This is a genomic window from Bradyrhizobium lablabi (assembly GCF_018131005.1).
Lineage (GTDB): Bacteria > Pseudomonadota > Alphaproteobacteria > Rhizobiales > Xanthobacteraceae > Bradyrhizobium > Bradyrhizobium lablabi_D.
Window position 1 is genome coordinate 115,344 of record NZ_JAFCJK010000003.1, and the last position, 50,698, is coordinate 166,041.

The 50,698-nt window shown below is 61.9% G+C and carries 81 protein-coding genes (2 of these 81 only partly in view); 34 read left to right on the forward strand and 47 right to left on the reverse strand.

Annotation, left to right across the window (positions count from 1 at the left end):
* Window positions 1-303: the final stretch of an MASE4 domain-containing protein gene (locus JQ553_RS10235; RefSeq protein WP_212499818.1), read on the forward strand. The gene continues 1,308 nt to the left of window position 1, outside the view; only the last 303 of its 1,611 coding nucleotides appear in the window; its start codon lies beyond the left edge, outside the window; its stop codon occupies window positions 301-303.
* Between the two features lie 466 nt (window positions 304-769).
* Here the strand turns inward: JQ553_RS10235 and JQ553_RS34900 are convergent, their stop codons facing one another.
* The gene (locus tag JQ553_RS34900) at window positions 770-2,014 is read right to left on the reverse strand and encodes a DEAD/DEAH box helicase (RefSeq protein ID WP_283817244.1); all 1,245 of its coding nucleotides are present in this window, start codon (window positions 2,012-2,014) and stop codon (window positions 770-772) included.
* Between the two features lie 484 nt (window positions 2,015-2,498).
* On the opposite strand from JQ553_RS34900, the gene JQ553_RS10245 reads away from it, so the two are divergent.
* Complete coding sequence (locus tag JQ553_RS10245) at window positions 2,499-3,560, forward strand: serine protease (RefSeq protein ID WP_212499819.1); 1,062 nt, start codon at window positions 2,499-2,501, stop codon at window positions 3,558-3,560.
* Window positions 3,561-3,648: 88 nt separating this feature from the next.
* On the opposite strand, the gene JQ553_RS10250 is transcribed toward JQ553_RS10245, so the two are convergent.
* The 20 genes from JQ553_RS10250 to JQ553_RS10345 form a co-directional block, all read right to left on the reverse strand.
* Window positions 3,649-4,731: a tyrosine-type recombinase/integrase gene (locus tag JQ553_RS10250; RefSeq protein ID WP_212499820.1), complete on the reverse strand. Its 1,083-nt coding sequence runs from the start codon at window positions 4,729-4,731 to the stop codon at window positions 3,649-3,651.
* Between the two features lie 13 nt (window positions 4,732-4,744).
* Entirely contained in the window at window positions 4,745-4,993 is a 249-nt protein-coding gene (locus tag JQ553_RS10255; protein ID WP_212499821.1) for an AlpA family transcriptional regulator, read from the reverse strand.
* 77 nt (window positions 4,994-5,070) lie between these two features.
* Window positions 5,071-5,247: a hypothetical protein gene (locus JQ553_RS10260; protein ID WP_212499822.1), complete on the reverse strand. Its 177-nt coding sequence runs from the start codon at window positions 5,245-5,247 to the stop codon at window positions 5,071-5,073.
* 144 nt (window positions 5,248-5,391) lie between these two features.
* Window positions 5,392-5,739, reverse strand: coding sequence for a hypothetical protein (locus JQ553_RS10265; protein ID WP_212499823.1), 348 nt, complete (start codon window positions 5,737-5,739; stop codon window positions 5,392-5,394).
* Entirely contained in the window at window positions 5,736-6,035 is a 300-nt protein-coding gene (locus tag JQ553_RS10270; protein ID WP_212499824.1) for a hypothetical protein, read from the reverse strand. Before JQ553_RS10270 ends, JQ553_RS10265 begins: the two co-directional genes overlap by 4 nt.
* Window positions 6,036-6,040: 5 nt before the next feature.
* Window positions 6,041-6,235 (reverse strand): hypothetical protein, encoded by a 195-nt coding sequence (locus tag JQ553_RS10275; protein ID WP_212499825.1) that lies wholly within the window; start codon window positions 6,233-6,235, stop codon window positions 6,041-6,043.
* Window positions 6,235-6,594 carry a hypothetical protein gene (locus JQ553_RS10280; protein WP_212499826.1) on the reverse strand — a complete coding sequence of 120 codons (360 nt, stop codon included), beginning with the start codon at window positions 6,592-6,594 and terminating at the stop codon, window positions 6,235-6,237. The genes JQ553_RS10275 and JQ553_RS10280 overlap by 1 nt, the downstream gene beginning before the upstream one ends.
* Before the next feature lie 220 nt (window positions 6,595-6,814).
* The gene (locus tag JQ553_RS10285) at window positions 6,815-7,216 is read right to left on the reverse strand and encodes a hypothetical protein (RefSeq protein ID WP_212499827.1); all 402 of its coding nucleotides are present in this window, start codon (window positions 7,214-7,216) and stop codon (window positions 6,815-6,817) included.
* Window positions 7,213-7,524, reverse strand: a complete 312-nt coding sequence (locus tag JQ553_RS10290) for a hypothetical protein (protein WP_212499828.1) — start codon at window positions 7,522-7,524, stop codon at window positions 7,213-7,215. The genes JQ553_RS10285 and JQ553_RS10290 overlap by 4 nt, the downstream gene beginning before the upstream one ends.
* Window positions 7,521-7,691: an Arc family DNA-binding protein gene (locus tag JQ553_RS10295; RefSeq protein WP_212499829.1), complete on the reverse strand. Its 171-nt coding sequence runs from the start codon at window positions 7,689-7,691 to the stop codon at window positions 7,521-7,523. Before JQ553_RS10295 ends, JQ553_RS10290 begins: the two co-directional genes overlap by 4 nt.
* Window positions 7,688-8,035, reverse strand: a complete 348-nt coding sequence (locus tag JQ553_RS10300) for a hypothetical protein (protein ID WP_212499830.1) — start codon at window positions 8,033-8,035, stop codon at window positions 7,688-7,690. Before JQ553_RS10300 ends, JQ553_RS10295 begins: the two co-directional genes overlap by 4 nt.
* A gap of 164 nt (window positions 8,036-8,199) precedes the next feature.
* The gene (locus JQ553_RS10305) at window positions 8,200-8,688 is read right to left on the reverse strand and encodes a hypothetical protein (protein ID WP_212499831.1); all 489 of its coding nucleotides are present in this window, start codon (window positions 8,686-8,688) and stop codon (window positions 8,200-8,202) included.
* Entirely contained in the window at window positions 8,685-9,317 is a 633-nt protein-coding gene (locus JQ553_RS10310; protein ID WP_212499832.1) for a hypothetical protein, read from the reverse strand. Before JQ553_RS10310 ends, JQ553_RS10305 begins: the two co-directional genes overlap by 4 nt.
* A 29-nt stretch (window positions 9,318-9,346) precedes the next feature.
* A complete protein-coding gene (locus tag JQ553_RS10315; protein WP_212499833.1) occupies window positions 9,347-10,588 on the reverse strand; it encodes a recombinase RecT in 1,242 nt (413 codons plus the stop codon).
* A 13-nt stretch (window positions 10,589-10,601) separates the two neighbouring features.
* The gene (locus JQ553_RS10320) at window positions 10,602-11,489 is read right to left on the reverse strand and encodes a hypothetical protein (protein ID WP_212499834.1); all 888 of its coding nucleotides are present in this window, start codon (window positions 11,487-11,489) and stop codon (window positions 10,602-10,604) included.
* 1 nt (window position 11,490) lies between these two features.
* Window positions 11,491-12,417 (reverse strand): YqaJ viral recombinase family protein, encoded by a 927-nt coding sequence (locus JQ553_RS10325; protein WP_212499835.1) that lies wholly within the window; start codon window positions 12,415-12,417, stop codon window positions 11,491-11,493.
* Window positions 12,407-12,754, reverse strand: a complete 348-nt coding sequence (locus JQ553_RS10330; protein WP_212499836.1) for a hypothetical protein — start codon at window positions 12,752-12,754, stop codon at window positions 12,407-12,409. Before JQ553_RS10330 ends, JQ553_RS10325 begins: the two co-directional genes overlap by 11 nt.
* Window positions 12,755-12,950: 196 nt before the next feature.
* On the reverse strand, window positions 12,951-13,160 hold the full coding sequence (locus tag JQ553_RS10335) for a hypothetical protein (RefSeq protein ID WP_212499837.1): 210 nt from the start codon (window positions 13,158-13,160) through the stop codon (window positions 12,951-12,953).
* A 94-nt stretch (window positions 13,161-13,254) separates the two neighbouring features.
* On the reverse strand, window positions 13,255-14,148 hold the full coding sequence (locus JQ553_RS10340; RefSeq protein ID WP_212499838.1) for a hypothetical protein: 894 nt from the start codon (window positions 14,146-14,148) through the stop codon (window positions 13,255-13,257).
* Window positions 14,052-14,534, reverse strand: a complete 483-nt coding sequence (locus JQ553_RS10345; RefSeq protein ID WP_212499839.1) for a hypothetical protein — start codon at window positions 14,532-14,534, stop codon at window positions 14,052-14,054. Before JQ553_RS10345 ends, JQ553_RS10340 begins: the two co-directional genes overlap by 97 nt.
* A 201-nt stretch (window positions 14,535-14,735) precedes the next feature.
* On the opposite strand from JQ553_RS10345, the gene JQ553_RS10350 reads away from it, so the two are divergent.
* The 7 genes from JQ553_RS10350 (at window position 14,736) to JQ553_RS10380 (ending at window position 19,905) form a co-directional block, all read left to right on the forward strand.
* Window positions 14,736-14,966 carry a carph-isopro domain-containing protein gene (locus JQ553_RS10350; protein WP_212499840.1) on the forward strand — a complete coding sequence of 77 codons (231 nt, stop codon included), beginning with the start codon at window positions 14,736-14,738 and terminating at the stop codon, window positions 14,964-14,966.
* Window positions 14,967-15,039: 73 nt separating this feature from the next.
* The gene (locus JQ553_RS10355; protein ID WP_212499841.1) at window positions 15,040-15,636 is read left to right on the forward strand and encodes a GcrA family cell cycle regulator; all 597 of its coding nucleotides are present in this window, start codon (window positions 15,040-15,042) and stop codon (window positions 15,634-15,636) included.
* Window positions 15,599-16,228 carry a hypothetical protein gene (locus JQ553_RS10360; RefSeq protein ID WP_212499842.1) on the forward strand — a complete coding sequence of 210 codons (630 nt, stop codon included), beginning with the start codon at window positions 15,599-15,601 and terminating at the stop codon, window positions 16,226-16,228. Before JQ553_RS10355 ends, JQ553_RS10360 begins: the two co-directional genes overlap by 38 nt.
* A gap of 194 nt (window positions 16,229-16,422) precedes the next feature.
* Window positions 16,423-16,800 (forward strand): hypothetical protein, encoded by a 378-nt coding sequence (locus JQ553_RS10365; RefSeq protein ID WP_212499843.1) that lies wholly within the window; start codon window positions 16,423-16,425, stop codon window positions 16,798-16,800.
* A complete protein-coding gene (locus tag JQ553_RS10370) occupies window positions 16,793-17,089 on the forward strand; it encodes a hypothetical protein (RefSeq protein ID WP_212499844.1) in 297 nt (98 codons plus the stop codon). Before JQ553_RS10365 ends, JQ553_RS10370 begins: the two co-directional genes overlap by 8 nt.
* Before the next feature lie 8 nt (window positions 17,090-17,097).
* Window positions 17,098-19,179 (forward strand): AAA family ATPase, encoded by a 2,082-nt coding sequence (locus JQ553_RS10375; RefSeq protein WP_212499845.1) that lies wholly within the window; start codon window positions 17,098-17,100, stop codon window positions 19,177-19,179.
* Between the two features lie 297 nt (window positions 19,180-19,476).
* A complete protein-coding gene (locus JQ553_RS10380) occupies window positions 19,477-19,905 on the forward strand; it encodes a DUF6362 family protein (RefSeq protein WP_212499846.1) in 429 nt (142 codons plus the stop codon).
* Between the two features lie 8 nt (window positions 19,906-19,913).
* On the opposite strand, the gene JQ553_RS10385 is transcribed toward JQ553_RS10380, so the two are convergent.
* From JQ553_RS10385 to JQ553_RS10475, 19 genes are all read right to left on the reverse strand, one after another.
* A complete protein-coding gene (locus JQ553_RS10385; protein ID WP_212499847.1) occupies window positions 19,914-20,234 on the reverse strand; it encodes a hypothetical protein in 321 nt (106 codons plus the stop codon).
* Window positions 20,231-20,497, reverse strand: a complete 267-nt coding sequence (locus JQ553_RS10390; protein ID WP_212499848.1) for a hypothetical protein — start codon at window positions 20,495-20,497, stop codon at window positions 20,231-20,233. Before JQ553_RS10390 ends, JQ553_RS10385 begins: the two co-directional genes overlap by 4 nt.
* Window positions 20,498-20,579: 82 nt before the next feature.
* Window positions 20,580-20,786 carry a hypothetical protein gene (locus tag JQ553_RS10395; protein ID WP_212499849.1) on the reverse strand — a complete coding sequence of 69 codons (207 nt, stop codon included), beginning with the start codon at window positions 20,784-20,786 and terminating at the stop codon, window positions 20,580-20,582.
* Window positions 20,783-21,034 (reverse strand): hypothetical protein, encoded by a 252-nt coding sequence (locus JQ553_RS10400; RefSeq protein WP_212499850.1) that lies wholly within the window; start codon window positions 21,032-21,034, stop codon window positions 20,783-20,785. The genes JQ553_RS10395 and JQ553_RS10400 overlap by 4 nt, the downstream gene beginning before the upstream one ends.
* Window positions 20,991-21,674, reverse strand: a complete 684-nt coding sequence (locus JQ553_RS10405) for a hypothetical protein (RefSeq protein ID WP_212499851.1) — start codon at window positions 21,672-21,674, stop codon at window positions 20,991-20,993. Before JQ553_RS10405 ends, JQ553_RS10400 begins: the two co-directional genes overlap by 44 nt.
* A 3-nt stretch (window positions 21,675-21,677) precedes the next feature.
* Window positions 21,678-21,860 (reverse strand): hypothetical protein, encoded by a 183-nt coding sequence (locus JQ553_RS10410; protein ID WP_212499852.1) that lies wholly within the window; start codon window positions 21,858-21,860, stop codon window positions 21,678-21,680.
* The gene (locus tag JQ553_RS10415) at window positions 21,857-22,066 is read right to left on the reverse strand and encodes a hypothetical protein (protein WP_212499853.1); all 210 of its coding nucleotides are present in this window, start codon (window positions 22,064-22,066) and stop codon (window positions 21,857-21,859) included. Before JQ553_RS10415 ends, JQ553_RS10410 begins: the two co-directional genes overlap by 4 nt.
* A complete protein-coding gene (locus JQ553_RS10420) occupies window positions 22,063-22,293 on the reverse strand; it encodes a hypothetical protein (RefSeq protein ID WP_212499854.1) in 231 nt (76 codons plus the stop codon). Before JQ553_RS10420 ends, JQ553_RS10415 begins: the two co-directional genes overlap by 4 nt.
* Complete coding sequence (locus JQ553_RS10425) at window positions 22,290-22,499, reverse strand: hypothetical protein (RefSeq protein WP_212499855.1); 210 nt, start codon at window positions 22,497-22,499, stop codon at window positions 22,290-22,292. Before JQ553_RS10425 ends, JQ553_RS10420 begins: the two co-directional genes overlap by 4 nt.
* A 2-nt stretch (window positions 22,500-22,501) precedes the next feature.
* Complete coding sequence (locus JQ553_RS10430) at window positions 22,502-22,822, reverse strand: hypothetical protein (RefSeq protein WP_212499856.1); 321 nt, start codon at window positions 22,820-22,822, stop codon at window positions 22,502-22,504.
* Window positions 22,823-22,825: 3 nt separating this feature from the next.
* Entirely contained in the window at window positions 22,826-23,203 is a 378-nt protein-coding gene (locus JQ553_RS10435; protein WP_212499857.1) for a hypothetical protein, read from the reverse strand.
* Window positions 23,200-23,388, reverse strand: a complete 189-nt coding sequence (locus JQ553_RS10440) for a hypothetical protein (RefSeq protein ID WP_212499858.1) — start codon at window positions 23,386-23,388, stop codon at window positions 23,200-23,202. Before JQ553_RS10440 ends, JQ553_RS10435 begins: the two co-directional genes overlap by 4 nt.
* Window positions 23,385-23,828: a hypothetical protein gene (locus JQ553_RS10445; RefSeq protein ID WP_212499859.1), complete on the reverse strand. Its 444-nt coding sequence runs from the start codon at window positions 23,826-23,828 to the stop codon at window positions 23,385-23,387. Before JQ553_RS10445 ends, JQ553_RS10440 begins: the two co-directional genes overlap by 4 nt.
* 3 nt (window positions 23,829-23,831) lie before the next feature.
* The gene (locus tag JQ553_RS10450; RefSeq protein ID WP_212499860.1) at window positions 23,832-24,032 is read right to left on the reverse strand and encodes a hypothetical protein; all 201 of its coding nucleotides are present in this window, start codon (window positions 24,030-24,032) and stop codon (window positions 23,832-23,834) included.
* A 12-nt stretch (window positions 24,033-24,044) separates the two neighbouring features.
* Window positions 24,045-24,212, reverse strand: a complete 168-nt coding sequence (locus JQ553_RS10455) for a hypothetical protein (protein WP_212499861.1) — start codon at window positions 24,210-24,212, stop codon at window positions 24,045-24,047.
* A 215-nt stretch (window positions 24,213-24,427) separates the two neighbouring features.
* A complete protein-coding gene (locus tag JQ553_RS10460) occupies window positions 24,428-24,910 on the reverse strand; it encodes a hypothetical protein (protein WP_212499862.1) in 483 nt (160 codons plus the stop codon).
* A 91-nt stretch (window positions 24,911-25,001) separates the two neighbouring features.
* Window positions 25,002-25,145: a hypothetical protein gene (locus JQ553_RS10465; protein WP_212499863.1), complete on the reverse strand. Its 144-nt coding sequence runs from the start codon at window positions 25,143-25,145 to the stop codon at window positions 25,002-25,004.
* Window positions 25,146-25,202: 57 nt separating this feature from the next.
* On the reverse strand, window positions 25,203-26,270 hold the full coding sequence (locus tag JQ553_RS10470) for a hypothetical protein (RefSeq protein WP_212499864.1): 1,068 nt from the start codon (window positions 26,268-26,270) through the stop codon (window positions 25,203-25,205).
* A gap of 122 nt (window positions 26,271-26,392) precedes the next feature.
* Complete coding sequence (locus tag JQ553_RS10475) at window positions 26,393-26,584, reverse strand: hypothetical protein (RefSeq protein ID WP_212499865.1); 192 nt, start codon at window positions 26,582-26,584, stop codon at window positions 26,393-26,395.
* 100 nt (window positions 26,585-26,684) lie between these two features.
* On the opposite strand from JQ553_RS10475, the gene JQ553_RS10480 reads away from it, so the two are divergent.
* From JQ553_RS10480 to JQ553_RS10525, 10 genes are all read left to right on the forward strand, one after another.
* The gene (locus JQ553_RS10480) at window positions 26,685-27,200 is read left to right on the forward strand and encodes a hypothetical protein (protein ID WP_212499866.1); all 516 of its coding nucleotides are present in this window, start codon (window positions 26,685-26,687) and stop codon (window positions 27,198-27,200) included.
* 560 nt (window positions 27,201-27,760) lie between these two features.
* Window positions 27,761-27,931 (forward strand): hypothetical protein, encoded by a 171-nt coding sequence (locus JQ553_RS35075; RefSeq protein WP_312015119.1) that lies wholly within the window; start codon window positions 27,761-27,763, stop codon window positions 27,929-27,931.
* A gap of 231 nt (window positions 27,932-28,162) precedes the next feature.
* The gene (locus JQ553_RS10490) at window positions 28,163-28,435 is read left to right on the forward strand and encodes a hypothetical protein (RefSeq protein WP_212499868.1); all 273 of its coding nucleotides are present in this window, start codon (window positions 28,163-28,165) and stop codon (window positions 28,433-28,435) included.
* A 103-nt stretch (window positions 28,436-28,538) separates the two neighbouring features.
* A complete protein-coding gene (locus JQ553_RS10495) occupies window positions 28,539-28,697 on the forward strand; it encodes a hypothetical protein (protein WP_212499869.1) in 159 nt (52 codons plus the stop codon).
* A 2-nt stretch (window positions 28,698-28,699) separates the two neighbouring features.
* On the forward strand, window positions 28,700-28,972 hold the full coding sequence (locus JQ553_RS10500; protein WP_212499870.1) for a hypothetical protein: 273 nt from the start codon (window positions 28,700-28,702) through the stop codon (window positions 28,970-28,972).
* On the forward strand, window positions 28,972-29,580 hold the full coding sequence (locus JQ553_RS10505; RefSeq protein WP_212499871.1) for a ParB/Srx family N-terminal domain-containing protein: 609 nt from the start codon (window positions 28,972-28,974) through the stop codon (window positions 29,578-29,580). Before JQ553_RS10500 ends, JQ553_RS10505 begins: the two co-directional genes overlap by 1 nt.
* 4 nt (window positions 29,581-29,584) lie before the next feature.
* Entirely contained in the window at window positions 29,585-30,856 is a 1,272-nt protein-coding gene (locus JQ553_RS10510; RefSeq protein ID WP_212499872.1) for a family 16 glycosylhydrolase, read from the forward strand.
* Window positions 30,857-31,117: 261 nt separating this feature from the next.
* Entirely contained in the window at window positions 31,118-31,432 is a 315-nt protein-coding gene (locus JQ553_RS10515; RefSeq protein WP_212499873.1) for a hypothetical protein, read from the forward strand.
* A gap of 102 nt (window positions 31,433-31,534) precedes the next feature.
* Window positions 31,535-31,747, forward strand: coding sequence for a cold shock domain-containing protein (locus tag JQ553_RS10520; RefSeq protein WP_312015131.1), 213 nt, complete (start codon window positions 31,535-31,537; stop codon window positions 31,745-31,747).
* A 101-nt stretch (window positions 31,748-31,848) separates the two neighbouring features.
* A complete protein-coding gene (locus tag JQ553_RS10525; protein ID WP_212499875.1) occupies window positions 31,849-32,055 on the forward strand; it encodes a hypothetical protein in 207 nt (68 codons plus the stop codon).
* Here JQ553_RS10525 and JQ553_RS10530 read toward each other — a convergent pair.
* Window positions 32,052-32,231 carry a hypothetical protein gene (locus JQ553_RS10530; protein ID WP_212499876.1) on the reverse strand — a complete coding sequence of 60 codons (180 nt, stop codon included), beginning with the start codon at window positions 32,229-32,231 and terminating at the stop codon, window positions 32,052-32,054. The two genes, JQ553_RS10525 and JQ553_RS10530, sit on opposite strands and share 4 nt — an antisense overlap.
* Window positions 32,232-32,271: 40 nt before the next feature.
* Between JQ553_RS10530 and JQ553_RS10535 the strand changes: the two genes are divergently transcribed.
* Window positions 32,272-32,868, forward strand: a complete 597-nt coding sequence (locus JQ553_RS10535) for a hypothetical protein (RefSeq protein WP_212499877.1) — start codon at window positions 32,272-32,274, stop codon at window positions 32,866-32,868.
* On the opposite strand, the gene JQ553_RS10540 is transcribed toward JQ553_RS10535, so the two are convergent.
* From JQ553_RS10540 to JQ553_RS10560, 5 genes are all read right to left on the reverse strand, one after another.
* Window positions 32,852-33,055 (reverse strand): hypothetical protein, encoded by a 204-nt coding sequence (locus tag JQ553_RS10540; protein WP_212499878.1) that lies wholly within the window; start codon window positions 33,053-33,055, stop codon window positions 32,852-32,854. The genes JQ553_RS10535 and JQ553_RS10540 overlap by 17 nt on opposite strands.
* An 817-nt stretch (window positions 33,056-33,872) precedes the next feature.
* Window positions 33,873-34,025 (reverse strand): hypothetical protein, encoded by a 153-nt coding sequence (locus tag JQ553_RS10545; RefSeq protein ID WP_212499879.1) that lies wholly within the window; start codon window positions 34,023-34,025, stop codon window positions 33,873-33,875.
* 23 nt (window positions 34,026-34,048) lie between these two features.
* Window positions 34,049-34,381, reverse strand: a complete 333-nt coding sequence (locus JQ553_RS10550; protein WP_212499880.1) for a hypothetical protein — start codon at window positions 34,379-34,381, stop codon at window positions 34,049-34,051.
* An 18-nt stretch (window positions 34,382-34,399) separates the two neighbouring features.
* A complete protein-coding gene (locus JQ553_RS10555; protein ID WP_212499881.1) occupies window positions 34,400-35,203 on the reverse strand; it encodes a radical SAM protein in 804 nt (267 codons plus the stop codon).
* Window positions 35,200-35,427 (reverse strand): hypothetical protein, encoded by a 228-nt coding sequence (locus JQ553_RS10560; RefSeq protein WP_212499882.1) that lies wholly within the window; start codon window positions 35,425-35,427, stop codon window positions 35,200-35,202. Before JQ553_RS10560 ends, JQ553_RS10555 begins: the two co-directional genes overlap by 4 nt.
* Window positions 35,428-35,519: 92 nt before the next feature.
* Between JQ553_RS10560 and JQ553_RS34385 the strand changes: the two genes are divergently transcribed.
* The 5 genes from JQ553_RS34385 (at window position 35,520) to JQ553_RS10580 (ending at window position 40,935) form a co-directional block, all read left to right on the forward strand.
* Window positions 35,520-36,017, forward strand: a complete 498-nt coding sequence (locus JQ553_RS34385) for a hypothetical protein (protein WP_249144149.1) — start codon at window positions 35,520-35,522, stop codon at window positions 36,015-36,017.
* 94 nt (window positions 36,018-36,111) lie between these two features.
* Window positions 36,112-37,299, forward strand: a complete 1,188-nt coding sequence (locus JQ553_RS10565) for a DNA-packaging protein (RefSeq protein ID WP_409363056.1) — start codon at window positions 36,112-36,114, stop codon at window positions 37,297-37,299.
* Between the two features lie 21 nt (window positions 37,300-37,320).
* The gene (locus JQ553_RS10570) at window positions 37,321-38,862 is read left to right on the forward strand and encodes a DUF4055 domain-containing protein (RefSeq protein WP_212499884.1); all 1,542 of its coding nucleotides are present in this window, start codon (window positions 37,321-37,323) and stop codon (window positions 38,860-38,862) included.
* A gap of 103 nt (window positions 38,863-38,965) precedes the next feature.
* Window positions 38,966-39,718 carry a hypothetical protein gene (locus JQ553_RS10575; RefSeq protein WP_212499885.1) on the forward strand — a complete coding sequence of 251 codons (753 nt, stop codon included), beginning with the start codon at window positions 38,966-38,968 and terminating at the stop codon, window positions 39,716-39,718.
* 35 nt (window positions 39,719-39,753) lie between these two features.
* Entirely contained in the window at window positions 39,754-40,935 is a 1,182-nt protein-coding gene (locus JQ553_RS10580; protein ID WP_212499886.1) for a P22 phage major capsid protein family protein, read from the forward strand.
* Between the two features lie 75 nt (window positions 40,936-41,010).
* Here JQ553_RS10580 and JQ553_RS10585 read toward each other — a convergent pair whose 3' ends face one another.
* Window positions 41,011-41,415, reverse strand: a complete 405-nt coding sequence (locus JQ553_RS10585) for a hypothetical protein (RefSeq protein ID WP_212499887.1) — start codon at window positions 41,413-41,415, stop codon at window positions 41,011-41,013.
* Between JQ553_RS10585 and JQ553_RS10590 the strand changes: the two genes are divergently transcribed.
* The 9 genes from JQ553_RS10590 to JQ553_RS10630 all read left to right on the forward strand — a co-directional run.
* Window positions 41,408-41,911: a DnaT-like ssDNA-binding protein gene (locus JQ553_RS10590; RefSeq protein ID WP_212499888.1), complete on the forward strand. Its 504-nt coding sequence runs from the start codon at window positions 41,408-41,410 to the stop codon at window positions 41,909-41,911. The genes JQ553_RS10585 and JQ553_RS10590 overlap by 8 nt on opposite strands.
* 62 nt (window positions 41,912-41,973) lie before the next feature.
* On the forward strand, window positions 41,974-42,867 hold the full coding sequence (locus tag JQ553_RS10595; RefSeq protein WP_212499889.1) for a hypothetical protein: 894 nt from the start codon (window positions 41,974-41,976) through the stop codon (window positions 42,865-42,867).
* 73 nt (window positions 42,868-42,940) lie between these two features.
* The gene (locus JQ553_RS10600) at window positions 42,941-43,840 is read left to right on the forward strand and encodes a hypothetical protein (protein ID WP_212499890.1); all 900 of its coding nucleotides are present in this window, start codon (window positions 42,941-42,943) and stop codon (window positions 43,838-43,840) included.
* A 60-nt stretch (window positions 43,841-43,900) separates the two neighbouring features.
* Window positions 43,901-46,363 (forward strand): hypothetical protein, encoded by a 2,463-nt coding sequence (locus JQ553_RS10605; protein ID WP_212499891.1) that lies wholly within the window; start codon window positions 43,901-43,903, stop codon window positions 46,361-46,363.
* A 13-nt stretch (window positions 46,364-46,376) separates the two neighbouring features.
* Complete coding sequence (locus JQ553_RS10610) at window positions 46,377-46,652, forward strand: hypothetical protein (RefSeq protein ID WP_212499892.1); 276 nt, start codon at window positions 46,377-46,379, stop codon at window positions 46,650-46,652.
* Between the two features lies 1 nt (window position 46,653).
* The gene (locus JQ553_RS10615) at window positions 46,654-47,130 is read left to right on the forward strand and encodes a hypothetical protein (RefSeq protein WP_212499893.1); all 477 of its coding nucleotides are present in this window, start codon (window positions 46,654-46,656) and stop codon (window positions 47,128-47,130) included.
* A gap of 12 nt (window positions 47,131-47,142) precedes the next feature.
* A complete protein-coding gene (locus tag JQ553_RS10620) occupies window positions 47,143-47,682 on the forward strand; it encodes a hypothetical protein (RefSeq protein WP_212499894.1) in 540 nt (179 codons plus the stop codon).
* Window positions 47,682-49,997 (forward strand): right-handed parallel beta-helix repeat-containing protein, encoded by a 2,316-nt coding sequence (locus tag JQ553_RS10625; RefSeq protein WP_212499895.1) that lies wholly within the window; start codon window positions 47,682-47,684, stop codon window positions 49,995-49,997. The genes JQ553_RS10620 and JQ553_RS10625 overlap by 1 nt, the downstream gene beginning before the upstream one ends.
* Window positions 49,998-50,007: 10 nt before the next feature.
* Window positions 50,008-50,698: the 5' portion of a hypothetical protein gene (locus tag JQ553_RS10630; RefSeq protein WP_212499896.1), read on the forward strand. It continues 185 nt past the right edge of the window; only the first 691 of its 876 coding nucleotides appear in the window; the start codon lies at window positions 50,008-50,010; the stop codon falls past the right edge of the window.

Sequence of the window (50,698 nt, forward strand, 5' to 3'; positions counted from 1 at the left end):
GTCAGGAATGCCATTGATGCGATGGTGTCGGTGACTCCTGATAACCGGCGATTGGCGGTGGCAACCGAGATCAGGAGAGGATCGACTGCCGTGCTAACTATCCAGGACACGGGCGTCGGCATCGCTGAAGAAGATCATGATCGCGTTTTTGATGCGTTCTTCACCACGAAGACTTCGGGTATGGGATTGGGTCTCGCGATAAGTCGAACAATTGTGGAAAGCCACGGGGGAGCTTTGCGTCTGGTTGGGTCGGGACCAGCGGGATCAACGTTTGAGGTCACCTTACCAATTAACCCAAGGTAACCCGGAGTCACCGGCCCTCTTGCCCTTCCTGGCCAAGATGGGGGTACCCGTCGATTGCAGGCCGCACGGTCTGCGTAAGACGTTCGGTCGCTTGCTCGCTGATGCCGGGGCTACCGCTCACGAGATCATGGCTGCGCTCGGACATCTGACGGTTGGCAGAAGCGGAATGTTACGTGCGCGAGGCCGATCGACGGCGCGGCGGACGCCGCGCGATCATGAAGCTTGAGGATCACGAGGCGAACAGAACTCCCCAAGCCTCTACGTACCGTTTGGGGGAACAGTCGAAAACCGAAGGAAAATCAAGATGAGGGAAAGACAGTTGGCGCTCCCTAGGGGAATCGAACGCCGGTCCAGGAAGACACTGAAATTCAAATGAAAATCAGCTTGGCTGCCTCGTCATTGCTACCACATGGTGCTACCACCAATCAATTGGCGGTGGATACTCCGACGGCACCGTTAGTGGCCTTTACATAATCAACCGCTGCACTAGCGCCGACTCACTTGAGTAGGTCAAAAGCGCCTCGTGGGTTGCCCGGGTAACCCCAACATACGTCAGTCGAACACATTCCTCGACCGGTTCGCCGTGGCGGCCGAGCAAGCCCAACCCTGCAATAGCGACGCACGGAAACTCGAGTCCTTTCGCGGTGTGCAAGCTCAACAGCCGCACCGCTACACGCTTCGTCGAAACTCTGTTCTTGTTGTTCTTGGCCATATCGATCGGCACTTCATGCTTGGCGAGTACCTGAGCAACCCGCTCCCCAATCCAGTGCTCCGGATAAAGGCAAGCCATTTGCGGCCACTCGTACCCCGCCTTTTTCCGCCCGAGGAACCACTCGGCGATGCAGTGAGCTTCTGCCTCGATGCTCACACACTGCCGCACTTCTGGCACCAGTCCCTGCCGACCCGCATCTTCGGGCAATAGGATGGCGTGCTCATCATCGGCTATCGTTCCAGGAGCGCCGATTACGTCCGAAGCGAAGCGTCTCGCGAAGGAAACGATTTGGGCGGTGTTGCGATAGTTAATTTTTAGCACGGTCGTTCTGCCCTGCGCCTCAATTCCGAGCTGCCTCCACACTGGGCGCTCACGCCCCTTGTAGATGGCCTGTATATCGTCGTAGACGACCATCAGCGCATTCGTGCGTGGGTTCACCATCTTGGCCGCAAGCGCTAGCCATTGCGGCTCGAAGTCGTGTGCCTCGTCGATTAGGACCGCGTCGTACTGTTCTGTTGGGATATGCCCCTGATCCACAGCCTTCACGACCTCTGAAACGCTCGCAGCCAGCCGCTTTTCGTAGTCCGGATATTCTCGCTCGGATGGGACGGGAATCCCATAAGTCCGCAGCATCCAGTAACACCACGAATGAAAGGTGCGGACCTGAACACGGTCCTCCACGCCGCGATTCTGCATGGTATCCTCAAGCCGCCCGGCGATACCGTTGGCGTAGCACAGGATGAGCACCGGCTTGGTCGCCGCGCGCGCCAGATATTCGGCTCGAAAGGCAAGGATCAGTGTCTTACCCGATCCAGCGACGCCGCGAATAATTCGATGCCCTTCTCCCAAGCTGCGCGCGATCTGTTCCTGATGCATGTCCATCGCTGCAAGCGTCCGGTCTGACGGATCAGGCACCATCGGCTCGTCCAGAGGCAGGGCAATTTGTCGTATGCGGATTTCGGGAAAGAGCAGCGCGCGCAGCCGGTCGAACTGCGGCATCGACAGAGGCTCTCCGAGACCGTCTCCGATCAACTACATCCGCGTCTCTCCGCATCGCCCCGCTCCTGCCAAACAAACGGCCTCCAAGGGCGACGCGGAGAGGAGCTGATAGGTTCCAGCGTGGCCAATGCCGGCATGGACGACCGCAGGCGGTGGCTCGAGAGTTAAGATGCCCTCTCAAAAGGCCATCGCTCTAACGACCACTCTACGATTTTACTAGCTCTCGTTGACAGATCATCTGGTGGCCATCGATCGCTGGAAGAGGTCGAGCGCTACACTAAGGCGGCGGATCGGAAAAAACTGGCCGATGTGGCAATGGCGAAGTTGAAATGATTATGAACGGAGATCAAAGCGATCAGATCGGGATTCTAAAATCGCTTTGGAAAAAGAACCAGGCGGGAGTCTGGGTCGTACATGACATTAAGGGAATCAACCTAACCCCCGCGAAGGCTTTGAAGCAGACTACTTTAAAATCAAAGACGAAATGGTTCTGCTCACTCAACAGCCGGGGCCGGTGATACGCGATTTTTTCACTACGTTTGGCCACACAGAATTTCTGATTAGACAGAGCATCGTTCCCATCGTTGCCTGGAACGATGGTGATAGAGGAATGCGCTGCATCGGAACGGGCTTCTTCATAAGCGCATCTGGTCTTCTAATGACAGCGGCCCATGTCGTCAGAGACCCGATAGATGACCAGTGCGCAGACTTCACCCAAATCGGCGATAACGCTTTCAGGTTCGACAAATCCTTGCACATGGGTGTTTTGCTTCCCGCTAACCCGGCGATGAAAACCGCCCCTCCTCAAGTGTTCAACGGGCCAGATGAAATTCGCGACGCAGACTCATTCATTGCACCTATCGAGTGGGCCATGCATTGGGGGCAGGAAGTCGTCGGACCTTTGTTTCACATGAAGCCAGAGTACAAACTCGATCTCGACATCGCGGTTTGCAAGGTCAGGGAAAATCAAATAGGCGGCTCGTACCAACCGCTCAATGTCGGTCAACACGATTTGAAAATCGGCGACCGTGCAGTCGCAATTGGATACGCCGAGATGGAGAATATTCAGTTTGGCGAGCGGGCGGCTTATCAGCCGTCATTGGTTGTATCCGTCGGCTCAGTTACGAATATCTATCCAGATAACATCACAAAAAAGGAGGCTACGACGCCGGGGCCATGTTTTGAGTTCGACGCGAAAATTCCGGGAAAGATGAGTGGTGCCCCAATTCTTGTTGGGTCGGGCGTCATTACCAACGGAGTCGTTAGCCGAAGCTGGCAAGATGAAAGGCGCGCTAGCGGCGGTCTGATAGCTCCGATGATGGGTTTGAGCTTAGCGAACGGAAAAAGCCTCCTCCAAATCGTACAGGATGGAAGCGAAGGAATGGCTCAAATAATGGGACGAGAAACTTTGATCGTGGTGCTCAGAACCCGGTGCCGCGAAGAACGGTTCATGATCAAACACTGTCCCACCCAGAACCGAGGTGGGACAAACCGGGGGAAAATCCCCTTTAGTTCAATGCTAAATTTTGGGAATGGCGCTCCCTAGGGAAATGGCAATCTTTTGAAAAATCAATGGCTTGGCGGGAGCGGTTAGCCACTTAGTTGCTAGGGCGTTCCCGGAACCCTGGCTAACCCTATTTCGGGCGCCGCCAGTTCATAAGCGGTTCCATGGCCAGCGCGGCCATGATCTCCTGTTCGGCCTCCCGGCTGTAGAGCTCGGCATGTTCCATGTTGTCGTGGCCGAGCACGTCCATCAGCCCCCGGGTCGTGGCCTTGTGCAGGGCGAGCTGCTTGCCGAGGGTCTTCCGCAGGCCGTGCAGGGTATAGCCGGGCGGGAGGCCGGCCGCCTTCGTCCATTGCCGCATTCGGACCGACAGCCCCTTGGCGCTGAACGGCTTGCCCCAGGCCGTCAGGACGACAAACTCCCGATCTTCAAAGTCGTTGATTGCATTGATTGCATCGCGCAGGTTCGGATGAATCGGCAGCACCAGTTTCTTGCCGGTCTTCTGCTGCACCACGTTATGGGCCGATGGTTTGAAGTCGGCCGGCTTCACCTTCGTCACGTCCGATCGGCGGTGGCCGAAATAGAGCGCCAGCGAGTAGACGAGGCGCGGCGTCGAGCCGATCGGCCAGTGTGCCTCGAACTTGTCGAGCATCTCGTCGGGCCATGCTTTCCAGCCGCCGTATCCGGGGCGGTATTTCACGCGATAGGTCGGGTCGTTCTCGATCCATTCCTGATCGAGCGCGACGGCGATAAGCTTCCGGATGACGCGCAACAGGTGCGAGGCTGCGTGCGGCGTGTCGGAGCGGCGCGCCAGCAAGGCCTTGACGTGTTTCCTTTTCAGGAAGGCGACGTCGACATCGCCGAAGGTCAGCGGCTCGCCTTCGATGATCTCCGATGTCAGGAATCGCTCGATGATGCGGGTCTGCGCGCCTCTGATGTCGGGGCCGAGCGCTTTCCAGTCCGGATCCTCGGCGCGCAGGAGGCGCCACGCCGCCTTGAACGAATGCGGCGCCGCCGCGGTCGGCAGCTGCACCACGGCCGCCGGCGCGGGCAAAGGCCGGCCCTGCACGGCTGCTAGATAGGCTGCCTCGTTGGCCTCGCTCTCGGCCGGGTCGCCAGGGAGCTGCACGACGCGATTGCCGCGACGGTAGCGCCAGCGGCGCTTGCCGTGGCGATCCCGATAGGATCCCGCCCCTGGAAATTCGTCTATCATAAGGGATGGGACGCTAGCCATCCTCGAACATGCGGTCCAGCGGGTTCTTAACTTTTTCTTCCGGAAGATCGGTAAAGGCGGCTTCGAGCCGGAGGCGATCCCACACCACGCGGCCGTCAACTCGCTTGGGCTTCGGCATCCGGCCGTCGGCCACCATCTCGTCGAACTTCGTAATGCTGACGCCGACATAGCGCGCGGCATCGTCGCGCGACATGCCGCGCGGCGGGTAAGAGAGATCGCGATGGTCAGGCGCGCGGGTCATACCAGTAGGACGCCTTTTCGATCAGCGCGGCGATGACGATGCCGCCGCCGATTGCGATAACGAGGATCGCCAACACCTCAGTCATAGTCGTCATCTTCCCAACGATTGATCGCCAGGGCGAGCGGGCCGAGCGCAATCGTCACCGGCAGGATCGCCAGATCGGGCGGCTCGAAGCCGGTCTCACAGATAATTTCCCACCACGCATACATGCCGAAAAGAGCCCAGGTGCAGATGGGGAGCATTGTCAGCGTCATGGCGTTGGCCTTCCATACCAGCAGTTCAGGCAGATCAAGTCGTCGAGCCGATCGCGGGCCGGCCGATAGACGTCGCAGCCGCAGCGCAGGCAGACGAAGCGCGCCGGCAATGGCGCCGGCGCCGGGCGCGGGATGAAGCGCCGATCAGCCACCGGCAGGCGCCGTCTCGTCAGCGAATAGCTTCATCATGTTGTTAAAGAGAAGTTCGCGCTTCCTGGCGGAATCGGCTGTTCGATCATGCAGCATGGCGATGATGAGCTCGAGCGGCGCACCTGTATCGCGGTGGCAGTCCCGCAGCTTGCGAACAGCCTCGAGCACGGCGAAGTCGGCGAGCATCTCGACGGCGGCCATGACGGCATCAACCTTGACGGGACGAGGCAGCTTGCTGTCGATGACGCACGAGAGGCCAAGGGTCGCCTTCATCGCGCCCTTCTGCCCAATTGTCCCTTTGTCATATGCTTCGGTGAACTTGGCCTGTGGAGAGAGGGTCATAGCTGGTCTTCCTTTCCGGTGGTGCAGAGGGTGGCGGCGAGTTTTCGAGCGCGCTTGTTCAGGTAGTAAGAGACGGTCGAGGGATCGCGACCGATCGCACTGGCGATCTCGTAGCGCTTGAACCCGAGGGCATGGAGTTTTTGCGCAACCTCGACGCGGGCCTCGACGTAGTCCTTCAAACATGACGGGCTCACGAGATGGCCGGAGTTCAGGCCGTGCGCGGGCAGCGTATCTTCCACGGTGGATTCGAGGATGCGGCGGCGCGCCGCGCGGGCAAGGGGCAGCTTGTCGGTCATGGCGATCATTCCATCATCGAGATGTCGCAATCGTCGCAGTGCATGTGCATGTGGCTCTTACGGCCCACCAGTCGACCATGCACAAAGCCTGCATCGCAGAACGGGCACTTGGCTTTCGCCGCGGTGATGCCCTTCTCGAGCATGATCTTCTTCAGCTTCGCCGCTGTCTCGATCACCTTGTCGGCCGTGGCGATGTCCATCAGAGCGGCTCCCACTTGATCAGCAGCATTTCGAAATTGCCGACGCCATGCTCGCGCAGCCAAAAAGCATGCATGTCACTGATGCTGGTGAAGCCATCGGCGCGGGCAAACGCGTCAGCGTCGATCACAATGTCTCTGAGGCTGAAGGAGTCGTTGCGCACACCTATCCACATGGGCTGAACGTAGATGCATCGCGCATCGCCGATCTTGATGCACTGCTTTGTGCGCATGCCGCTATATAGCTGCACGGTCTCGCCGGGCCGCGCGTGCCGGCGCTTGCCGACCGCGCGGATCGTCTGCCGCTTCGCGCCGGAGCGGATCGGATCGACGAAACGGCGGCGGAAGCTATAGGCTACCATCAGAAAAGTCCCGGAGGCGGCGTCAGTGACCAGTGTCGACGATGCTGCTCAGGCATAGTGTCGTAGACTTCTCGAGCAACCTGCACGCCAAACCCGGGCGGGACACAAAACGTCATCCGCGAAATAAGGTCAGCGAGCTCAAAAGCCGTGATGTCTGGCCGCGGCCTGAAGTAGACGGTGACCGTCTCTCGCTTCTGCCGCCGCTTTAAGATATCGAACATCATGATACCGATGCCTCGCCCTGGTTCAGTTCGGCAAACTCGGCGGCGATATCCGCGAGCTCCTCGCTCACCATCTGCGGCGACAGGCCGAACAGGCCGTACTTCTGTTCGATCGCGATGCAGGCGTCGGTCTCGCCTTTCGCGAGGTGCGCCGCGTAGCGGCTGAGATCGGCCTGCGCGTCTTTCAGATAGGCGTCGTCATCATTGCCGTCGCCGAAGCATCTGTCCCATTCATCTGCCGTGATGCCGGTCAGGATGAACTCGCGCTGGTCCGCCGTCAGGTGCGGAAAAGCGTCCTGCACCAGCGCGCCGCTGTCATACTTGGCCATCTGTTCGGCGGTAATCGGCAGGTCCATCGTGCTCACTTTGCCGGTGATGATCGATGTGCGGGTGATCTTCATGCGTTGCCCTCTGTCTGCATTTTGCTGGCCTGAAACGCGCGCAACTCCTCGTCGATCAACATCATGCGGTCGATGTCCTGGTCGGTCGCGTCGGCATCCGCGTCGTCGCACAGCATCACGATGCTGAAGAACAGATGTCGCGCGCCGGCAAAGAAGACGTTGCGCATTTGCTCAATCCTCTCCGGCGGCGTGGTGCTTGGGATGGCGGCGTTCTTGAAGCCGACCCAGCCGCCCTCGATCAGCTTGCCCTTGTCGACCCAGTCGCGGGCTATCTGTTCGGCCAGCTTTTCGATGTGCGATTTGCTCATGGCTTTGGCCTCCGCCCCTGGACGTGCTTCTCGATCGCGATGACGATTTCGGAATTCATCGATCGGCGATTATCGGCAGCGAGGCGCTTCAGCTTCTCGTGCAGGTCGGCGGGCAACCGGAGGTGATACTGCTCGAAGTCGCGGCTGACGAGTATGCGCTCCGTCATGACTTCCTCCGATACAGAAACGCATAGCCGGTGCGCGATCGATGGTTTGGCACGGTCTTCCGTTCGATGGTGCCGCGCTTCGTCAGCACTTTGAGAACGGAGCGAACGCTTCCGTCGTCGGAAGGGCGGCGGACACACCGGCAGACCTTCGCCGTGTTCACCCACTCGTCGGTCAGCGCTGCGAGGATCGCCGCCGAAAGCTTGTTCGTGGTGCTCGGCGCGTAGCTCGGGCGACGAAAAAGTGGGCCCGTCGGCGACTCGGCTCTCGCGTGAGTGCGGTTGTCAGGACCAGCGAGGCTGTCCCTGCCGCCGACGGGTTTCAGAATTTCGATGTCGTTCGTCATTGTCGTTTTTCCTGCCTGCCTTGCCTCGCCTCGCCCTGCCTCGCCTTGCCTCGCCTCGCCTGCCTGGCCTCGCCCGGCCTTGCCTGGCCAAGCCTTGCCGCGCCATGCCTGCATGGCCTCGCCTGGCCTTGCCCCGCCATGCCCTACCGCGCCTCGCCTAGCCATCACGTTGTCGACTCCAGTTGCACCGGAGGCGACTCCGTCACTTGCTCGACCTTGTCCATTCCGTGCTCAGCGCGCGTCAGCGCGACGGCTTGTCTGATGCCATCGAGCTCCGGCAGCGGATGCAGGTCGAGGATTGAGGAAATGCGATTGAGAATCGCGCCAATCAGCGCGCGCCTCTTATCTTGATCCGCGAGAACGACCTTGGTCTGAATGTAGCCATCAGCGCCATCGGCCTCATTTGCCAGCGAAACATAGGCGCGAATGTTGACCTTCTGACCGTCGCCTCGATCGAGGAGCTTGACATTCACGCGGATGATCTGGCGTGCCTGCCACAACCGATAAAGGTGCGCGACATGCGCATCATCCCAATCGAATTTTGCATGCAGCGCGGTGTTGGGGCTGCGCGCAAACTCGACCACCTTCTCGGGGTGCAGAGCCTTGTCGGGGCTCTGCTTTCGGATGAACTCAAGTTCCTCAAGGATCGTCATTGCGCGATCCTGAAGAGACCAAAACCGAGACCGGCCGAATCCTTGCTGTCGGGTCTCCCCTCGCCGATGCCGACCTGCATGCCGACGCGCGTCAACAGATTGGAGACGTCAGCCAAGCTGAACTGATCGTCGTCGAAACGGATGCGAAGCGTCGCGCTCCACTCGTCCCAGCGCGGCCGCGCGCGAATGTCAGCAACGCCGGTCGCGTTGCGCACCAGGCGCTCGTCGTGCTGCGGCTTGCCTATGATCTTGATCAGCGGCGTGCCGTCAACGCGGTCATAGCCATCGGCCTCGACGAACAGCGTCAGCTTGGCGAGCGTCATCTTAAAACCGACCAGGCGGCAAGCCGAGATCAGCGCGAGCCTAAAGCCGCTCGCCGGGATGCCGCACCAGCCCTCGCGCGAAACATGCATGGCTTGCTCGAAATCATCTTTGAAATCGCGCGCGTCGCGTTTCTTGCCCTTCTTGGCCTGCGATCCGCTGACCATCTTCTCGCGCATCATGTCGGCGGCTTTCTTCGCGAAACGCGCTTGCATGTATGGGGCGGTGCCGACCAGCTTAAACTCAGCGGTGCTAAACTTCGGCGCCGGGATTTGAACTTCCCGGATCGTATGCGACTTATCCAGCATTGCTGTCTCCTGTACTGTTAAAGCCCGCTCTAGGATTGATCCGCGTCGCGAATCTCGAATTGCTTTTGCTTTAGACTTTCCTGCAGCGCCTCGCGTGCCTCTCCGGAAACCTGCGCCTTGTTGCGCACGCCCTTCTCGTCCTTCCAGCGCTTCTCGCCGGCGTCAGCGTCATCGAGCGAGTTGATCCACGCGGTCGCATAGGCGATGTATTCTTGCTCGTTCTTCGGCGGTGCCGTCTTGTCGGTGGCCGCGGCCGACTCCTTGTCTTTCGCCTTGGAGGGTTCAGACTTGGAGCCGGCCTGGCCCGTCGCAGCCGACTGCCCGGCGGCCTGCGTCGAAGTTGTGGCGGGGTCCGCTATGGGCGTGGGGTTGGCGGACCCCGCCTCCGTCGCGTCCGATTGGGGACGGGACGCGGCGGAATTGGTTTGCTCGGTGACCTCGCCGGTCTCTGGATCGTGCGCTATCGTGGGCGCGCTACCTGCCGGCAATGACAGCATGTCCAGCTTACTGACGAGTGACGTGTGGCCGCGGTCTTGCGCATCGGTGCGCGCCTGATCGAAGTCGTACAGCGCGTCGTCGCGGCGAATGAGATCATCAATATCGGTGTTGAGCGGGAGCCGCTTCGACAGGCGGCGGATGGCGCTTTTCTTCGCCATCTCCTCCCACCAGTCGACCCACGGGCCCTTGTCCTTCGATCGGCTGACGGATCGGATTTTTTCGATGTCGGCGGGCTTCAGCACCTCGACTTCGATCGAGCCATCCTTAAGCTTTGCCATCGCGAACGCGCATCGAATGATATCGCGCTCCTGCGACTCGCCGGCCTCGTAATCGAGATGCTCGCCTTCGTTGTCGATCCAGTTCCGGAAGCGATCGCCGGCATAGACGACCTTGGCGACAATGGTCGAGAGCTCGCCGGAGTTACGGACCTTCTTCAAGATGCCAGCGACCATCGGCATGTACTGGACCGCATCGATCCAGACGTCGCCTTCGGAGGTTTTTTTCTTGGTCCGATAGATCACCAGCGCGGCTTCGCGGCCATCGCATAGCAATCCATCGGCAGCGGCCATCATCGCGGATGAAAACAGCGAGGCGCGATCGGCGTGGAGTAGTGCCGGGTTCTTGTTCACCGCGGTCAGAATGACGCGCGAGAACCGTTCGGCCGGAATATGGGCCGGGAGCACGGCGCCAAATTCCTGCTCGCGGCTCATAACCTGCTGCTTGAAAACGGCGATGGGATTCTGCTGGCGCTCGGCAACGTCGGTATCGGTCATGACAGACTCCTGATCAGCGGAATTGCGCGCTGGTCGTGGGGAAAATCCTCACGCCAGTTAGGGGCGCGGTATCCTTGTGAATGCGCACATAGGCGCGGATCGCCTTCTCAATGTCGGCGCGGCTGATGTGCGAGCGCAGCGCTTCGAGATCGACGGCGGCGAGCTCGGTGATCTCGAAGTCGAAGGATTGCGCGAGTGTGGCCATGCCACCGCTTGCGGCCCGCGTGCGAGCGAGATCGGCCGGCTTTTCATCAGCGGCGCGCTGCGCCTGGGTAGCGGCGGCGACGGCTTCGATCTCTTTCTGCCGGGCCGCGCGCGCCTCGGCATCCTTCCGGTCGGCTTCGGCCTTGGCTGCGGCTGCGGCCTGCTCGGCCGCTTTGCGCGTGGCTTCGTCGGCGGCCCGCTGCGCGGCCAGCCTTGCCTCTTCGGCCTTGCGCCGCTCCTCGTCGGCAGCGCGTTGCGCGGCGGCGGCCTCCTGCTGGCGCTTGCGTTCGGCCTCGCGAGCGATCCGCGCCTCTTCCTCACGGCGCTTGCGCTCCTCCTCCGCCTTCTTGTCTAGATAGCGTTTTGCGCTGGCCTCGATCGGCGCCTGCGCGTCGTTGATGCGCTTCATCAGCAACTTGAACCAGGAATCGACCACCCGGCCGGCATCGAGGTACGGCGCTTTCGTATCCTCGCGCTTCGCCTCCGCACGCTTGAACTCGTTGTGCAGACCCCGAACGGCCTCGCGTGCCGCCGAGATGTCATCTTCATCCTCGAACACCGGCGGCAGTTTGTTCGCAACCTCGATCGCAGCTGCGACCGCGGCTTCGAGATAATCGAAGTCCTTCGAGAGCTGGTCGGCGGTGATCAGCTTCGGGCGGTTGTCGTCGACCGCGGGTGTTTTGACGGGCGCGTTCATGTCAGCGACCTTTCAGGACGCGCAGCACGCGAAAGCTGGTCTCGTCGACGAAGTAGCCGGCGCGGTGCGTGGTTTTGAAGCTGATGCGGCGGCCGTCGGCGAGGCGCGCGAACGACGCCGCGCCCATCTTGGCGGAGAGCATGGCCTTGGCCGTCGTCTCCTGCGACCCTGCGTCCTTCTTGTGTTTCCTGGCGTTCTCGAGACATTCCACGATCTCAGGCACTTCGTTGTCGCCGCTGAGATCGATCTCGGCGCCGTTGTCCTGCGGATAGAGTTTCGCGATCAGCGCGCCGTCGCGGCCGTAGTCGGGATCATAATTTTTGCCCTCTTCGATCCGCTGCCAGAACCCGGCAACCTCGAACTTGAGGCGATCGATAATCCCGGCATGGATGGGAATCGGGACGATCGGCATCTCGAGCCCGAAGCCGACCACCAGCGGCGCGACCGCAGCCCATTCGGCGCCGGTCAGGTGCGCCTCGATGATCGCCTGTATGATGATCCACAGCGGCGGCTCGATCGAACCGTCGTCGCTTTTCCAGTCGCGGCGGAAGATCGAGGGCTCGATGCTCTTGATCTGGACGACGCCGGCCCTGCCCTTCTCGTCGACCGCCAGCACGTCAGGCGTGGCGCCGATGCGAGTATCGGTGTCGCGGAAGTAATAGCCGACCGGATGAACGATCAGCCGCCAGTCTGGCCGCTGCTCGCGCAATAGCTGCGCGGCGACCGGCTCAAGCAGGCGCCCGCGCTGCATCGGCGCGGTCTCTTCCGGATCCTCGGCGATCAGGCCTTTCTTGAGCAGATAGAGGCCGTAAGCCGTCGAATAGGGATGCACGCCGAGCAGCGCGCCGGCGATCGACGCGGTGACGTCCTGAGAGCGCAGCGCGAGCCACTGGTCGCGGTTCTCGATCGCGATTTTCTCAATCGCCATGACGCGCCTCGATTTCGGTGTGCTTGGTGGTCTCGGCGTGCAGCGACGAGGCCATGACGAAGGCCTGGCCGGCCTTGTTCTTTGCGACTTCGATTTCAGCCTGGAAGCGACCGGCCGCATCGTGCATCGCCGCGAGATCCTGTCTCACGCGGGCAACCTTGATCTGGGCCATCACCAGGGAGGCGGCGAGCAGCGCTTTGGCCGCGTCCAACAGCGCCGTCTCGCTTTCGTCGATAATCCAGACGGTGCCGACGAAAAGCTGCCTCAGCTGCGGCGACAGGTCCTTCGCGGCCTGTTGGGCGTGCACGAGCTTAAGATGCAGGACGTTGTCGTTCATGGCTGCGCCCTCCGCTTGCGAGCAAGCGCCTCGGTGCGCGCTTGACGCCTCGCGTTGCGGCGTGCGCCGCGATAGGTGTCAGCCTTCCGCGGCTTTTTGTTCCGCGAGATTTTTCTCGGCTTCTCGGGAGCGCCGCTCGCTTCAATGCGGGCGATCAGATCGAGATCGAGTTTCCGGGCCAGGGTGCGGGATGCGCTCATGGCTGCTCGCCCCCGTGCAGGGCGGCGTGCAGCGAGGCGCCGCTGGCCGTCAGGATTTGGGATTGCAGCTTGCTGGTCGCGCTCCGGTAGACCTTCAGGCCCTTGGTCGAGAGGCTGACGCCGTTCAGGCGGGAGATCAGGGCGACCCATTCCTCGCCGGTCATGGTGACGGGAATGTCGGTTTTAGAAAAACGGTTGCGGCGCATCGAACCCTCCAAGGCAATGGAGGGTTTTCTAGACTATAACAGAAATGCTGTCAACAGAGTTTCTGTTAAAATGACCGATCTGGACGAATTGTAATCATCCATCCACAACCGAGAATCCGAGAGTCGGATGCTGCACCTCATAGGTGCCGCCTTGCACGCACTGGCTATGGGTCAGGCCGGAGTAGAAATAGTGACCCGGCGGCAGCGGCTTTGCGGGGCGAAACGTCAGATGAAACTCGCGCCATTCGCCATTGGTGGTCGACGTGGTTACGCCATAGCGGCGGTCGGTGTAGAGCGGCGTATCATCCAGCTGAACTCGGATCATCCGGTCGAAGCTCGTCTGGCAGACGCGATCGCGGCGAAACTGGAAAACGATATCGATGTTCTCGCCGACCTTGAATGTCGGCTTTGCCATCTTGACCGACTTGTATTCGATGGGAGGGCCCGGCCTTGCAAGGCTGTAGGCAAGGAACGGCGAAGGGAGCGCGAGGGCGGCAATGACGAGCACCGCATAGCGCCAATGCGGCACTCGCGATCGCTGCTTGGGCGGGTCGGGGTTAGGTTCGCCAGGAGGCAGCGGCTTGCCGGTTGCGATCTCCGACAGCGCCATCAGCAGCGCGTGGTTTTCGCGGATCGCACTGATTGGAACGCGCAGCGTCAGAACGACGTGGTCATCCTGCTCGTCGATGATGGTCGCGTCTTGTTCCAGGATTCCAGTCGGCAGAAGAAAGCGAGTGCCCTCCATATGAGGATCCCTCTTCCGGATGTTGCTGTCTATTGAAAATCCATCCGCCCCCTCAAATAAAGACACATTTGTGACCGTGTTGCAAATGACATTTGGTGAATAGCGGGAGTTGCAGTTTCGGAACTTGCCCGAAACAGGCGTGAGGGTCAGATCGATAGTTTCGACACGATGACGCCTCGGATGATGGTCCGCACGTTGTCGACCGGCGTCGGCGGATTGCTGCCGCTCAAATGAAAGGACCATAGGTTCGTCGGCACGTATTGCCTGATGATCGGCACGCCAGCGCTCTCCGCCAGGACGAAGTTCTGCGGCCTCGGCCGCGCCCCGAGATCGACGACCACGAAATCACCGGGCAGGTAATTCGCGCCAGCCATCATGTCGCTCGTGATCCGCCAGACTTCGGCGTTCAGGCCGGCCATGGCGGCGGACAGCACCTTGACCTGCTGCGGTTCCAGCTGACCGACCTCGATCTTCTCGACGTCGGGAGCAAGTGCCGGCGGGTTCTCGCCCGGCCCTGGAAGATTGAGCAGCCACGAGACAGTCACCTTGAAGGCTTTCGCATATTCGCTGGCCGCCTCGCGCGGCACAGGCGTCTGTCCGTTCTCGTGGCTTGCATATGTCGAGGGCACCCAATGGTGCCGGAGCGCCGCCGACCTGGATGATCTGAAGCCGGCATTTTTCCGCGCTTGACGCAATCGCCTGTTGGTCTCGTCCAAAGCTCGAACCTTGAAATGCACTTGGGTCAAATTGCATTCTCCGCAAAACGTCGAACAGAAATCCTGTTAAAAAAACTTGACAGAGTTAACAGAACTTCTGTAAACAGCGGCGCCATGGCCGAACCGAAGACAATTTCCGAACTGATCGATGCCTTTGGCGGCGCGACCAAATTCGCTGAGGTCATCGACAAAATTCCAAGTACGGCCAGCGAAATGAAGCGCAGCGGATCAATCCGGCCGCGCTATTGGCCGAAGATTATTGAAGCCGCGGCCGCCCGCGGCATCGAGGGCGTTTCGCCTGAGTCATTGATGCAAATGCATCTCAATGAAGAGGCCGCCTCGTGAGAGTTATCAACAGAAAATTAAAGATAGGGCGGCCGGGCGGAAAAATCAAATCCACTCATAGCGGGGTCGGAGCATGCGAGCGCTCGACGTCTGGACCGAGGAGCGGGTCGCGCAGCTCACGAAGCTTTGGGCTAGCGGTCTAAGTTGCAGCCAAATAGCGGAAGCGATGGGGTGTTTCGCCCACTGCGGTGATCGTGGCCGCAGCGCGGTAATTGGCAAGATCCACCGGCTCGGGCTGCCGCAGCCGGAGGGCAAGCGAAAGCCTAAGCCGCTACGCCCGCGCGAGCCCAGACCCCCTCGCGTCAACCTCGGTCGGGGCAGGATCATGTCACTGCTGCCGGGCGGGCCCATCGCGCCGCGCCGCAAGCGGGAGGCGCCGCCAGCGCAGACGCCCGACCTGCACGAAGCCTTGAAGAGCGAGGCGCCGGACGGCACCGGCGTCAAGCTTCGCGAATTGACCGAGTTCAATTGCCATTGGCCAAAGGGCGACCCGCACGAACCAGACTTCGAGTTCTGCGGTGCTCCCGCCCTGCACGACCTGCCCTATTGCGCGCATCACTGCCGCATCGCCTACCAGGAGACGCGCACAAGAACCCGCGTCGACAAAGCGCTTCAGCACGAAGGGAGCCAACATGGCAAAACGCGGACGACCGAGGAAGAACCAGCCTGAAGCGCCACAAGCTTCGCCGGGTGAGAACATCAGCGAAGATCAGCTGCAGGCGCTGTTCTTCCAGAGCAAGACCGACTACGAAAAAATGCTCGCCTTGAAAAAGAAGGCGGACGCCGATTTCAAAAACTGCTGCAAACGCATCAAGGCGGAGCTCGGCAAGCGCGGCGTCGCCGAGATCAAGCTTGCGATAGGTCTCGGCACCGAAGAGGGCGAGGCCGAGGCCAAGGCCGACATCGAGTCGACGATGCGGATCATGGCCTGGATGGGCGTCCCGGTCGGCACGCAGGCCGATCTCTTCCCCGCCATCGATCCGGCGCCGATCACCGAGCGCGCCTTCAACGAAGGCAAGCGCCAGGGGCTCGCTGGCGAGACGCAGAAGAACCCGCACCATCACGCAACCGAGGCGCATCGATCGCACAACGATGGCTATGCCGCAGGCCAGGAGACCTTGGCAAAAGGCATCAAGCCGCTTGATGACACGCCGACCGGTTCGGTGCCGAAAGACGAGTGGCAGCGACAGCTGCGCGAAAACAACGACGCAGTTCAACAGGCCATCAGGGACAATGCGGTCGACAGTCTGACCGCGCAGTAAAGAGGCGTCTCATGGCAGGGGGAACCATTCTAGCTCTAGATGTCGCAAGCAAGACCGGGGTCGCCTTCGGGCGCCCCGGCGACGTCCCTCACCTCGAGACGATCGACTTCCGCCGCGGCGACGATGATCTCGCCGGGCTTTATGGCCGCGCGACATTGTGGATGGCAACCAGGATGCGAGACGATCCGCCCGACATGGTGGTGATCGAACAAGTCGTTGCACCTTCGGCCGCAAAAGGCCACACCAGCCATGATGTGACGATGATCTCGATCGGAATGTTCGGGATCATCTGCGGCATCGTTCGATGCAAAAACATCCGCCTTGAAGTCGCGCAGATATCGACTTGGCGCAAGCACTTCATCGGGGCCGGGCGCCTGACGCATATCGGTGACCGCCATCAACGCCGCAAGGAAGGCAAGCGCCTCGTCATAGAGCGCTGCCAGCTGCTCGGCTGGCTACCTGACGACGACAACCAAGCAGATGCCGCCGGCATATGGGACTGGGCCGGCGCGACCTTCATGGGCCGCATCCCGGAGGCGCTGCATCTGTTCGGGGAGCGCGCGCATGGCTGATCAATCGACCTTCGCCGACATCGCCGTGGCGATGACGCTGGCTTCCTCGAAGCTGCAGCTTGATCTCGCCAAGACCAAGATCATCGCCGAGCGCATCGGCCTGTCGAGGATGGGCTACGAACTGATCGTGCCGAGCCTCGAGCGCGACGTCGCCCTCGTCATGGAGGGCGCCGAACTGCTTAAGCAGATGTCGGAGCACGAGGCCGAGATCCGCGCACTGCTAGAGCGCAAGAAACGTCGCAGCTGGCTATCGGCGCTGAAGTCCGTCGCCGCGACGTGGCTTCTATAGAGGGATCATTGGCCTACTCTGAAACATTCCTTGATGACCTTAAATCGCGGGTTGCGGTGTCGGAGGTGATCGGCCGCAGCGTCAAGCTGCGCAGGGATGGCAAAGAGTTTCGCGCGATCGACAACAAGTCGCTGACCGTCAACGATCAGAAGGGCATCTGGTTCGATCACGCCACGAACGAAGGCGGCGACGTCCTGCAATGGCTGCAGAAGGACGGACTATCGTTCGCCGATGCAGTTGCCGATCTCGCCAGCATCGCCGGCGTGCCGCTGCCGAACGGCAATGGTCAGGCACCGCCGAGAAAGCAGCCCGCAAAGAAGCAAGAGCCAAAGGCCAAGCGCGAGATCACCGCGACCTATGACTATACCGACGCGCAGGGCGAGCTGCTCTATCAGGTCGTGCGCCTGGAATGGATCGAGGACGGCGAGCGACATAAGACATTCAGGCAGCGGCGGCCCGATCCGGAAAAGCCAAGCGAATGGCTTTGGAATCTCGAAGGCATAAGCCATGGGCTTTACCGCCTGCCCGATCTGCGCGAGGCCGGTGTCGACGAGACCGTCTATCTGCCCGAGGGCGAGAAAGACGTCGAGACGTTGATCGGCTTCGGCCTGGTCGCGACAACAAACTCAGGCGGCGCGAAGAACTGGCGCAACGATCACGCCGAGGCGCTGCGAGGGCGAGACGTCGTCGTCATGGTCGACAATGACGATCCAGGGCGCGAGCGCGGAAAGACGATCGTCGCGGCGTTGTACGGCATCGCAAGCCGCGTGCGGGTCCTGGACTTCTCGCGCAGGGACATCTGGCCGGAGGCGCCAAAGGGCGCCGACGTCACCGACTGGGTGAAGGCGCGCGAGGGTACCGCCGAGGAGCTCGCCGAGATCGTCGGGCGGCTGCCCGACGTGAAGCCGCCCCCCTTCGTTTCGCAGTTCGGCGGCATCCCGTTCGAGGAGTTGGATCGCCCCGGGCCCGAACACGAATTCATCATCGACGGCTGGCTGACGGTCGGCGAGAAATCGGTGATCGGGGGCGCCACCAAGTCGGGCAAGTCGTTCCTGGCGATTCACATGGCGATGTGCATCGCGACCGGCCGCCAGTTCTATGGCAACAACGTGCTGGCGCGCGGGCTCGTGATCTATCAGGCCGGCGAAGGCGGCCGCGGCATCCGCAAGCGATTCCGCGCCTGGCGCGAAAATTTCGGCATTCAGCAAGGCATCCGCGTGCCGGTCTACATCCTGCAGTCGAAGGTCGATATTCATAGCCACGAGGGCGACACGGCGAAACTGATTGAAGAGATCATCGCCATCTCGCGCCTCTACAATCTGCCGGTCACCGCCCTCTTCATCGATACGCTGGCGAAAGCGCAAGGCGCGGCGGATGAAAACTCCGGCCGCGACATGGCCGTGGTGATGGCCAACGTCGATCGCATCGCTGCCGCCGTTCCTGGCTGCCACGTCTGCCTCGTCCATCACATGAACGCCGGCGGCACCAAGCTCCGCGGGCATACATCGATCTCGGCCAATATCGATCAGGTCGTGTTGGTGGCAAAGGAGGAAGGCACCAAGGTTCGGACCGCAACGCTCGACAAGCAGAAGGACGAGGAAGACGGCGCCGAGATCCGCTTCGAGCTGATGCAGGTCGAGGTCGGCCGTCGCGCGATCGACGGCAAGCCGATCACCTCCTGCGTCACGGTGCCCGCCGGCACGGCTAGGACGCTGGTCAAGGGCAAGACGCTGGTCCTGTCCGATGATCAGACCAACATCTTCACGGCGCTGAAGGATGCGATCGCCGACGTCGGCATTCCGGCGCCGCCGGAACTGAAGCTGCCGAAATCGATCGTGAAGGTCTGCAAGGTCGCCGATTGGTACAACGCATATCGGGCAGTCGCCTCCAAGGAAGACGCCGCCCTGCGGCAAGCGATGGGGCGTGCCAGCGACAAGTTCGTGCGCCTGCGCATCATTGGCAGGATCAACCCGTATGTCTGGGTGACTGGCCGACCGGTGGCGGAGTTGAGCAACGACGAGAGGGGCGAGATCACTGGTGGGGATGCAATCCAGGAGGAATTCCCCGAGCAAGAATTTGCCCCGCGATGACGTGACATCTCTTCGGAAAGTGACGTGACAAGTGAATCGGGAATGGCTGGATCGGGCATAGGTATGTCACGGAAAGATAACGACAAATCCAAAAGTGACATTTCGCATCGGGATGTCACTTCTGACCTGTCACGCATGTCACTTTCAGACCGAGCGAAGCTCGCCACACTGATCGAAAAGGACGGCGATTCCGATCTCCGCCAGCATCTTTTAGGGGCGATAGGACGGGCGGAAACGGGCCGTGGATCGCTTAGGGCGCCACGGGAGGTGCCAAGTATGTGGACGATGATTTTCACGTTGGATCGCCTGGAGGAGGCCTTTCAGGTCATGGCGATGATGCCGGCGGCAACCCGGCCCAAAGCCTACGGGAGCGCCTGGCCGAGCGTTGTCCAGGAGAAAATCCCGCTGGTCGTCCTGGCCGAGATGTCGGAGAGCGGCGAGCTCGCGACGCGCGAGGGCGAGCAGAACCGGGTCCGCCTGCCGCCAACTTCCGCCCAGGTCTCCCGCATGGAGCAGGCCTCGCGCTGGCCGTTCGAGTATCTGCGCGATCAGCCCGAGCTAGCCAAGGCCATCAGCCTGAGAGCGATGTGGAGCGCGATGCGCGTCGACATCCGCCGGCGCTGCCAGCGGCGAGGTATCGACCACGATGAGTTCAACCGGCAGTGGCAGGAAGGACTCAAGATCATCACAGAGCAGCTGATCGCGCGCCGCGTGCCGGTCTCATGATCGACGCGTTAAGGCGCTCGGTTGAGGCGGCGAGCGAGGTAGACGTTTACGCGCGCACGGCGCAGGCTATCGGCATAGGTGTGGCGGCCGATTTCCAGATGCCAACGGCGCCCTGTTCCGGTCATCGTGGGTCGATCGTACTTGATGGCCATGGCCGTCTCTCGCCACATGCGGGCTTGGAAAAGCCGGGCGTGGAACGACATCCCACGAGCCGGCATGTTCACGACTAGGCCGCGCGTGGTGGGCTTTGGCATTCGCAGGAGCGTCTCGGTGATCGCGACGGGATCGCTCGGCTCCCACGATTCGTCGCCCCAGGCTCCAAGGCTCACGCTGCCCTCCCATCGCACCAGCCTTCGACGTATTCGCGGGCGCACAGCATCTTGGTGCGCCGTTCGTCTTCGCTGCCGTAGGACCAGCCGCGCAGCTCCTTCCCGTTGAAGGCGACAGTGATTTCGCCCCTGTCGTCATCGGTCACGCGCGGCTGATCGTCCTTTTGGACCGGAGGCTTTGGGCATGGACCGCTGTAGCCATGAAACCTGAACATCGTTTCGCCTTCCGGCATCTGCTCACCGCAGAGTTCACAATTCGACATTTTGATCTCCTGTGTTGGTACCGCTTAATCGTCGCCGCTTGGGGCGACCGGTAAAAGTTTCCTTCAGGGCGCGTCTGCACGACTATGCGCGCTTGAGTCCGGTCCAGTCGTCTTGTGCAATCGCAGCCGCCATCGATTGCGGCGGCTCGCCGGGCACGACCTTGCGGACGCTGAAGATCACGTCGCCCATGGTCTCGTGCTCTTTCGCGAAGGCTTTGGCCTCGCGCATTGTCGGGAATATCCGTTCCCAGGCCGGGAGAGTTTCGCCGTAGACCACTCGATAGCTCATGGGTTCGCTAACCTTTTTTCGATGTAAGCCAAGAAGAACTCGAAATCGCGGTCGATGCCCGCCATGATCAGCGACATCAGCACCGCGACCGGACCGCTCGGACCATCGCCCTCTTCCCACTTGCGCCACGTGTCGGCGCCGTTCCTCGGTGCGAGGCCGACGATCTTCGCCATGTCGGCGACCGAAAGGCGGCGGCCGATCGCCTCACCCAGATCGTGGCGGAGCTGCTTCAATTCTTCGCCGGTCATGTCTAATTCGCCAGTCCTGGGGTTTGCGGGATTCGATGGTTCGGATGGTACATTGTTCGGCATCGAAAATCTCTCCCGTCTCCTCGCAGATGCAGGCGGTGATCGCTGGCGCCGCCGGCCAAAAGCCCGGCTCATTGCGCAGGCCTGATCGCCGACAGATCCGCGCCTGATAGAACGCGATCGCGATCCGAAGGCCGCGGCCGATGTTGACCGGCTTGTCCTTCGCCGAGACCGCCGGCGCGCGCACCATCTCGCCGTCTTCGAACGTCACCACGATCGTCGGATTGCGCACCTTGAATGAGCCGAGGCGATCGACCGGGTAGTCGTGCCAGGGCGGCGCCGGCAGCGCCGTGGGCTTGTTTTGACGAAGCACGCGGGTTCTAGATGCCCGCCATTCGCTATCGCCTGTGAGGGCCGCTTTAAGGGCGAGGGCTGCCGCATGCCAGTCTGGCATTTCCGATTTGGCCGCCTGCTCGAAGGCGTGCAGCGCGATCTCGCGTGGCGTCGGGCTGATGGCGAAGGCGGCGGCGATGGGGTTGGCCATGCCGGATGCCAGTCGCGCGCGGCGCGTCTCCACCGCCTTGCGGGCGGCCGCGCTGCGGCGCGCGGCCAGATCGTCGATCACTGCGAGCTGGGTCATGGCTCACTTCCTCCTTTGGGCGAGCATGGCGCGCAATTTTTCCATGCCAGTTTCGAAGGCATAAAGCAGTCGCTCGCCGTGTTTGATATCAGGTTCGTCCTCGAAAACGGCAGGGGCATCGGCGGCGCCTGCAGCGGCCAAGATTGCCTCGATTTCGAGCGCAGTCAGTCGTGGGGACTTCGTCATCCTGTCCTCACTATCCGCACCGTGAACACGGCGCCGCTCTCCATGTAAAAAATCGGGTTGTCTGGATCGGAGATATCGATCCCCTTGATCTCGTCTTCGCCGTGGCGTTCTTTGCCGTCCTCGTCGACATGCGAGATGGTGGCGCAGTCGCAAAAGTCGCGGATAGCGAAGCCGATGTCGCGCGTCATGGTCTGGCGTCTGGTCATCTGGTCACCTCGGCGTCGATCACATGCAGCGCCGCGTAACTCTTGAGCACGACGGTCTTGTCCGAGCGCCAGACCTTGTCATAGGCGGCTCGCGCCAGATCCGCGTTCGCCGCGATGATGTGCCACTGCTTCACCATGCGGATTTTTCCGACGTTCATCTCGATGTCGAACTGCCAGACGATCCGAAGCTCGTTTGAGATTCGCTCGTTGTCTTTCAGAGTGCTCATTGCAACACACCCCTCAGTCGGGCGATCAGATCGCGCGTCTTGCGCGCTTCTTCGCCGTGGCCGTCGTCAGTCATCGAGAGCGCCGCGACGATGCGGCCAACCTCTTCCTGAGAGAGGTGCACCGAGCCGCCGAAATTGCGCTCGCGGCAGTAGCCGAAGCCGCGGCAGGCGACCGGCGAGCGGCATTGATCCTTGATGCAATTCATCGCTAAACCTCGTCGCCGGTATCGACATAGACCCACTTGAGACTGCATTCGCCGCCGCAACTCTCGCAGACCGAGCCCTTCTCGAAGGTCGCCGAAATCTCCCAGGTCTGGGATTCGACGCACCACTCGGCATAGGCATCAGCCTTGACGTCATCGGAGCCGCATTCGTCGCAGACGGGTTTTGTCGGCACCGCCGTCACCGTTAGCGCGACAACCTCGACCGCCTCGATCAGGCAGTCGCCGCAATTGGCTTTCGGCTTGGTGTTGTGCATCAGCTCGCCGGTGCGACTGCAACGAGGGCAGATGGTTTTGAATCGGGGCATGGTTCACTCCAGCATGTCGGCAATGAAGAGGATTGCATCCGAGTTGTTGCGGTGCAGGCGCAATAGCCGGACGACGTCAGGTCGCGTGTAATAGCCGGGCTTCACGCGATGGGAGTTCTCCGGGATGAAGATCGGCGGGATCGAGACGTTGCCGACCACTTCGCACTCTTCGATCAGGTGCCATTCTTCGCCGCGCTCCGTCATGAGGTGCCAATATTCGGCGATGAGCTCCGCGTCGTCGGGGCGATCGACGTCGGGAAACTCGAGCGGCCATTGCTCGTCGCAATAGCGCTGCACCTCCTGATCGGCGGCGGCCCTGGAGGCGAACGCGCTGACCTCGGTGCCGTGCTTGTGATCGATGACGAGCACGTAGACTTTCATCGCAGCACCTCCGACACTCTGGCCTGCTTGGCCTTTTTGGCGATCTCGCGAGTCTCGAAGGGCCCGACCCAGTCGCCACGCTCAGCGCGCCAGTAGTAGCCGTCGGGCCGATATTCGGTGTCGAGCGGTACAACACATCGGATGATGTGGCGCACGCGGCCCCAGCCATCGTCTTGGATGGTCATCGCAGCACCTCCAAGGCCTTGGCCGCGTCGGCGCCGCCGTCGCTCATGACGATCGACTGCGCCTGGGTGTTGATCTTGTCGGCGAGCGCGAGGTTCTGCCGGATGATGCGCGCGACCACGTCGCGCTTGGAATCGCGGGCATACTTCGCCTTGCGATCGAAGGTCAGCCGGTCGACCGTGATCGTGGTCAAGGTCGGGTAGTAGAACAGGCGGACGAGCCGCGGGCCGACCTCGAGCACGACGTAGCGGCGCATGCCGCAACCGATCGCGTGATGGTCGATATTGAGATCGACCACCGGCTTGGATTCCTTGAAGGCGGGCGCCGGCGTCTCGATACCGGCCTTCAGCGTCTCGCGGTCGGTCTGGATGGCCTTCATGGCGCGGCGCGTGGCCCACGCGCGTTGCGCGGCGTTCATGGGTTTCGGAGAGTTCTGCAGCATGGCTCAGCCCTCCCCGTGCGGGCGAACGAACTTGATCAGCTCGGGCCGCACCGGCAGCCACTGATCGGCGAACATGATCTCGATGCAGCCATTGCCTTCGCGGATGTCGGCGCGGCAGCGGATCGGGATCAGGATGTCGCGCGCGCTCACAAAGGCGATGACGCCGATTGCGTAGGCATGATCGAGTTTCTGGGTGATGGTCATGACGCACTCCCCTCACCCGACAGCGTGAATGGATTTGATGCGGCCGGCGTTGATCACGACGCAGGCGCCGTTGAAGTCCAGAACGGCGCAGTAGGTCGGCCGGTAGTCCGAAAGAAGGACGGCGACGGAGTCGCCGCCATTCGTGGTGGTGATGCGGACCTTGGTGCCTTTGCTGATCATCGGTGGTCTCCCGATATGGGCGGGGCGGTGCCCCGGAATGCATTTAGTAGATCACGCATCTTCCGGTTGCACAAGGCATTTTTGGGAAAAAATCAACAAAATCAACCACCTAAAGGACGTTTTGGGAGCCCCGTGGGGCGGCCTTCCGGCCGCCCGGTGGGTTGGTAGGCCGGAGGCTGGAAAACGCCTGTAGGCCGGTTTTTGGGGCGGGAATTTCAGCAAATCTGGAAGCCGCCGCAGCCGCGCAGGAAGGCGACGAACTTCTGCACGTTCTCGACGTCGAACGGGTAGTCGGTCGAATATGGGCGTCGGGTGCCGTTCCCATCGCAGCCGTTGCACTTGATGCCGGTGGTCTTCGGATCGCCGGCGCCGCGGTGAGGCACGGGCAACCGCGTGCCGGTGCCGGCGCAGATTGGACACGGCTCGTTCGCCGTCATCTCCTGCGCCGAGGTGTAGCGGCGCTGGAAGGACAATGTGCGGCCGCTCTCGATCTCTTTCTGCAGGACGTCTGCCAGCTTGATCGCGTCGCGCTTGCCGAGACCGTCGCCGTCATTGCTCTGCCAATAGGTGCATTTGCTGGTGATCTCCGGCGCAACCTCGCAGCAGTAGCCGGCGAGCGGCCGCCACCACCAAACGTTATTGCGGAAATACTTGCCTTCCTCGGTGCTCGGCTTCTTGCCGATAACGTCCATGCCCATCGTGGTCCCTCCTGTTGAAGCGGGCCGGTGGCCCTGTTGGGAAAAAACCGGGGCGCCCATTTGCGGCGCGCCCCGAGTCTTCGGGAGGAACTTAATCGGTTGTTGCCTCGAGCTTCCTAAGCTCAGCCTCGAGCGGCGCGTAATCGTCAAAGCGGGCGTTGCGCCAACCATCTCGCGATAGCTCGCAAAGCTGGCGGATGATTTCCAGGCGGCGCTTGCGGTCTCTCTTCGTCATGGTCGTATCTCCGATGGAGGGGCGGCTGATCGGCGCAGCCGCCCCGGTGGGCCGTTGTCAGTCCGCCATTTCCATGACGCGGGTCGCGGCCAAGTCGAGCTGATGGCGATCGGAGGCGTTCGGCAGATCGCGGGCGATCTCGGTGAGGCCTCCGGCATAGCCCCAGGCGGAGCGCGGCGAGCCGTACCAGTCGACGCGCTGCTCGGCCAAGTCATAGGCCTTGTTCGCGATCGTCTTGGTGATCGCCGGCACCTTCAGCTTGAAGATCGCATCCAGGACGTCATCCTTCGAGGCGCCGATCTGATAGGTGCGGCAGCGCTCGACCTTCAACTCGTCTTCGTCGGCGGAGGCCTCGGCATACTTCTTGACCTCGACCGTCATCGTCTCGAAGGCCTTCGACGATTGGTCGTGGCCGATGTGGATGATCTTCGCTTCGGCGATGCCCTGCGCGCCCCAGACGCGATGATTGCCGCACACATACTCATAGAAGAACGTCATGATCGAGAACGAGGCGTCGCCGACTTCGCTGTTCGACACGAAGAAACCGCGCGACAGTCCGCCGCCCGGGCCGGTCTCGAAAATGCGCCGCTCGTTGTCGACCAGGAACGCGAACATATCGCGCTCGCCGAGGTACAGGCCACGGGAGCCATCGAAGGCGGCCGGAGCCGGCTGCCACGGTCCGCGCGCCTCGAGCTCGAGCAGGCGGGCGGTAATGTCGGCATTCCAGATGCGCGAGTATTTGTCGGAGGTGACGGCGCGAATGTTGCTCGAGCCCGAGAGGATTTGCAGGGCCTTGTCGTCGGCGACGCGCTGCAGGCCGTGGTTGAGGCAGTCGGCCGCGATTTCGGTCGGCAGGGTGTTCAGATAGGCCGCCGGCGCCTTCGCGCGGGCCGCCAGCTGGTTGAACGAGTAGTTGTTCAGCGCGGCGCCTTCGAAGCCGCGGGCGCTCAGAACGAGATCGTCGCCGCGGGCGGAAACGGTCAGGGCGTTCGCCATGATCTCGTTAACGGTTGCGGAGGTGCGGAAAGAGCGGGCGGCGCGATCCATATCGACCAGCGAAGCGAAGCGCTCGTCGGCCGGACGCGATTCCCACTGGCGATTGGCATTGGTGAGGGTGGTGGACATCTGGTGGTCTCCCGGTTTGAGGGCGGGGCGGAATGCCCCTCAACAGGAAAAGAATAGGCCATTAACAGGATTTCTGTCAACACATATAAGAGAGAAGACTGAAAAAAAGATCGCAAAATCAACTATTTAGCAGCTAAACCATTCAAATCATGGGCTTTTTTGCCGGAAACTGCCTCGAACGGGGCCACGGCTGGCCCGTCATGAGACCAAATCAGGCGTTTCCAGCCCGAAAGATGGGCCGGACCGGCATCAATCCAACCCAGATCAAGCCATGGGCCGATCTCCGCATTCCGCACCATGTGAAACAACGGCATGATCAGACTGTGCCGATAAACAGAAATGCTGTCAATCGCCTGTTAACCGCCTTTGGTTAAGACTTTGCTCGCCATGGGGAGCAGGGAAAAACTCGTTGGCGTGTATATCGACGCCCTGAAAGGGCGGGCGATCTATGTCCATGCCGCCCCAGGTGGAAAGATCTCGCGCATAGGCTTTGAGCCCCAAAGGAATTTCGAGCTCGCGCACATATTCTGGTTTGCCAAGCCCTCCCATGCCGAACTTATCGTCATGCGGTGCTGCGCCGACTTCGAAGCGGTCGGCGCTATGCAGCCTGCCAATGTTGCAGCGGGCGGCTGGATCGATATGCGGCCGATCGACGTGCACGAAAAAATCAAGATCGTCGCCGACCAACTCGGCGCGCGATGGCGCAATGAGGCTCAGCTAAAACGCGAAGCTGAAAATGTCGTCGCGGAAATAATTGCCCGCGTCGAGAGCATGCGAAGGACCGGCCGCCTCGCCGAGATCAATGCCAAGTACAAAGCCTATCGCCTGGCGAAGGTCGCAAAGGGCGAGAAAGCGATCGGCTACCCAGCCTATATGTCGAGGTACACCCAGCACCTCGTCGCGCGCGCTGCAGAAGCCGCGCACGCTTGATCTTTCATCCCCAAAATGATGCCGTGACTGCTCGCGAATCATCGAGAGTGAAAGTTAAAATCGATTAAGAACCACGCAAAAGGTAATCCGGTGGGTGTCACTTTAGATGTCACTTTGCGCTTTTAACCGGCTGGTACAAAAAAAATATTTGAGCGCGATATCAATAGGCTGTAGCCAAAGTGACATACGTGACATCATATTTATTCCTAGGAAATGTCACTCTGTCACTTGACATTCCGAAAGTTGCGCGGCTCCCATCGCGGCCGCACCCACGCCTATAACCACGTCTGCCGGCCACAACACGAGGCCGACGGGGAGCGAGCCTCAAGCGAGCGATCCCCACCGACATCTCTCCAAGACAAAGAAACCAAGACAACAAGCCACACGCCGAGCTGCTGGTAGAGTCCTATGTCTCTCTGGCTTTTGGTGACAGCTATGCTCGCGCGCCTTATGGCGCTCGCATAGCACCGTTAGCACTTCCTCAACCACACAGCCCACGCCGAGCCGCTTTAAGAGCGGCCGCGCGCTTTTGTTTCACACATGCTTAACGCGAGGCTTTCATGGCCGTGCTCGCCCTTCTGATGGCGCTCGCCGCGATCCTGTGGACCGGCGTCGTCTGCTTCGGCAACAGCATGACGGACGCGCCGAACGCGCCGTTTCGGGGCGGCGAGACGGTCTGGCTGGTCTGGATCCTCGCCGCGGTCGCGATCGCAGCATGGGCGTTCAGCTGATGGACGTCGGACCGCACGCCGGCGGCGTCATCGCCCTCGTCTACCTCGCCGCGCTCATCGTGATGCTCGTTGGGGTCTACTGGGTGTTCCGGTGACGGAAAAGCCCGACCTGCTTGTCCGGCTGGCCGACTTCGACCGTTACGGCCTGACCGCTACCGAGCGGGTCGAGCTACGGGTCGAGGCCTGGCACGAGATCAGCAAGCTCCGCGACGAGCTCAAGAGGGCATCACGATGCGCTACGTCGGCCAACGGGGCTCCCACCCCCGCGTCGAAGACAGGTTAATCATTAGCCTCCTCGATGACGAATGGCGCACCCCGCCAGACGTCCATCGGATGCTCAACGCAGGCGACGCGCGCGCGGTCGGCTATGCGCTCGAGCGGCTCGCCCGTGAGGGCAAGATCGAGAACAGGCATGAGGCCACCATGGCACCGCGGTACCGCGACAAGTCGGGTCCGCCGGTGCTCTGCATCAATTATTACCGCAAGCTGCAGAGGCGAAAATGAAAATCCAGTTCTTCCCCGACAACTACGGCGCCGGCTGTTTCACGGTCATCCTGGTCGGAATCGCCGTGCCGGTGCTGATCGCGCTGGTTCTGGCCTACGTCTGATGGGCGAGCTCATCGACCTCGCCGAGCGGCGTAAGGCGCAGCAGCAACAGCATCAGGTCGGAGTGTTCCTGTTTTCTCTCGCGATGCTCATCGCCTGGCTGCAGCTCGGCGCTTCGCTTGCGAGCATGGTCAAGCATTTCTACCAGTCTCAGGAGTAAGTATGCATCGTGTGTATTGTTTTTCGGGTCAGTCGGCATCAGTGCGGGCGCTGCTCGATCAGGCCGGCCTCGGCACCGAGACCGGCGGCATCCAGGCCGTCAATGAGGCGCGACACCTCGCCGGCCTGAGCGGCGGCACGTTCGCCTATGTCAAAAACCACCGCAACTACGTGCCACCGGCGATGCTGGAAATGGTCGCGGCCTGCGGCATGAACGTCATCACACTGTCGGACGAATACGCGCGCGCCAGGGCGCTGCGCAGGGCGATCGCCTGATGGCCAAGCAGTCCAAGGTGCTGCGCACCGGCGAGCCCGTCATCACCGACGAAGTCCGTAAGGTCTCCGAGCTCTCGGCCGATCCGCGCAATGCGCGCCGCCACTCGGAAGGCCAGATCGCCCAGATCGTGCAATCGATCGAACGCTTCGGCTTCGTCGAGAAACTGACGATTAGGCCAGATGGCCAGATCATCGGTGGCCACGCCAGGCTCGAGGCGCTCAAGCGCTATGCCTGGCCAACCGTAGAGTGCCGCGTGGTCTCCGGTCTCACTGAGGCCGGCTATAAGGCGCTCGGCCTTGCGCTCAACCGAATCCCGGAAAATTCGACGTGGGACGACGACATCCTGCGCGAGATCCTCGGCGAATTGCAGGACGAGGGCGAAGACGCGATCGGCCTCGGCTTCTCGCCGAACGAAATCACCAAGCTATTGACCACGCCCGACGAGCTCGAGGTCAGGGAAGTCGAGACCGGTCCGGTCGATGACGAATTCTGGATCAGCCTCAGAGGGCCACTTGCGCATCAAGCGCACGTGCTCAAAGCACTGCAAGAGGCGATGAAGCCCTACGCCGGCGTCACCGTCGAGCAAGGCACGATCAATCTCGGGTAGCCACATGACAGCGACCTTCAACGCCTCGAACAGCCCGATCGCCAACATCGTCCTCTCTCAGGTCATGAAGGCGAAGGCCGACGTCTCGGCCGCCGATGCGGGCAGCGCCGGCTATTATGCCGTGTTCTTCGTGGTGCAGAAGCAGAACGCCGACGGCTCATGGACCTTCGTGACGGAGTACAGCCCGGCGACGCTGAACCTGACGCAGGCCCCGACCTCATTCGCCTTCACCTACACGCCACCGTCAGAGGGGACCTATCAGGTTTACATCTCGGTGCGCAATCCGCAGACCTGGGGCTGGCTGCCGGTCGTGCAGAACACGGTCACCTTCAGCGTCGGCCCGATCCCGGTCGTCAATGGCATCAAGTATTACGTGCCGATCTCGCCGCCGCCCGACGAAGTCGGCGTCGTGCCACTGATCAAGCAGTTCGACGGCTCGTATCTGCCAAGCGCCTTCAATTGGCAGATGATCCCCGGCATGAGCGTGGTCGACAACAGCGTGCTCGACCTGACGAAGTGGCGCCGCAAGTTCTGGTCCTTCTACGGCGACCACGCCGATCACCTCAACGACGAGCTGCAGCGCTACGTCGATAGCGGCGTGGCCTACAACAACGGCGTGTTGCAGCTGACCGCGACGCCGCGGCCGAACACGCAAGGGCACGCGCCGTCGTCCACTGGCATTCAATACCCGCTGTTCGATAGCGGCATGGTGCGCTCGGTCACCTCGGCGCGGTTCTTCTTTGCGCATCTGCAGCTGGTGATCCCGAAGGCGCTAGGCATCTGGCCTGCGTGGTGGATCATCCCGGCCGACGGCCGCATCGATCCGAATCCCGAGATGGATATGCTCGAGTTCGTCTACAACGGGCAGAACGAAACCGCGAACATGATCCATTGCAACTGCTCGGGCAACAAGGCGCTGCTCTGGCACGATGCGAGCTACAATGTGCAGTTTGGCTACTTAAAGCCGAACCCGACGTTTTATGACGCCGACTACTTCGTCAACCGCGTCGTCGACATATGCTTCCTCTGGTCGGAGGATTCAACGATGACGCTGTATCACGATGGCAATCCGACGGCGAAATGGTATTTCCCCTGGTTCTACCAGGGCGGCGTTGCCGTGCCGGCCACCGTGATGATCAACCTCGCGATCGGCGGCTCCTGGCCGACCAACGGCTTCACCACGCCGGTGCCGACCGCACCGGTGACGGTCAATTTCAATTTCCTGAAGACCTATTCCAAGATCGCGACCGTCTACGGTCCGCCGTCGCCCGTATAAATTTCCGCTGGTAGTGCGCTCCTGCCGCCGGAAGCAGGGACCGGGTCTGTTCTGAAGGGCGGCCCGGTCCCCTTTTTTCAGATCGCGCAAGCGACCTGCCACAGACCAGGTCCCCAGTCTGTGTTGGGGATACCCGCCGCGTAACGCTCACGCCCGCGGCGGCGAATGGCTCGCGCAAACTGCGGCCCGCTTGTTTACGGAAGTTGACCGCAAGCGGGCCGCTCTTCTCCTCCCCACCTTCGATCGGCAAAGGGGCAGCTGATGCTCAACTACCTCTATGCCCTCCTGACGCTCAACTCGCGCGTCACAACACTCGAAAGGACTTACAAGGACATGGCAAACGAACTCGACGATCTCACCGCAGCCGTTGCCACCATGCAGGCCGCCGTCACGTCCGCAGCCGCCGAGATGAAGGCCGAGGCTGACAAGATCCTCGCCGCCGTCTCCTCGCCCGCTGGCATCGATCCGGCTGCCGTCGAGCAGGCCGCGGTCAGCATCAAGGGCCTGGCCGACCAGCTCAACTCGGCAACCACTGCCGCGCACGATCAGGTAAATCCGACCGCGCCGCAGGGCTGATCACGAGCTTCCCCGGTCCAGACGTGGAGCGCAAAGCGGCTTAGCGCCGCCCGGGGGAACACCATCAGAAACAGTGCAAGAGGATCACGGGCAATGTCTGGCGTGCGCGTCACCGGTAAGGTCAAGTTCTTCACCGACGAAAAGGGTTTTGGTTTCATCATGCCGGATGACGGCGGGCCCGAGGTCTTCGTACACCGCACCGATCTCGCGCGATCGCTGAACATCCTGCTCTCTGACCAGCGTGTCAGTTACGAACTCATCGACAATCCGCGCAGGGGCGGCGGCAAGAAGGCGGCCAACGTCGAGCTCGTGTAGCTACTAGGGCGAGCGAGGGGCCTAGGCTCCTCAGCTCTTGGCGAAGGGAGGGGCCAGGGTCATACCTTGGCTCCTCCGCTCTTGATTTGGAGGCTTACCAAATGATCGAGATCCTCATCCATCTCGTCGTCGTTCTGCTGATCCTTGGCGTGGTCTGGTGGGCTGTCACCTCGCTGCTGCCGCTCGTGCCGCTGCCGCCGCCGGTCGCCCAGATCGTCAATGTGCTGCTGATCCTGATCCTCGCTCTCGTCGTGATCTTCTATATCCTGGTGCCGCTGCTGCATTCCGTGCCGCTCAAATCTCTCTAGTCGTCGGGGTGACCCTGGAGATTAGCGGCGAGTCCTGACAGGTACGCGGCCCTCACCATCTCGTCGATCGGTATCACCGCGACTGGCTTGCTATCGACGATGACATGAAAGCCGATCAGTTTCGGCGGATTTGTCGGGTGATATTCGGCGCGAAGCGTGGCGGTCGGGACTGTCATTAAGTTTCATCTCCTGTTGGCAATGGTAGTATAGCACGAAATGTTTCAGTCAGGCGTCAAGACCGACAACAACCCGCAGGCGTTCAAGGCCAAGGTCGCGATCCGCCGCAATGTCATGGCCGCGATCGGGCAGCCCGCCGTGTTCGATGCCTTCGCCGGATCCGGCAAGATGTATTCCGAGGTGTGGCGCGAGGCCGGCAGCTACACCGGCTGCGATCTCAAGCCGCAAAACGACGGCCGGCTGATGTTCTGCGCCGACAATCGCCGCGTCATGCGCGCGATCGATCTCACGCAGTTCAACATCATCGATCTCGACAGCTACGGCTCGCCGTGGGAGCAGGCGATCATCATCGCCGACCGCCGGCGCGTGGCGCCGGGCGAGCTGTTCGGGTTGATCCTGACTGAGGGCGCGGGCTTTGCCTACAAGTCCAACGTGGTGCCGACCGCGATCGCGCATCTGACAGGACTGCGCGCCGGCATCGTCGGGCTCGGCAAGAAACAGGACGCGGTGATCGACCGCGCCATCGCCGGCCTCGTGCGGCGAATGAGCTGCTCGATCGAGAAGCGCTGGCAGGCCGAGGGCAAGAGCGGCGCCGCCATGCGCTACATCGGCCTCGTACTCAAAGGGAAGGGTTAGGCAGCAGCGGTCCGCTCCATAGAATGAGATCGGAGCCATCGCAAAGCAGCAGCTCGCCGGTCTGCAAGTTCAGAAAGACAACGCCGCCGCAGCCGGCCGCGCGTTCAGCGTACAGCCCGATCGGGCTATCGTGGGGGATGCGAACCGCCTGCGGAAAAGCAGGATGGCGGTCGAAGATCGAATCCATGGTTTGTGCCTCTCTTCGGTGCTTGAAGGGAAAAGGGTTAGCGGCGCTTTGTTTTAGCCCACTTCCAAAACTCGATCGAGAGCATGACGCACATCCCGATCGTGAGGAGGACGAAATCCAGCGGAGTGTGCCACCATCGCGGCGGCAGCGGCGCCGGCTTCTCGTAAAAATACCGGCGGAGGTAGCCGCTATACATGACGGGGCCTCTTTGATGTGATGTTAGCGCGAACTAGCCGCCAGTGGTGCACTGGTTCGGATTGATGGCTAGACCGGATGATATGTTGGCAGGATAGTCAGCCGCGCCCTTAAATTCGACGCGCTTAACCGTGACGCCATCCGCGTGAAATTCGATAGCCTTCACCGCATTACACATTGGCCCATGCATCATCCCGCACCAACGGCAATGCTGGAAGGTCGTCGTCCCAGATACTTGGATCATTTCTGCTCGCTCCCTAACTGCTGATTAACAAACTGCTCTTGTTCGCGCTTCCAATCCTCTATGTCCCAAAGGCAATGTTGGCAGACGCCGCGTGTCGCGTCGCAGCGCATCATGTCGTGGGGCGTAATGTCTTTGCACTTTCGGCACCAGCGCCTATTCATCGTCACAGCGGGCCTCCAAATCTTCCAATGTTACGGGGTAAATCATTTGCGCGTTTCCTGCTGATCTGCGCGCGGTGGTCGCCGATCCTTGCAATCGTCGCACTGCACGGCGTATGGCTCCCATTCCGCGTCGGCGACGAGATACCCGCGCCCGTCGCAGCGCCCGCAGTACAGAGGGTTCGGGATCATCCTTGGCTGTTTTTCGCTCATACCCTACCTAATCCTGTCGCTGCTGATGAACGAGCTTATGGAATTCGGCATTGGCCTCGCGCTCCGCGTCTCTGTATTCGCGCTTTGCAAGCCAATACTGATACTCAACTTCGGTAAGGCGCTTTCTGGCGAGCCGTAATCGCTCTGATTCCTTGTCCATCGCTTCTATTCCTTAATGCGCCATCAGCATGAAATATGAATCGTGGCCTTGGGATGTTCCTTGCATCCTGCGAGCAAGTCGCTCAGGTAGCGCGTAGCCGCTTCGTGATTACCCCAACCATTTGCTGGGTTCATTGCCTCGTATTCTCTGGCGTTTGCCGGATCCGAAATGTGAGCCACGGCCGGCTCAAGGATTTTCACCGCCTCACTGCAGAACACCAAATCCAGGTGAGATAGAGAGCAGCCCAAAGCACGTCGCCACATCGGCGAGAGATTGCTGGTCATATTCCCGATCTCGCATACCGTTGCCGGCTCATAGCCGCCAGTATCGATCTTCAGATAAATGTCATAGCCCATAGTTGCCTGTCCTACCTACTAATGGTGCTGCGGGACGCGCAGCGGGTTGTGATAGCCGGGCTCGAGATAGCCCTGCAAATCCTTCTTGATGTAGTGCGCCTTGCCGAGCGATTGCAGCTTGTAAATCATGCGATGGGTGTACTCAGCCCAGTCCGTCGTGCGGGTTATAGGCAAGTAATTGACGCGGCCGACCTTGTAGAGATCGACGAATTCGTGGGTTGCGTCGACGATCGCGAGCGATGCATTGACGTCGATCGTCGGCTCGAGCGACACCCAGGTGAAAATGCCGCGCTCGTGGAACGCCTTGAGCGCAGCGATCCGGTCGCCGGGCAATGCGGCGCCGCTCTCCCATTTCTGAGAGAATCGATCATCGAGGCTGGTAAGCGTCGAGGCGAAGGCGTCGCGATCAGGTCGGAACAGACTGATGTCGCGCAGCGCTCGCGTGCCGCCCTTGGTCAGTGCGCAGATCGCAAGGCCATGTTCGATCAGGGTCTCGAACGATTTTCTGGTCAGCGTAGTGTCGCCCGGGTGATACGGGTCCGAGGTGAACGAGATCATCACCTGACCGGTCAACTTGGCTTCCTGATACTTCCGCGCATCCTTGCGGAGCTTTATGAGATAATCGTCGCGGTCGATCGCGCCGGCGTTGAACTCGCCGCGGTCCTGCTTGGTGATCAGCGGCACGTAACAGTAAGCACATTTGTGGCCGCAGCCGCGATAGGGGTTGGCGGCGAGCGCCGAGTATTCGCCCGCCTGGCCCTTCGGCGGATAGATGTAGCTGCAGCCGGCGATCGACACGCCGTCGGGATTAATGGTGATCATTCCTTGGTTTCCTTCACGCGGTAGGTGATGCCCATATAGCGAAATCGGTCGGTTATGGTGCCTCGGCCATCGAACTGCATCATGCCGCGGTGTTTCTGCTCCAGGCGCGTCCACATGCGCCACCATGCCTCCCTCGGCAAAAGTATCTCGATCTCCTTCGGATCGATTCCGTCCATGTGTAGCGCGGCGCAGAGCTTGTGCGACGCCGCATCGATATCATCCATCTGCATACTCCGTGATCTATAGTGAAAGTGTATCACTAACAGTCTGCAACTTCTACGCTTTTTGAATTTTTGGAGTGAAACGAGCTTCTGCTATGGCGCGAAAGAAAGAACCGACGCGGCGCGGCCGGCCGCCAGTAGAGATTTCACCGGAGCAGCTTGAAGCGCTCGGGATGATACATGCGACTATTGAAGAGGCTGCTGCATTCTTCAGTTGCACAAGGCGAACCATCCACAATCGACTGAAGGATCCCGAGTTTCTGCTTGCCTACGAGAACGGGAAAGCTAAAGGCCGGCTGAATCTGAGGCGCCTGCAATGGCGCCACGCCAATACCGCGACGAGCTCCGCATCCGTCAACATGACGATCCACCTGTCGAAGCATTGGCTGGGCGAGACCGACAAGCCTGCGGTCGCCGCTGTCATCGAGAACCACAACACCGCTGCAGTACAAGTCGAGGTATCCGGTGCTCGCGAGCGCATCGCCGCAAAACTCTCCGCTCTCTCCGAACGCATCGAAGGCCGAGTGGCTGAGCTCGCTGTCACCAGCGGAGCGCAACTCCTTCCTCGCGAGCCTGTCTCCGGCGGAGACTGACGCCCTCGAATTCGATTGGTCGTTCTGGGGCCGAAAGAACCAGTTCGCTCCGACTGGCCCTGCCCGCAACGGCAAGCCCTGGCAGAACTGGCTGATCCTCGCCGGCCGCGGCTTCGGAAAGACCCGCACCGGCGCCGAATGGGTCCGCGAGCAAATGTGCGGGCCAACGCCGCTCGCCGCCGGGCGGCGCGCGCATATGGCGATCATCGCCGAGACGGCAAAGGATGCCCGTGACGTCATGGTCGGCGACGGCAGAGTCGCTGGCGAAGGCTCGGGCCTGCTGCAGGTCCACCCGAAGGACTTCCGCCCGACCTATGAGCCGTCGAAACGGCGGCTGACCTGGCCGAACGGCGCGATCGCCTCGATCTACAACGGCAGCGAGCCCGACCAGCTGCGCGGCCCGCAGCACGACTCGGCCTGGGCCGACGAGCTCGCCAAATGGCAATACGCGCAAGAGGCATGGGACCAGCTGCAGTTCGGCCTTCGCCTCGGCAACAACCCGCAGTGCCTGATCTCGACGACGCCGCGGCCGATCAAGCTGATCAAGGATATCCTGGCCGACGAGGGCACGCTCGTCACCTCGGGCTCGACGCTCGAGAACGCAAACAATCTAGCCCCGCAGTTCGTCTCTACGATCAACCGCAAATATGCCGGCACCCGGCTCGGCCGGCAGGAAATCTACGCAGAGATCCTCGACGATGTGCCAGGCGCGCTATGGCAGCGCGCGCAGATCGACAAGCTGCGCGTCAAGCCGCAGGACGTGCCGAAGCTCATCCGCATCGTGGTCGCGATCGACCCGGCGGTGACGTCTGGCGAGGACGCGGACGAAACCGGCATCATCGCCGCCGGCATCGATGCCAACGATCACGGCTACATTCTCGAGGACGGCAGCGGCGTTTTTCAGCCAAGCGACTGGGCCACGAACGCGATCGCGATCTACAAGGCGCGAGGCGCCGATCGGATCATCGGCGAGACCAACAACGGCGGCGACATGGTCGAGAACACGATCCGCGTCGTCGATCGGAACGTCTCCTATCGCGGCGTTCACGCCTCGCGCGGCAAGGTCATCCGGGCCGAGCCGGTCAGCGCGCTCTACGAGCAAGGCCGCGTCCATCATGTCGGCGCGTTCCCGCAGCTCGAGGACCAGATGTGCGCCTTCACGCAGGATTTCGACCGCGACACCGCCGGCTACTCGCCAGACCGGATGGATGCACTCGTCTGGGCGATCTCGGAGCTGATGCTTAAAGAGCCCGCGCCAAAACCAGTCTTCGCGAGATATTAAAATTCTGGACATCGAGGGCGAATGGCTACCGATCCGACTGCAAAAAAAGGCCCGGATACGCCATCGTCCGACTACGAGGCCGTCAAGTGCGACTGGGACCGCGCCACCGCCATCATGGGCGGCGCCGACGCAATGCGGGCGGCCGGCGAAAAGTATCTGCCGCGCTACCCGAATGAAAAGCCGCCGAGCTTCGGCCGGCCGGAGGAAGTCGACGACTACAAGGTCAGGCTCGCAAAGGCACCATTCACGAACCTCTATGCAGACGTCCTGCACAATCTGTCGACCAAGCCATTCTCCAAGCAGGTGAAGTTGCTGGATGGCGCGCCGGCAACGATCGTCGACCTTGTTGGGGACGTCGACGGCCAGGGCAACAATCTGCACGTCTTCTCGGGCGACCTGTTCGAGGCCGGCATCAACAAGGGTGTCGACTGGATTTGCGTCGAGTATCCCAAGATGGCGCCGGGCGTCACGCTCGCCGACGAGCGTAGGTCTGGCGCGCGGCCATATTGGGTGCGGATCGCAGCCGAGCGCGTTGTCGCGGTCTATTCGGACTATCAGCGCGGCAAGCAGATTTTCACCCATGTGCGGATTCTTGAGCCGACGCTGGAACGCGACGGCTTCGGCGAGAAACTGACGCAGCGCGTCCGCGTCTACAATCGCAACAAGCGCGATGTTGAGATCGGCGGCATGATGGTCGCCGAATATGACCCGGCCACCAGCGAGCTCTGGGAGTTGGTCAAAGACCCGAGCGGCTTAAAGCAGCCCGAATGGGTGCTCGTCGAGGGCCCTCTTCCGATTTCGATCGGCGAGATACCTTTGGTGCCGTTCATAACCGGCGCGCGCTGCGGAGCCGGATGGGCCATCGAGCCGCCGCTTCGCGATATCGCGCACGCGCAGGTCAAGGAATATCAGATCGAGAGCAATCTCGATCACATCCTGGACCTGACCGCCTTTCCGATGCTCGCCGGCAACGGCGTAACTCCGCCAGGCGAAGAGAATGGGATCAAGGTCAAGGTCCCGGTCGGTCCGCGCGCCGTGCTGTTTGCTCCGCCAGACAACAACGGCAAGCACGGCGAATGGAAATGGATCGAGCCCAACGCCGACTCGATCGCCAAGCTCATGGAGCATCTCGAGACCGTGCGGAAGGAAATCCGCGATCTCGGGATGCAGCCGCTGCTACCCAAGACCGGCAATCTGACCGCCACGGCATCGGCACTCGCCGGTGCCAAGGCGCACAGCGCCGTTCAAGCGTGGGCACTCGGGCTGAAGGATGCACTCGAGCGCGCGCTCGCAATGAGCGCCAAATGGCTCGATGAGGCAGCGGCGCCGCAAGTTGCGGTTCATACCGACTTCGGCTCCGGCATCGAGGACCCGACCGAGCTCTCGATGCTGACCGACATGCGCCGCGAGAATGATCTATCGCAAGACACGCTCTGGTCGGAGATGGTGCGCCGTGGCGTTCTGTCCGACGACTTTGATGCCGAGAAAGAACGTCTGCTGATCAAGGCAAATCCCGCGCCGGCAGCAGCCAACCAGATTCCAGTGCAGATCCAGCGCTCCTAAGCCGCGACGGCAAAGGCGCCGATGAGTTGACCGCCCCGGGTGATCCGGCGGCGGCTTTTACCCGTGGCTAGCGCGATGCGGCCACATAGCGAGAGGCTATGCAATGCTCAAGCTTGTTGTCGACAAGATCGAGGACGTCGAAGAACCGCTCCGCACCCTGTACGAAGACAAGGACGGAAAATTCCGCCTCAAGGTCGACGGCGTCGAAGACACGTCGTCCCTGCATTCGGCGCTGCGAAGCGAGCGAGCTTCACGGGCGAACCTCGAGAAAAAGGTCAAGGCGTTCGAGTCCCTCGGCAAAAGCGATGAGGAGATCAAGCAGCTGATCGAGGCTGCCGAGAAGGCCGAGACCGAGAAGGCCGAGAAGGCCGGCGAATTCGAAAAGCTGAAAGACGCGCTGAAGACCCAGCACACCAAAGACCTCAAGGCCAAGGACGATGCGCTTGCCGCCATGCGCTCATCGCTCGAGCGCTACCTGGTAGATGCGCAGGCGACCAGCGCGATCGCCGCAGCGAAAGGATCGTCGGATCTGCTCTTGCCGCACGTGCAGAAGCATGTCCGCGTCATCGAGGAAAACGGAGACTACGTCGTCAAGGTTGTTGATGCGAAGGGCGAGCCTCGCATCAACGGCAAGGGCGAACCGATGAGCATCGCCGACCTCGTCGGCGAAATGCGCCAATCGGATGTTTATGGCCGGGCCTTCGAGGGCTCCGGCCAGTCCGGAAGCGGGATGCGACCGGCGAACGGAAACGGCGCGATGCCGGGCAACAAGACCATCACCCGCGCCGATTTTCTCAAGCTCTCACCTGCAGAGCAAATGGAGAAAGCAAAGGGCGGGTTCACCGTCACCGAATGAACCCCCGCGGCATGTGCCGCTGAAAAGGACTAGCCATGCCCGTTATTAACAACACCCTCACCAACCTGATCCCGACGCTTTACGAGTCGCTCGACGTTGTTTCGCGCGAGCTGGTCGGCTTCATCGGCGCCGTCAATCGCAATTCGTCGGCTACGCGCGCCGCGCTGAATGAATCGATCCTGGTGCCGATCGTTCCCACCAATACGATGGGCGACAACACGCCGGACATCACTGCGCCGGCTACCGGCAACCAGACAATCGGCAACGTGCCGATGACGATCAGCAAATCAAAGCATGTTCCGATCCGCTGGAACGGTGAGGAACAGCGCGGCATGCTCAATGCCGGCACCTATGGCGCCACGCTGCGGAATCAGTTCACCCAGGCATTCCGCACGATCTGCAACGCGGTCGAGACCGACTTGGCGGTTGCGGCCTATCAGGGCGCCTCGCGAGCCTTCGGCAACGCCGGCACCGCACCGTTCGGCACCGCTGGCGACCTCTCGGATATCGCCGGCGTGCTGAAGATCATGGACGATAACGGCGCACCGCCAAGCGATCGTCATCTCGTGCTCGGCACCGCGGCGATGGCCAACATCCGCGGCAAGCAGAACGTGCTATTCAAGGTCAACGAGGCCGGCACCGACCAGCTGCTGCGCGATGGCATGATCGGACGCCTGGAGGGTGCTGCGATCCACAACTCCGGCCAGACGCAGACCACGGTCAAGGGCACGGGCACGGCCTATACGACCACTGCAGCCGGCTTCGCAGCAGGCACGACCGTGATTCCCTTGATCACCGGCTCGGGCACCATCGTCGCGGGCGACGTCGTGACCTTTGCGAATGACCCGGCGGCAGGAAAGTACGTCGTGGCCGTGGGCATCGCAGCTCCTGGCTCGATCACGATCAACGCACCGGGCTTGGTGGCGGCGCTGCCATCCGGTGTGAATGCCGTAACCGTTGCCAACAACGCCGCGCAGAACGTGATGTTCGACCGCAACGCGATCCAGCTGATCACCCGCGCTCCGCAGATGCCGCTTGGCCCCGACGGCGTGCCGATGGACATGGCCGACGACGTCATCACCCTGACCGACCCGATCTCCAACATCTCTTTCGATGTGGCGGTCTATCGGCAGTTCATGTCGCTGGTCTACCACGTCCGCCTGGCGTGGGGCGTCGCTGCGGTGAAGTCTGCCCACATCGCCACGCTGATCGGCTGATTTTTGACGATAAGAGCGGCCCGCTACGCGCGGGCTGCTCATTCGAAATGGGGCCAACCAGGACAAGCGAAAATGTCAGCACATCATCCAACGAAAGCCGAAGCCGCTGCCGCTGAAGCAAAGGCAGAGAAGGCCGCCGAAGCCAAAGCCGAGAAAGCGGCCACGGTCGAAGCCAAGGCCAAACATGACCTCGCCGCGAGCATCAAGGATCGGATAGCAGCCGAACGTGCTGCACATCCCCACCTCGAGCCGGCCCTTGAAGGCAGCCTGATCGGGATGCTCGAAGGCAAGGCCGATGAGAAGACACCAGCGCAGGACGAGATCCATCTGCGACTTGAGCAAGTTCGCGTGTTCGTCGATCAAGCCATACGCGAGGCCGAAGGCGGTCTGAGGACGCTGCTCGAGCAGCTGCGCCGCCTGCTGTTCTGATCGAGGCCTGACGATGACGCTGGTGGTTGAAGATGGCACCGGAGTGGCCACCGCCAACTCCTATGCGACGGTGGACACCGCCAACGCCTATCACACGACGCGCGGCAACATGGCGTGGCTCACAACCGACGGCGACCCGACGTCTGCGTTGATCCGAGCCACGCAATACATCGAGGGCAAGTATCGCGGCCGGTGGCCAGGCCTGCCGATAAAGTATCGGCTCGGCGGTCTCTCCGATTCTCAGCAGGCATTGTCGTGGCCGCGCTATGGCGCCGTCGACAACAATGGCTTTGCGATCCTGCCCAACACGGTCCCGATCGAAGTCGTCTACGCGACCTGCGAGGCGGCACTGCGCGAGTTGCTCAGCCCCGGATCGCTGCAGCCCGACATCACCTTGACCGGCATCAAGCGCGAATGGGCCGGCGATACCGGTTTCGAATATTTCCAGGGCGTTGCCGTGCCGCCCCACGTGACCGTCATCGACGGGATTCTCGCACCCATCCTGCTCACAAGCAGCAAGCTATTTGGCTGCACCGAAAGGTTCTGAACACGACCGGCTCGAAGGCGCCGGCTGCATCTGGAAATAAACTCTAACCAGGATCGACAGCCATGACCGGCTTCAGCGACTTTGCCGCCAAGAACGTGTTGAACTATCTCACCGGTCAAGTGCCGATGCCGGGAACGACCGCAGTGCCCGCCGTCTTCCTCGCACTGTTCACCGCCGTCGGCACCGATGCCGGCAGCTTCACCGAGGTCACAGGCGGCTCCTATACCCGCGTGCAGGTCGCCGGCACGGCGACCGCAGCCGGATCGATCTCGACCGCGTCGGCCACCATCACTATGCCGAACGTCTCGGGCTTCCCGTGGGTGCAGCCCGGCATGGCGGTGTACGACATCACCGCCAACAAGGTGATCGGCACGGTTCTGACCTGGGTCGGCACCACGCTGACGTTGACCGCCAACGCCGCTAACAACGGCTCGGGCTCGACCGACACGCTGTCGTTCTCCGCATTCCCGAATGCATCGGGAAGCGCGCCGTCATCGCTAACCAACGGCTCGGTGATCAGCTTCCCGCAGGCCAGCGCCAGCTGGGGCAACGTGATCGCGTGGGGTCTCTACGACGCTTCCTCGTCGGGCAATCTGCTGTTCTGGGACTTCATGGGCAACTTCGCGTGGTTGCCGTTTGAAACCCCGACAGGCTCCAACCCGACGTTCACGGTCAAGGGTCACGGCTATAGCTCGAACGATCCGATCGTGTTCACCGCCGAGTATGGCGGCACGCTGCCCACCGCCTCGACCGGCGTATTCACGGGCTACAACATTCTTTTCGCCGCACCTCTGGCGACCGACACCCTCAACGTCGACACCGTCTCCGGACCATCAACGCCCGTTGTTCTCACCTCGTCCGGCTCCGGCATGGTGCGCAAGATCGTCCAGCAGACCATTCCATCCGGCGTCACTGCCTCGTTCGCGGCCTCGACGCTCACCCTCACTGCAGCTTGAAAGGTGAAAATAAACCCGCAACTCACAGGAGACTTTGATGGTTGCGCCACTGAGGTATGCAGCGAATTGTGACTTGAGTGATCCGAAGGCGGTCTCGATCGGCTTCAATCTGTCAGACTGCGCGCCTTGGGCGCTCGGCACATTGCCGGCAGGATGCAAGGGCCTCGTGTGGATCGGCGCCGCGACGCTCACCAATGCGGTCAAGAACCTGATCAACTCGTGCGCCAATCAGCCCCAGCTTTGGGGCTTCTACATCTACGACGAGCCGGATCCGCATTCGGTCGGCGCCGCCGGACTGAAGGCGATCTCGGACTACTGTCACGCCACCTGTCCGGGCTGCAAGACCTTCATCGTGATCGTCGACGGCGGCGACGGCATCACTCCGAACTACGCGCCATCCTCGATCTATCTGAACACCGGCATCGACTATTTCGGCATCGATCAGTATCCGGTGCAGATCCACATCCAGGACTCACAGATCGAAGCCACGATCACGAACTACATCAACAATGCCCTGGCGGCCGGCTTCCCGCTCGCGAAGCTCGTGCCGGTGGTGCAGTGCTCGGGCGGCGACGGCGTCATGATCATGCCGACCGCAAGCCAGATGACGCGGATGTTCAGCGCGTGGGATGCCGGCATTCCGAGCCCGGCGTTCGAGTACACCTACGAATGGGGTCTCAACTCCGGCGAGACCGCATCGCTGATGACGGCCTCGGCCGCGGTGCAGGCCGTCTATCAGCAGCGCTACAGCGCCGTTGCTCCGCCGCCTCCGCCTCCGCCCCCACCGCCTGCCGAAGCTTTCTTCACCGGCACCTCGGCGCCGGCCGCTTCGCTCGGCAATGTCGGCGACGTATACGCCCAGGTTGCCACCTCGGTGTCGCAGGGCGCGCCACAGGTGACAGTGCCGCCTCCGGTCGTCACCACCACCACTACGTTCTGGAAGAAAGGCTCTAGCGGCTGGGTCGCTCAGTAATCGGTCCCGGGCGCGGGGGCGTTTTCGCTCCCGCGCCTGTTCAATTACGCGGGGCTTGCGATGGCCGTAGCATTCGATGCGCAGGGCCATACGGGCTCCGGCGGCTCAAGCACCACGTCGATCTCGAGCTCGAGCATCATCACGGTCGGCGCCGGCTCGAACCGCGCGCTCGTCGTCTTCCTGATGTTCGTGACCGGCGGAGGCTCCGGCATACCGACCGGCATCAGCGTCACCTGGAACGGCGTCGCGATGACGGCGATCACAGGGGCGACGTTCTCCGACGTCACGTCGGGCGTGTCGATCATTGCGTACGGGCTGGTCAATCCGGCCAGCGGGGCCAATGTACTCGCCGCATCGTGGACTGGCGCGAGGTTCACTGGATTAGGCGCTATCTCGTTCACCGGCGTCAACCAGACCGGGGGCGCCACCTCGTTCGCGCACGGCAATGGCACACACGGCAACGCCGGGGGCACCGCCACCGTGGCCGTCACCAGCGCCACCGGCAACATGACGGCGGCGGCCTATACCAACGACGGCAGCAGCACCTTCACCGGTACCTCGGCGACGCAGGATTTCGTCGATACGACGCTGTCTAACAGCGCCATGAACCACACGGCCGGTTCGGCCAGCAACACGATGACGGCGACGCAGGGCGGCACCAACTGGGTCGCTGCCGGCGTCGATATCGTGGCCGCCGCCTCCACGCAAGCGCTGACGGCGGCAGCCAAGGCCATCACGCGCGGAGCCGCTGGCATCACCGGCAAGTCGGCAATCGCCGCGCGCACGATCGCGATCACAAAGGCGCGCGCCACGATTGCCGGCCGAGCTGCGCTGGCGGCAAGGACGATCACCGCGGCGACCGGCAAGTTCGGTACGATGTCGGGCAAGCTATCGCTCGCCGCGCGCACGCTTGCGGCGAGTTTTGCTAGGGGCATCGCGGCCCCGGCCAACGTCCTTCTCGTCCATACCGATCACGCCGAAGACGCGACCTCGCAGACGACCTATACATGGTCGTCAAGAAATTTTGCGATCGGCGCGGCCAACGTCAACCGGCTCGTCACGGTCGGCATCACGGCGCGGCTCGCCACCTCGTCGGCCACGCTCAACAGCGTCACGATCGGGGGCGTCACCGCCACCAAGATCGACGAAGCCCTCAACACGATCGGCGGCGCGCTCTCCATCACATCAGTGTGGATGGCCGCGATCCCCGCCGGCACCACCGCCACGGTATCCGCGACCTTCTCGACCGCGATGCTGCGCGCCGGCTGCGATGTCTGGACGGCAACCGGCCCCTCCGCGGTGCCAAGCGTATCGTCGAGCGCAGACAACAGCGGGAACACCGCGACCAACGTAGCCACTGACGGGCCACTCACGGTCCCTGCCGGCGGCGGCACGATCGTATTCGTCTCAACGTTCAACGGCAGCGCGCCAACGCTGACGCCGACCAATTACACAACCGCACCGTCCGGCGTGGTCCTGATCGGCGGCACGATGTACTACGCCTCCGGCTCCGACACCGTTGCCGGAAGCAAGACCTACACCTCGACCTGGACTCTCGGCAGCAGCGGCGCGACCGGCGTCGCCGTGGTGTTCAGTCTGGCGGCGAACACGCTTGTTGCCCTGGTCGCATCCAGCCTGGCCGCGGCCAAGGGCATGGCCGGGAACTCCGGCACGGTCGCCATCGCGGCCCGTTCGCTTGCGGCGAGCTTGGCCAGAGCAGCCCTCAGTTTTCCGGTGCTGCTCAGCGCGCGGTCGCAGGTCGAAAGCTTCGGCCGCGCCACCATCGCCGGCAAGACATCGCTTGCGGCGCGCAGCCAGGGCAGCGCAACCGGCAAGGCTGCAGGCAGCTTCAAGGCCGTGCTGGCAGCGGCCAGTAGCGCTGCGACCAAGGGCGCGTTGAGCTTTGCCGGCAAGCTCTCGCTCGCCGCGCGCGCTACAGCGGCGAGCTTCGGCAAGATGGTGCCGCCCGGCGCGGTCGCGCTGCTGGCGCGCTCGTTTGCCGCGGCAACCGGACGGATCGCTTTTGCTGGCAAGACATCGCTACAGGCCGCCACATCGGCCAGGACTAAGGCGAGCGCCGGTCTCGTCGCCGGCCTATTGCTGCAGGCTCGCAGCTTCGGCGCGACGCGGGGCCGGGCCGGATTGAGCGCACTGGCGCGACTGTCGGCCCGGTCGCTCAACGCCAGCAAGGGCGTCGCGTCTGGGGCGGCCAAGGCACTGCTGTCTGCGAATTCCCGCGCCGCAGCCGTGGGCCGCCTGGGTCTCATGTCCGGAAAGGTCGCGCTTGCCACCCGCAGCGCAGCCGCGGCCGCTAGTCGCACCATTCTGAATCTGGCCGTGCCGAATATCGCGTTGTTTGCGCGATCGATGGCCGCGGGCTTCGCCAGGGCGATGCTGTTTCTACCGTCGATCCGGTCAGTCAATGCACCAGCCGAGATCCGCAGCACAGATGCTCCGCATGAGACGCGCAGCGCAGATGCTCAGCAAGAGACGCGCAGCGTCGACGTGCCGCCACTAACGTGATCGGGGAGGTGACATGCTGACGTGGCCGCCGAAAGACCCGGGCGAGGTGCTCGACTACGACATCAACTGGGCCCCTCGCCTCGGCTCCGATACGATCGTCACGTCGGATTGGGTGACGCAGCCCGGCATCACGCTGACGATCAATTCGAAATCATTCACCTCGCAGCTAACCAAGGTCTGGCTATCGGGCGGCACGATCGGCGAAACCTACGTGCTGAAGAACACCGTCACGACGGTCGCGGGCGATACGGTGATCGAAAGCGTGTCCATCCTGATCAGGGCGAAGTGACGTGCTTCTCTTGCTCCTCAACCAGAGTCCGGTGGTGGTATCGCCGCCGCCACCAGATACGACCACGCCGCCACGAGCTGCGCCGGCGACGAGGGTTGCGAGCAAGCTCTATCCGCGCACGATCGATGTTCGTCGCCTCAAGACGGTAGCGGGCACGTCAGACACACTTGGCCTGACCGGCTACTCGGGCGCGGAGGCGTCGACCGGATCATCGCCGGAGGGCGAGACCGTGCTGTTCACGGGCATCCCCGCCTCGATCCAGGCACGAGCGACCGGCCGCAAGAAGGATTCATCGCTGCCGCAGGACGTGGTCTATGCGCCGACATGGCACATCTGGGTGCCGCGCGGAGCGCTGGCAAAAGACGCGGTGCGCGATCGCGACGTCATCGTCGATGACAATGGCTACCGCTACGAAGTCGCGCAGAACTACTGGAACTTGCTTGGCTACAAGCTGGTCTGCATCCGTCTTGAAGCATAAGGTGATTTAAAAATGTCGATCACACTTCCCGGCGCAGGCTCCCCAGTCGAAACGGTGCCTGGCGCCAACGGCCTCGATCAGCGCCAAGTCATCCTGGCCTATGGCGCTGGTGCGTCCGTCGAGGTCGTGCCGACTGTGACGGCCGGCGCCTATACCGCGGGCTTTGTGATCGGGGGCGTCATGACGTTCGCCAATATCCTGCCGCCCGGGTCGTTCAACGGCCTGCTGGAAAGCATCACGCTCAAGTTCAAGGCCACGGCACAAACGACAGAGTTCGACGTCGCGATCTTCTCGACCGCTCCAGGTGGGACCTTCGCCGATCACGGCGCGCCGGCGATTGCAGCTGGAGACAGCGCGCTTCTGCTCGGCATCTTCCAGCTTACCGCCAATCAAAGTCAGCTCGGCACTCACACGCTCTACATGCTTGACGGCATCGGCAAGCAGATCGTCGGCACCTCGACGTCGCTCTTTGCTGTCGTGATCTCGAAGGCCGTGCCTGTCGCTCCGGCATCGGCGTCGGATATGTCGCTCAAGCTTGGGATGATCTGGTAATGATCGGGGCGCGACGCGCGCTTCTCGGCAGATCGGGCGGATCGGCTGGTCGCCAGCCGACCTACTTCTTCTCGGCTGCTGGCAGCGACGCCAACGATGGGCGCAGCATCAGCTCGCCGAAGCAGACCTTGGCGGCATTCAACGCGCTATCACTGACGCCGACCGATTACGTCGCCTTCCGCGGTGGCGACACATTCTCGGGGACGATGACGATCCCGAATGGTGGCTCGGCGCTGTCGCGCGTGATCATCGGCAGCTACGGCGTCGGCAAGCCGACGATATCAGCCCCGGCCAACAGCAACGCAGTCGTCGCCAACAACCTGTCCTATCTGACGATCAAGAACATCTCGGTGACTGGGTCGGGCACGACCAACGGCGACGGCATCACGATCAACAATACGGCCGGCGCAGCCACCGACGTCACGATCGACAGCTGCACGGCAACTGGCTTCGCCCATGACGGCATCTGGGCAAATGTCACCGGCGGCTCGATTACCAACATTGCGATCACCAACTGCACGACGAACGGCAACTCGACCGGCGCGATCAACAACGGCTGCGGCATCCAGCTTCGCGGCGTCTACGGCGCCCAGATCTCCGGGGCCTATTCGTTCATCAACCCTCTGATCTTCAACTGCGTCGCCAACAACAACACGGGCGCCAACGGCACCACGAACTGGTGCGGCAGCGGTATCCACACCGCACAGTGCTCCGGCGGCGGCATCTTCGCATCATCCGCCGACAATAACGGCGCCGGCTGCAATGCCGGCTCGGGACCATCGGGCATATGGATTTCGGACTGCAGCGCGCACGTCATTCAGTCCTGCGAGTCGAGCAACAACAAGACCGCGCTCAACGACGGCGTCGGCTTCGACATGGATGGCGGCTGCGTCAACTGCATACTGCAGTATAGCTACAGCCACGGCAACATGGGCGCCGGGCTGATGTGCTTCGCCTATTCCGATCCGAGCTTCATCAACGGCAACCTCAACAACATCATCCGCTTCAACGTCAGCGCCAATGATGCGAACGGCGCCTCGACGATCGAGGGCGGCGTCTTCATCGTCTCGGCCAACGGAACGCCGAACACCGGCTTCCAGGTCTACGGCAACACGGTCTTTACCGCGGGATCATCGGCGACATCGGCCTGTGTCGTGCTGGGGCAGAACACCGGCGCGCTGAGCGGCACGATCGCGAACAACATCTTCATGTCGCGCGCGAACTCCAAGCTTACGATCACCAACGGGACCATGTCCGGCGTCGCGGTGACCGGCAATTGCTGGTTCCCGGTAGCAAACCAGTCGTTCTCGCTCAATTGGGCCGGCACCACTTACAGTTCGTATTCGGCATGGCAGACCGCGACCGGGCTCGAGAAGATCGCCGGCGTCAATGTCGGGCTCAACACCGACCCGCTGCTCTGCAATATCGGCTACAGCGCATCGCTGGCGTCGTCGTCGGCCTCTCAAAAGAACAGCTTCAAGCTACAGCCGACATCGCCGTGCCTTGGCACCGGCGTCAACCTGTTGACCCAGTATTCGATCAACGTCGGAGGCCGCGACTACTTCAACAATGTCGCGCCGCGCGCCGTTGGCGTCTACGACATGGGCTGCGCCCAAGGGGCGGCCGTGCTCGGCCCGCAGGTCACCGCAACCCTGACCGACAACGCCGCCGACACCACGTCCGGCACGACGTTCGCGTTCGGCAGCCGCAGCTGGTCGATCGGGACCGCGGACGCGAGCCGGATCGTAGTTGCAGATGTCGTCGCGCGCATAGCCGCCAGCACGACGGTGACGGCGACATCTCTCACCATCGGCGGGATCACGTTCACGCTGATCCCGGGCTCGGATGGCCGCCAGACCAACGGCGGCAACCTAACGACGCACTCCAAATGGATGGCGCTGATTCCGACTGGGACCACGCTCGGAGCGGCGTCGCTGGTGATGAGCGGCTCGACGGTGCGCGTGGCGATGACGCTGCATTCGGTCGTCAATGCGGATCAGGTCTTCCCGCAAAACTGCAACGTGGCGAACTTCACCGATGCGACCACCGGCGTGACCGCAACGGGCCTGCTGACGTGCCCGGGCAATGGCGTCGCCTTGATCGGCGCATCGCTTGCCAGCGTTGCCAGCGGCACGCCGACGTGCACGCCCACGAACTACACCAACGATCTCGCCGGGACGGCGTTCGGGATCAGCGCCTATAGCACCGGCACTTCGTCGGCCTCGGGCCAGAAAGTCTATTCATCGGTGTGGAGCGGGAACACGCCGCAGTCCGCCTCGGGTTCTTACGCGGCGTGGGGGCCGATCATTCAATAGGCAGGGTTGAATGGCCGATCTCTCCGACGTCACCGCCTATCTGGCGCAGCAGGCCGCCGCCGCGGTCTATCCGAATGGCACCTCGCAGCCCTCGGTCGCGGCGATGGACTGTCGCATCTTCGAGGGCTGGCCGCTGCCGGATCAACTCGACCGCGACATGCTCGGCCAGACGCTTGCCGGATCGCCGTCGGCGCCGGCCTCTCGTCCTGGTGGCACTGTCGCCAATGTCTCGATCTACCCGCTGCCGGGCACCGGCGTCGCGGTCTATCAGATCCTCGACGAGACCTACCTGATCACGCCGCCGGCGATCAGCACGACGTTCACGCTGGTCGGCAACCTGATCACGGTATCGGGTGCGCTATCGAGTGGCGAGTATCTGACGCTGGTCATCGACGATGCCGTGGTCTGCTCGCAGACCGGCGCCAACGTCGCAGCGATGTTGGCCGCGCTGGCGGCGCAAGCGGTCGCGGCTGGCTATGCCGCAACCTCGACGGCGACGACGCTGACCATTCCGTTCGGCCACTCGCTCGTTGTGCGCCAGGGCGGCAAGGCCGTTCAGGGCAAGGTCACGCATCGCCAGCGCCATTCGATCATGGTGACGGTATGGGCGCCAACGCATGCGGCGCGGTCGACGCTCGCAAGCGCGATCGATAACCTGATCAAGCAGTCGAACAAGGTCGCGATGCCCGACACGTCGCAGG

Coding starts and splice junctions, on each gene's coding strand:
- JQ553_RS34900 (WP_283817244.1), bottom strand. CDS start 2,014: ATGCCGCAGTTCGACCGGCTGCGCGCGCTGCTCTTTCCCGAAATCCGC.
- JQ553_RS10245 (WP_212499819.1), top strand. CDS start 2,499: ATGGTTCTGCTCACTCAACAGCCGGGGCCGGTGATACGCGATTTTTTC.
- JQ553_RS10250 (WP_212499820.1), bottom strand. CDS start 4,731: ATGATAGACGAATTTCCAGGGGCGGGATCCTATCGGGATCGCCACGGC.
- JQ553_RS10255 (WP_212499821.1), bottom strand. CDS start 4,993: ATGACCCGCGCGCCTGACCATCGCGATCTCTCTTACCCGCCGCGCGGC.
- JQ553_RS10260 (WP_212499822.1), bottom strand. CDS start 5,247: ATGACGCTGACAATGCTCCCCATCTGCACCTGGGCTCTTTTCGGCATG.
- JQ553_RS10265 (WP_212499823.1), bottom strand. CDS start 5,739: ATGACCCTCTCTCCACAGGCCAAGTTCACCGAAGCATATGACAAAGGG.
- JQ553_RS10270 (WP_212499824.1), bottom strand. CDS start 6,035: ATGACCGACAAGCTGCCCCTTGCCCGCGCGGCGCGCCGCCGCATCCTC.
- JQ553_RS10275 (WP_212499825.1), bottom strand. CDS start 6,235: ATGGACATCGCCACGGCCGACAAGGTGATCGAGACAGCGGCGAAGCTG.
- JQ553_RS10280 (WP_212499826.1), bottom strand. CDS start 6,594: ATGGTAGCCTATAGCTTCCGCCGCCGTTTCGTCGATCCGATCCGCTCC.
- JQ553_RS10285 (WP_212499827.1), bottom strand. CDS start 7,216: ATGAAGATCACCCGCACATCGATCATCACCGGCAAAGTGAGCACGATG.
- JQ553_RS10290 (WP_212499828.1), bottom strand. CDS start 7,524: ATGAGCAAATCGCACATCGAAAAGCTGGCCGAACAGATAGCCCGCGAC.
- JQ553_RS10295 (WP_212499829.1), bottom strand. CDS start 7,691: ATGACGGAGCGCATACTCGTCAGCCGCGACTTCGAGCAGTATCACCTC.
- JQ553_RS10300 (WP_212499830.1), bottom strand. CDS start 8,035: ATGACGAACGACATCGAAATTCTGAAACCCGTCGGCGGCAGGGACAGC.
- JQ553_RS10305 (WP_212499831.1), bottom strand. CDS start 8,688: ATGACGATCCTTGAGGAACTTGAGTTCATCCGAAAGCAGAGCCCCGAC.
- JQ553_RS10310 (WP_212499832.1), bottom strand. CDS start 9,317: ATGCTGGATAAGTCGCATACGATCCGGGAAGTTCAAATCCCGGCGCCG.
- JQ553_RS10315 (WP_212499833.1), bottom strand. CDS start 10,588: ATGACCGATACCGACGTTGCCGAGCGCCAGCAGAATCCCATCGCCGTT.
- JQ553_RS10320 (WP_212499834.1), bottom strand. CDS start 11,489: ATGAACGCGCCCGTCAAAACACCCGCGGTCGACGACAACCGCCCGAAG.
- JQ553_RS10325 (WP_212499835.1), bottom strand. CDS start 12,417: ATGGCGATTGAGAAAATCGCGATCGAGAACCGCGACCAGTGGCTCGCG.
- JQ553_RS10330 (WP_212499836.1), bottom strand. CDS start 12,754: ATGAACGACAACGTCCTGCATCTTAAGCTCGTGCACGCCCAACAGGCC.
- JQ553_RS10335 (WP_212499837.1), bottom strand. CDS start 13,160: ATGCGCCGCAACCGTTTTTCTAAAACCGACATTCCCGTCACCATGACC.
- JQ553_RS10340 (WP_212499838.1), bottom strand. CDS start 14,148: ATGGTCCTTTCATTTGAGCGGCAGCAATCCGCCGACGCCGGTCGACAA.
- JQ553_RS10350 (WP_212499840.1), top strand. CDS start 14,736: ATGGCCGAACCGAAGACAATTTCCGAACTGATCGATGCCTTTGGCGGC.
- JQ553_RS10355 (WP_212499841.1), top strand. CDS start 15,040: ATGCGAGCGCTCGACGTCTGGACCGAGGAGCGGGTCGCGCAGCTCACG.
- JQ553_RS10360 (WP_212499842.1), top strand. CDS start 15,599: ATGGCAAAACGCGGACGACCGAGGAAGAACCAGCCTGAAGCGCCACAA.
- JQ553_RS10365 (WP_212499843.1), top strand. CDS start 16,423: ATGGTGGTGATCGAACAAGTCGTTGCACCTTCGGCCGCAAAAGGCCAC.
- JQ553_RS10370 (WP_212499844.1), top strand. CDS start 16,793: ATGGCTGATCAATCGACCTTCGCCGACATCGCCGTGGCGATGACGCTG.
- JQ553_RS10390 (WP_212499848.1), bottom strand. CDS start 20,497: ATGTCGAATTGTGAACTCTGCGGTGAGCAGATGCCGGAAGGCGAAACG.
- JQ553_RS10395 (WP_212499849.1), bottom strand. CDS start 20,786: ATGAGCTATCGAGTGGTCTACGGCGAAACTCTCCCGGCCTGGGAACGG.
- JQ553_RS10400 (WP_212499850.1), bottom strand. CDS start 21,034: ATGACCGGCGAAGAATTGAAGCAGCTCCGCCACGATCTGGGTGAGGCG.
- JQ553_RS10405 (WP_212499851.1), bottom strand. CDS start 21,674: ATGACCCAGCTCGCAGTGATCGACGATCTGGCCGCGCGCCGCAGCGCG.
- JQ553_RS10410 (WP_212499852.1), bottom strand. CDS start 21,860: ATGACGAAGTCCCCACGACTGACTGCGCTCGAAATCGAGGCAATCTTG.
- JQ553_RS10415 (WP_212499853.1), bottom strand. CDS start 22,066: ATGACCAGACGCCAGACCATGACGCGCGACATCGGCTTCGCTATCCGC.
- JQ553_RS10420 (WP_212499854.1), bottom strand. CDS start 22,293: ATGAGCACTCTGAAAGACAACGAGCGAATCTCAAACGAGCTTCGGATC.
- JQ553_RS10425 (WP_212499855.1), bottom strand. CDS start 22,499: ATGAATTGCATCAAGGATCAATGCCGCTCGCCGGTCGCCTGCCGCGGC.
- JQ553_RS10430 (WP_212499856.1), bottom strand. CDS start 22,822: ATGCCCCGATTCAAAACCATCTGCCCTCGTTGCAGTCGCACCGGCGAG.
- JQ553_RS10435 (WP_212499857.1), bottom strand. CDS start 23,203: ATGAAAGTCTACGTGCTCGTCATCGATCACAAGCACGGCACCGAGGTC.
- JQ553_RS10440 (WP_212499858.1), bottom strand. CDS start 23,388: ATGACCATCCAAGACGATGGCTGGGGCCGCGTGCGCCACATCATCCGA.
- JQ553_RS10445 (WP_212499859.1), bottom strand. CDS start 23,828: ATGCTGCAGAACTCTCCGAAACCCATGAACGCCGCGCAACGCGCGTGG.
- JQ553_RS10450 (WP_212499860.1), bottom strand. CDS start 24,032: ATGACCATCACCCAGAAACTCGATCATGCCTACGCAATCGGCGTCATC.
- JQ553_RS10455 (WP_212499861.1), bottom strand. CDS start 24,212: ATGATCAGCAAAGGCACCAAGGTCCGCATCACCACCACGAATGGCGGC.
- JQ553_RS10460 (WP_212499862.1), bottom strand. CDS start 24,910: ATGGGCATGGACGTTATCGGCAAGAAGCCGAGCACCGAGGAAGGCAAG.
- JQ553_RS10465 (WP_212499863.1), bottom strand. CDS start 25,145: ATGACGAAGAGAGACCGCAAGCGCCGCCTGGAAATCATCCGCCAGCTT.
- JQ553_RS10470 (WP_212499864.1), bottom strand. CDS start 26,270: ATGTCCACCACCCTCACCAATGCCAATCGCCAGTGGGAATCGCGTCCG.
- JQ553_RS10475 (WP_212499865.1), bottom strand. CDS start 26,584: ATGCCGTTGTTTCACATGGTGCGGAATGCGGAGATCGGCCCATGGCTT.
- JQ553_RS35075 (WP_312015119.1), top strand. CDS start 27,761: ATGGCCGTGCTCGCCCTTCTGATGGCGCTCGCCGCGATCCTGTGGACC.
- JQ553_RS10490 (WP_212499868.1), top strand. CDS start 28,163: ATGCGCTACGTCGGCCAACGGGGCTCCCACCCCCGCGTCGAAGACAGG.
- JQ553_RS10495 (WP_212499869.1), top strand. CDS start 28,539: ATGGGCGAGCTCATCGACCTCGCCGAGCGGCGTAAGGCGCAGCAGCAA.
- JQ553_RS10500 (WP_212499870.1), top strand. CDS start 28,700: ATGCATCGTGTGTATTGTTTTTCGGGTCAGTCGGCATCAGTGCGGGCG.
- JQ553_RS10505 (WP_212499871.1), top strand. CDS start 28,972: ATGGCCAAGCAGTCCAAGGTGCTGCGCACCGGCGAGCCCGTCATCACC.
- JQ553_RS10510 (WP_212499872.1), top strand. CDS start 29,585: ATGACAGCGACCTTCAACGCCTCGAACAGCCCGATCGCCAACATCGTC.
- JQ553_RS10515 (WP_212499873.1), top strand. CDS start 31,118: ATGCTCAACTACCTCTATGCCCTCCTGACGCTCAACTCGCGCGTCACA.
- JQ553_RS10525 (WP_212499875.1), top strand. CDS start 31,849: ATGATCGAGATCCTCATCCATCTCGTCGTCGTTCTGCTGATCCTTGGC.
- JQ553_RS10530 (WP_212499876.1), bottom strand. CDS start 32,231: ATGACAGTCCCGACCGCCACGCTTCGCGCCGAATATCACCCGACAAAT.
- JQ553_RS10535 (WP_212499877.1), top strand. CDS start 32,272: ATGTTTCAGTCAGGCGTCAAGACCGACAACAACCCGCAGGCGTTCAAG.
- JQ553_RS10540 (WP_212499878.1), bottom strand. CDS start 33,055: ATGGATTCGATCTTCGACCGCCATCCTGCTTTTCCGCAGGCGGTTCGC.
- JQ553_RS10545 (WP_212499879.1), bottom strand. CDS start 34,025: ATGGACAAGGAATCAGAGCGATTACGGCTCGCCAGAAAGCGCCTTACC.
- JQ553_RS10550 (WP_212499880.1), bottom strand. CDS start 34,381: ATGGGCTATGACATTTATCTGAAGATCGATACTGGCGGCTATGAGCCG.
- JQ553_RS10555 (WP_212499881.1), bottom strand. CDS start 35,203: ATGATCACCATTAATCCCGACGGCGTGTCGATCGCCGGCTGCAGCTAC.
- JQ553_RS10560 (WP_212499882.1), bottom strand. CDS start 35,427: ATGGATGATATCGATGCGGCGTCGCACAAGCTCTGCGCCGCGCTACAC.
- JQ553_RS34385 (WP_249144149.1), top strand. CDS start 35,520: ATGGCGCGAAAGAAAGAACCGACGCGGCGCGGCCGGCCGCCAGTAGAG.
- JQ553_RS10570 (WP_212499884.1), top strand. CDS start 37,321: ATGGCTACCGATCCGACTGCAAAAAAAGGCCCGGATACGCCATCGTCC.
- JQ553_RS10575 (WP_212499885.1), top strand. CDS start 38,966: ATGCTCAAGCTTGTTGTCGACAAGATCGAGGACGTCGAAGAACCGCTC.
- JQ553_RS10580 (WP_212499886.1), top strand. CDS start 39,754: ATGCCCGTTATTAACAACACCCTCACCAACCTGATCCCGACGCTTTAC.
- JQ553_RS10595 (WP_212499889.1), top strand. CDS start 41,974: ATGACCGGCTTCAGCGACTTTGCCGCCAAGAACGTGTTGAACTATCTC.
- JQ553_RS10605 (WP_212499891.1), top strand. CDS start 43,901: ATGGCCGTAGCATTCGATGCGCAGGGCCATACGGGCTCCGGCGGCTCA.
- JQ553_RS10610 (WP_212499892.1), top strand. CDS start 46,377: ATGCTGACGTGGCCGCCGAAAGACCCGGGCGAGGTGCTCGACTACGAC.
- JQ553_RS10620 (WP_212499894.1), top strand. CDS start 47,143: ATGTCGATCACACTTCCCGGCGCAGGCTCCCCAGTCGAAACGGTGCCT.
- JQ553_RS10625 (WP_212499895.1), top strand. CDS start 47,682: ATGATCGGGGCGCGACGCGCGCTTCTCGGCAGATCGGGCGGATCGGCT.